General features: G+C 55.4%; 45 protein-coding genes and 5 tRNA genes (2 of these 50 only partly in view). 14 read left to right on the top strand and 36 right to left on the bottom strand.

Annotated elements, in window-relative coordinates; all coding sequences use genetic code 11:
- A protein-coding gene (locus tag AU182_RS09235) for a bifunctional serine/threonine-protein kinase/formylglycine-generating enzyme family protein (RefSeq protein WP_066964027.1) crosses the window boundary here: on the top strand, positions 1-1,549 show its 3' portion. It extends 845 nt beyond the left edge of the window; 1,549 of the gene's 2,394 nt are visible here — the last part of the coding sequence; its start codon lies beyond the left edge, outside the window; it ends in the stop codon at positions 1,547-1,549.
- Here AU182_RS09235 and rlmKL read toward each other — a convergent pair.
- Positions 1,536-3,722, bottom strand: coding sequence for a bifunctional 23S rRNA (guanine(2069)-N(7))-methyltransferase RlmK/23S rRNA (guanine(2445)-N(2))-methyltransferase RlmL (gene rlmKL / locus AU182_RS09230; protein ID WP_066964024.1), 2,187 nt, complete (start codon positions 3,720-3,722; stop codon positions 1,536-1,538). The genes AU182_RS09235 and rlmKL overlap by 14 nt on opposite strands.
- A gap of 405 nt (positions 3,723-4,127) precedes the next feature.
- On the opposite strand from rlmKL, the gene rmf reads away from it, so the two are divergent.
- The gene (gene rmf / locus AU182_RS16265) at positions 4,128-4,331 is read left to right on the top strand and encodes a ribosome modulation factor (RefSeq protein WP_082859333.1); all 204 of its coding nucleotides are present in this window, start codon (positions 4,128-4,130) and stop codon (positions 4,329-4,331) included.
- A gap of 150 nt (positions 4,332-4,481) precedes the next feature.
- Here the strand turns inward: rmf and AU182_RS09225 are convergent, their stop codons facing one another.
- Complete coding sequence (locus AU182_RS09225; protein ID WP_066964021.1) at positions 4,482-5,522, bottom strand: quinone-dependent dihydroorotate dehydrogenase; 1,041 nt, start codon at positions 5,520-5,522, stop codon at positions 4,482-4,484.
- 200 nt (positions 5,523-5,722) lie between these two features.
- A complete protein-coding gene (locus tag AU182_RS09220) occupies positions 5,723-10,609 on the bottom strand; it encodes an NAD-glutamate dehydrogenase (RefSeq protein WP_066964018.1) in 4,887 nt (1,628 codons plus the stop codon).
- 271 nt (positions 10,610-10,880) lie between these two features.
- Between AU182_RS09220 and AU182_RS09215 the strand changes: the two genes are divergently transcribed.
- Genes AU182_RS09215 through AU182_RS09190 form a run of 6 tightly spaced genes read left to right on the top strand, consistent with a single transcriptional unit; the run spans position 10,881 to position 18,096 of the window.
- On the top strand, positions 10,881-11,840 hold the full coding sequence (locus AU182_RS09215) for a MoxR family ATPase (RefSeq protein WP_066964016.1): 960 nt from the start codon (positions 10,881-10,883) through the stop codon (positions 11,838-11,840).
- Positions 11,841-11,867: 27 nt separating this feature from the next.
- Complete coding sequence (locus AU182_RS09210) at positions 11,868-12,833, top strand: DUF58 domain-containing protein (RefSeq protein ID WP_066964013.1); 966 nt, start codon at positions 11,868-11,870, stop codon at positions 12,831-12,833.
- Positions 12,833-13,459 (top strand): DUF4381 domain-containing protein, encoded by a 627-nt coding sequence (locus AU182_RS09205; protein ID WP_082859332.1) that lies wholly within the window; start codon positions 12,833-12,835, stop codon positions 13,457-13,459. Before AU182_RS09210 ends, AU182_RS09205 begins: the two co-directional genes overlap by 1 nt.
- Positions 13,452-14,510: a VWA domain-containing protein gene (locus AU182_RS09200; RefSeq protein ID WP_066964006.1), complete on the top strand. Its 1,059-nt coding sequence runs from the start codon at positions 13,452-13,454 to the stop codon at positions 14,508-14,510. The genes AU182_RS09205 and AU182_RS09200 overlap by 8 nt, the downstream gene beginning before the upstream one ends.
- Complete coding sequence (locus AU182_RS09195) at positions 14,507-16,375, top strand: VWA domain-containing protein (RefSeq protein ID WP_082859331.1); 1,869 nt, start codon at positions 14,507-14,509, stop codon at positions 16,373-16,375. The genes AU182_RS09200 and AU182_RS09195 overlap by 4 nt, the downstream gene beginning before the upstream one ends.
- Positions 16,376-16,380: 5 nt before the next feature.
- Entirely contained in the window at positions 16,381-18,096 is a 1,716-nt protein-coding gene (locus AU182_RS09190) for a BatD family protein (protein ID WP_227718201.1), read from the top strand.
- A 21-nt stretch (positions 18,097-18,117) separates the two neighbouring features.
- On the opposite strand, the gene AU182_RS09185 is transcribed toward AU182_RS09190, so the two are convergent.
- Both AU182_RS09185 and AU182_RS09180 read right to left on the bottom strand, forming a co-directional pair.
- The gene (locus AU182_RS09185; protein ID WP_082859329.1) at positions 18,118-19,206 is read right to left on the bottom strand and encodes a glycosyltransferase family 1 protein; all 1,089 of its coding nucleotides are present in this window, start codon (positions 19,204-19,206) and stop codon (positions 18,118-18,120) included.
- Positions 19,206-20,324, bottom strand: coding sequence for a glycosyltransferase (locus AU182_RS09180; protein ID WP_066964001.1), 1,119 nt, complete (start codon positions 20,322-20,324; stop codon positions 19,206-19,208). Before AU182_RS09180 ends, AU182_RS09185 begins: the two co-directional genes overlap by 1 nt.
- A 98-nt stretch (positions 20,325-20,422) precedes the next feature.
- Between AU182_RS09180 and AU182_RS09175 the strand changes: the two genes are divergently transcribed.
- Positions 20,423-21,700 carry a glycosyltransferase gene (locus AU182_RS09175; RefSeq protein ID WP_193754320.1) on the top strand — a complete coding sequence of 426 codons (1,278 nt, stop codon included), beginning with the start codon at positions 20,423-20,425 and terminating at the stop codon, positions 21,698-21,700.
- Between the two features lie 139 nt (positions 21,701-21,839).
- On the opposite strand, the gene AU182_RS16525 is transcribed toward AU182_RS09175, so the two are convergent.
- The 21 genes from AU182_RS16525 to AU182_RS09075 form a co-directional block, all read right to left on the bottom strand.
- On the bottom strand, positions 21,840-22,268 hold the full coding sequence (locus AU182_RS16525; protein WP_066963995.1) for a transposase: 429 nt from the start codon (positions 22,266-22,268) through the stop codon (positions 21,840-21,842).
- A gap of 120 nt (positions 22,269-22,388) precedes the next feature.
- Positions 22,389-22,817 (bottom strand): hypothetical protein, encoded by a 429-nt coding sequence (locus tag AU182_RS16520; RefSeq protein WP_066963993.1) that lies wholly within the window; start codon positions 22,815-22,817, stop codon positions 22,389-22,391.
- A gap of 677 nt (positions 22,818-23,494) precedes the next feature.
- Positions 23,495-24,238, bottom strand: coding sequence for an ABC transporter ATP-binding protein (locus tag AU182_RS09160; protein WP_066963990.1), 744 nt, complete (start codon positions 24,236-24,238; stop codon positions 23,495-23,497).
- 12 nt (positions 24,239-24,250) lie between these two features.
- Positions 24,251-25,045: an ABC transporter permease gene (locus AU182_RS09155; RefSeq protein WP_227718200.1), complete on the bottom strand. Its 795-nt coding sequence runs from the start codon at positions 25,043-25,045 to the stop codon at positions 24,251-24,253.
- 120 nt (positions 25,046-25,165) lie between these two features.
- The gene (locus tag AU182_RS09150; RefSeq protein WP_153039198.1) at positions 25,166-27,829 is read right to left on the bottom strand and encodes an LTA synthase family protein; all 2,664 of its coding nucleotides are present in this window, start codon (positions 27,827-27,829) and stop codon (positions 25,166-25,168) included.
- Between the two features lie 87 nt (positions 27,830-27,916).
- Positions 27,917-28,993 carry a hypothetical protein gene (locus AU182_RS09145; protein ID WP_153039197.1) on the bottom strand — a complete coding sequence of 359 codons (1,077 nt, stop codon included), beginning with the start codon at positions 28,991-28,993 and terminating at the stop codon, positions 27,917-27,919.
- A complete protein-coding gene (locus AU182_RS09140; protein ID WP_066963980.1) occupies positions 28,938-29,783 on the bottom strand; it encodes a hypothetical protein in 846 nt (281 codons plus the stop codon). Before AU182_RS09140 ends, AU182_RS09145 begins: the two co-directional genes overlap by 56 nt.
- The gene (locus AU182_RS09135) at positions 29,784-31,949 is read right to left on the bottom strand and encodes a glycosyltransferase (RefSeq protein ID WP_066963977.1); all 2,166 of its coding nucleotides are present in this window, start codon (positions 31,947-31,949) and stop codon (positions 29,784-29,786) included. It abuts the gene before it with no gap.
- A 20-nt stretch (positions 31,950-31,969) separates the two neighbouring features.
- Positions 31,970-33,355 (bottom strand): glycosyltransferase family 4 protein, encoded by a 1,386-nt coding sequence (locus AU182_RS09130; RefSeq protein ID WP_193754319.1) that lies wholly within the window; start codon positions 33,353-33,355, stop codon positions 31,970-31,972.
- A gap of 128 nt (positions 33,356-33,483) precedes the next feature.
- Positions 33,484-34,191, bottom strand: a complete 708-nt coding sequence (locus AU182_RS16255) for a glycosyltransferase (protein WP_082859325.1) — start codon at positions 34,189-34,191, stop codon at positions 33,484-33,486.
- A complete protein-coding gene (locus AU182_RS09125) occupies positions 34,188-35,060 on the bottom strand; it encodes an NAD(+) kinase (RefSeq protein ID WP_066963971.1) in 873 nt (290 codons plus the stop codon). The genes AU182_RS16255 and AU182_RS09125 overlap by 4 nt, the downstream gene beginning before the upstream one ends.
- 215 nt (positions 35,061-35,275) lie before the next feature.
- Positions 35,276-36,214, bottom strand: coding sequence for a 1-aminocyclopropane-1-carboxylate deaminase/D-cysteine desulfhydrase (locus AU182_RS09120; protein WP_066967809.1), 939 nt, complete (start codon positions 36,212-36,214; stop codon positions 35,276-35,278).
- An 18-nt stretch (positions 36,215-36,232) separates the two neighbouring features.
- A complete protein-coding gene (locus AU182_RS09115) occupies positions 36,233-37,015 on the bottom strand; it encodes an RES family NAD+ phosphorylase (protein WP_066963967.1) in 783 nt (260 codons plus the stop codon).
- Entirely contained in the window at positions 37,012-37,374 is a 363-nt protein-coding gene (locus AU182_RS09110) for an MbcA/ParS/Xre antitoxin family protein (protein WP_066963965.1), read from the bottom strand. Before AU182_RS09110 ends, AU182_RS09115 begins: the two co-directional genes overlap by 4 nt.
- Before the next feature lie 267 nt (positions 37,375-37,641).
- Positions 37,642-37,718 (bottom strand) — tRNA-Asp (locus tag AU182_RS09105).
- A 25-nt stretch (positions 37,719-37,743) separates the two neighbouring features.
- A tRNA-Val gene (locus tag AU182_RS09100) sits at positions 37,744-37,819 on the bottom strand.
- Between the two features lie 110 nt (positions 37,820-37,929).
- Positions 37,930-40,341, bottom strand: a complete 2,412-nt coding sequence (locus tag AU182_RS09095; protein WP_066963962.1) for a DUF6351 family protein — start codon at positions 40,339-40,341, stop codon at positions 37,930-37,932.
- Positions 40,342-40,634: 293 nt separating this feature from the next.
- Entirely contained in the window at positions 40,635-41,258 is a 624-nt protein-coding gene (cysC, locus tag AU182_RS09090) for an adenylyl-sulfate kinase (protein WP_066963959.1), read from the bottom strand.
- A 189-nt stretch (positions 41,259-41,447) separates the two neighbouring features.
- Positions 41,448-41,523, bottom strand: a tRNA-His gene (locus AU182_RS09085).
- A 213-nt stretch (positions 41,524-41,736) separates the two neighbouring features.
- Positions 41,737-41,813 (bottom strand) — tRNA-Arg (locus AU182_RS09080).
- A 16-nt stretch (positions 41,814-41,829) separates the two neighbouring features.
- Positions 41,830-41,906 (bottom strand) — tRNA-Pro (locus tag AU182_RS09075).
- A 303-nt stretch (positions 41,907-42,209) separates the two neighbouring features.
- On the opposite strand from AU182_RS09075, the gene folD reads away from it, so the two are divergent.
- The 3 genes from folD to AU182_RS09060 are packed head-to-tail and all read left to right on the top strand — an operon-like array spanning position 42,210 to position 44,812.
- Positions 42,210-43,055 (top strand): bifunctional methylenetetrahydrofolate dehydrogenase/methenyltetrahydrofolate cyclohydrolase FolD, encoded by an 846-nt coding sequence (gene folD / locus AU182_RS09070; protein ID WP_066963956.1) that lies wholly within the window; start codon positions 42,210-42,212, stop codon positions 43,053-43,055.
- The gene (gene rsuA, locus AU182_RS09065; RefSeq protein ID WP_066963953.1) at positions 43,048-43,770 is read left to right on the top strand and encodes a 16S rRNA pseudouridine(516) synthase RsuA; all 723 of its coding nucleotides are present in this window, start codon (positions 43,048-43,050) and stop codon (positions 43,768-43,770) included. Before folD ends, rsuA begins: the two co-directional genes overlap by 8 nt.
- A gap of 13 nt (positions 43,771-43,783) precedes the next feature.
- Positions 43,784-44,812 (top strand): class I SAM-dependent methyltransferase, encoded by a 1,029-nt coding sequence (locus tag AU182_RS09060; RefSeq protein ID WP_066963950.1) that lies wholly within the window; start codon positions 43,784-43,786, stop codon positions 44,810-44,812.
- 42 nt (positions 44,813-44,854) lie between these two features.
- On the opposite strand, the gene AU182_RS09055 is transcribed toward AU182_RS09060, so the two are convergent.
- The 10 genes from AU182_RS09055 to AU182_RS09010 form a co-directional block, all read right to left on the bottom strand.
- Complete coding sequence (locus tag AU182_RS09055; RefSeq protein ID WP_066963948.1) at positions 44,855-45,310, bottom strand: hypothetical protein; 456 nt, start codon at positions 45,308-45,310, stop codon at positions 44,855-44,857.
- Positions 45,311-45,401: 91 nt separating this feature from the next.
- Positions 45,402-46,148: a spermidine synthase gene (locus AU182_RS09050; protein WP_066963946.1), complete on the bottom strand. Its 747-nt coding sequence runs from the start codon at positions 46,146-46,148 to the stop codon at positions 45,402-45,404.
- A gap of 43 nt (positions 46,149-46,191) precedes the next feature.
- Positions 46,192-46,656: a GAF domain-containing protein gene (locus tag AU182_RS09045; RefSeq protein ID WP_066963942.1), complete on the bottom strand. Its 465-nt coding sequence runs from the start codon at positions 46,654-46,656 to the stop codon at positions 46,192-46,194.
- 92 nt (positions 46,657-46,748) lie between these two features.
- The gene (locus AU182_RS09040) at positions 46,749-47,192 is read right to left on the bottom strand and encodes a hypothetical protein (RefSeq protein ID WP_066963939.1); all 444 of its coding nucleotides are present in this window, start codon (positions 47,190-47,192) and stop codon (positions 46,749-46,751) included.
- 96 nt (positions 47,193-47,288) lie between these two features.
- Positions 47,289-50,927 carry an ATP-binding protein gene (locus AU182_RS09035; protein WP_066963936.1) on the bottom strand — a complete coding sequence of 1,213 codons (3,639 nt, stop codon included), beginning with the start codon at positions 50,925-50,927 and terminating at the stop codon, positions 47,289-47,291.
- 26 nt (positions 50,928-50,953) lie between these two features.
- The gene (locus AU182_RS09030; protein ID WP_066963933.1) at positions 50,954-51,673 is read right to left on the bottom strand and encodes a DUF4194 domain-containing protein; all 720 of its coding nucleotides are present in this window, start codon (positions 51,671-51,673) and stop codon (positions 50,954-50,956) included.
- A complete protein-coding gene (locus tag AU182_RS09025; RefSeq protein ID WP_066963930.1) occupies positions 51,666-53,105 on the bottom strand; it encodes a Wadjet anti-phage system protein JetA family protein in 1,440 nt (479 codons plus the stop codon). The genes AU182_RS09030 and AU182_RS09025 overlap by 8 nt, the downstream gene beginning before the upstream one ends.
- Before the next feature lie 28 nt (positions 53,106-53,133).
- Positions 53,134-53,322 (bottom strand): DUF3012 domain-containing protein, encoded by a 189-nt coding sequence (locus AU182_RS09020; RefSeq protein ID WP_066963927.1) that lies wholly within the window; start codon positions 53,320-53,322, stop codon positions 53,134-53,136.
- A 68-nt stretch (positions 53,323-53,390) separates the two neighbouring features.
- The gene (gene cysS, locus AU182_RS09015) at positions 53,391-54,767 is read right to left on the bottom strand and encodes a cysteine--tRNA ligase (RefSeq protein ID WP_066963925.1); all 1,377 of its coding nucleotides are present in this window, start codon (positions 54,765-54,767) and stop codon (positions 53,391-53,393) included.
- 6 nt (positions 54,768-54,773) lie between these two features.
- A complete protein-coding gene (locus AU182_RS09010) occupies positions 54,774-56,447 on the bottom strand; it encodes a glutamine--tRNA ligase/YqeY domain fusion protein (protein ID WP_066963922.1) in 1,674 nt (557 codons plus the stop codon).
- A gap of 166 nt (positions 56,448-56,613) precedes the next feature.
- Here AU182_RS09010 and AU182_RS09005 point away from each other — a divergent pair, with 166 nt between their 5' ends.
- Both AU182_RS09005 and AU182_RS09000 read left to right on the top strand, forming a co-directional pair.
- Positions 56,614-57,123 (top strand): peptidylprolyl isomerase, encoded by a 510-nt coding sequence (locus AU182_RS09005; protein WP_066963919.1) that lies wholly within the window; start codon positions 56,614-56,616, stop codon positions 57,121-57,123.
- 44 nt (positions 57,124-57,167) lie between these two features.
- Positions 57,168-57,671, top strand: the 5' portion of a protein-coding gene (locus AU182_RS09000; protein ID WP_066963917.1) for a UDP-2,3-diacylglucosamine diphosphatase. It continues 243 nt past the right edge of the window; the window shows 504 of its 747 coding nt (coding positions 1-504); it begins with the start codon at positions 57,168-57,170; its stop codon lies off the right edge, out of view.

The raw sequence follows: 57,671 nt of genomic DNA, 5'->3' as shown, positions 1-57,671 counted from the left end.
CACCACCAAGATGAACAACACCTCGGTGCGGGTGTCCAGCCTGCTTCGCGCGCTGGTGATGACCCTGTACGGCACACTGAGTGATCGCCTCAGTGCGCGCTGGGCCCGCTGGCGCGACAAGCCCCTGCACCAGCAGAATCCGCGTGCCGAGCAACAGACCATCATGCGCCTGCAGCAAGTGATGCAGCAGGCTGCCCCGGTCAAACGACGCTCCTGGCTGTTTGCCGCGACCCTTTTGGGAAGTATTGCCCTGGTGTGGGTTCTGTTCAGCCTGTTCAGCAACAAGTTCCAGTGGCAGAGTGAGTCCGGCCTGGTGAATGATGCGGTCGATCTGACCTCACAGATGCTGCTGCCACCCTCGTACGTGGATGACGCCATTGGCAATGACCCGGTGCCGGCGGAGCTGCCGGGCCCAGTAAACCCGCTGACCGCAAGCCAAAGCAACCAGCTGCGCCCCGTGCTGCGCACGGAATCCCCGGCGCCCACCCCAGCAGCCCCGGCTAACGTCGCCGAAGAAACTGCCGCGGCGCCCGAAACCGATGACTCTCTGCAGAGCCCCCCTCCCGCGGAGCCTGAGGAAGTCGCCGTCGAAGTGGTGCCGCCCACCTATGCCCTGAAGGTATCCGCAAAGCCGCAGGATGCCCGCATCCGGGTGATGAATATCGTCCCCCGCTACACGCCAGGTATGGCGCTGGAACCCGGGCGCTATGACATTGAAGTCAGCAAGGCGGGTTTCAGTACCGTACGTCGCTGGATAGAAATCACCTCCGCCGACGTCAACCTCGCGGTGGAACTGGAGCGGAGATTCTTCCCCGGTAAAAGCTTCCAGTCTCCGTTAAAGTCCGGCGGCAAGGGTCCGGCCATGGTGGTGGTAGCCCCGGGTAAATTTACCATGGGCAACAATCGTCGCCCCTTCACCAGCCCGGCACACAAAATATCCATTACCAGGCCCTACGCCATCGGTACCCACGAGGTCACCTTTGACGAGTACGACCGTTTTGCCAAGGCGACCGGCCGCGCACTACCGGCCGATGAAGGCTGGGGACGAGGAACCCGCCCGGTCATCAATGTGACCTGGCAGGATGCCCAGCGCTACGCCAAGTGGCTGAGTGGGGAGTCGGGCCAGAAGTACCGGCTGGCGAGCGAGGCTGAGTGGGAGTTTGCGGCACGCGCCGGCACTGAAACCCCATTCTGGTGGGGGGACGGCAGCGCCAGGGGCAAAGCCAATTGCCGCCGCGGCTGCGCCAGTGAATTCAATTCACTGTTTAGCGTTGCCACCGCACCGGTGGGGAACTACAAGGCAAACCCTTATGGCCTGTACGACACCTCTGGCAACGTGGGTGAGTGGGTACAGGACTGCTTTCTCGGGGATTTCACCAACCACCGCGACGATGCACGCCCGGTGCAGCTAAAAAACTGCAAGTTGCGCGTGATACGCGGTGGCTCGATGCGCGAACCACTACGCAACATCAGCTCGGATTACCGCACTGGCCTCAGTGAAAAGGCCACCTCGAAGGAAGTGGGCTTCCGCCTGGTTATGGAGCTTTGATCTCCCAAACATTGTGAATCCTGGGGTTGCGCTGGAAGTCCTTGTCGAGCAGTTTCGCGGACAGGTTTTCGACCGAAAACGCCTCCTGCACCTCGCGGTCCATCTTGAAGCTGCGCAGGTTGTTCGAAAACAGCAAGGTGCCCCCAGGGCTCAGCAAAGCCATGCACTGCTCAATTAACTGCGCGTGGTCGCGCTGGATATCCAGGACACCGCGCATCTTTGCAGAGTTTGAAAAGGTCGGCGGGTCCAGAAAAATCACATCGTAGTGACCGCGGCGATTCTGTTGTGCCGCCTCCAGCCACTGCAGGCAATCTGCCTCGATCAGCTGGTGCCGATAAGGATCCAAACCGTTCTGCCGGAAATTGCGCTGCGCCCAGGCCTGGTAGGTTTTGGATAAATCGACACTGGTGCTTTCCACACAACCACCGATGCCCGCCTGCACCGTCGCGGTTGCCGTGTAGCAAAAAAGGTTCAGCAGTTTTTTGCCGCGGGCGATCTGTTTCAGGTATTGGCGCACCGGCCGGTGGTCCAGGAACAGCCCGGTATCCAGGTAATCCCACAGATTGATTTCCAACTGCGCGCCGTACTCGTCGACCCAAAACGCCTGCGCGCCCTCCCCCCGCTTCTGGTACTGACTGCCGCTTTCCTTGTGCGAATGACGGCGACGCTCCTTGATAGAGACATTGCGCGCAGGTAACTCCAACACATGGCGCGTGGCGCGCACCAGTTCGCTCAGGCGCGCACGCGCCTTCTGCTCTGGAATACTCGCTGGTGCGCGGTACTCCTGAATATGGGCGTAGGTTTGCCCTTCGGTGGAGCGGTAAACATCAATCGCCGCTGAAAACTCAGGCAGGTCCGCATCGTACAGGCGGTAGTTTTCGATGCCGTTTTTGTTGGCCCACTTTCCGGTCGTGCGCAGATTCTTTTGCAGGCGGTTCGCCACCATCTGCGCTTCGTCCGACAGACGCGGCTTGGCGCTGTCTCGAGAGTCACCGTCAGCGCGCTGTTGGTGGATATCGAACAAGAGAAGCTGGCTTGGGAGGCTGCCGTTGAACAGCTTGTACTGCTTGTGGGAGCGCAATCCGGTGGCATGGCAGAGTTCCGGATTGCCGGTGAATATCGCCGCTTTCCAGCCGCCGAATTCCTGTTTCAACTGACTGCCCAGCTCGGCGTAGGTTTCCCGCAACGCTTCCTGTTCTCCCAGGCGCTCGCCGTAAGGCGGATTGGTAATCACAAGTCCTGGCTTGACCGGTCGGTGACTGGGTACCTTGAACGCGGCCACCGGACGGCAACTCACGCGCACGTGCTTGTCCAGCCCTGCGCGTGCAATGTTCGATTCCGCCGCAAACAGGACTTTCGCATCGGCATCGTAGCCACGAATCTCCGGCAGGGGTTTCTGCAGGCCCGCTGACCGGCGCTCGAGCGCCTCTTCGCGCAGCGGCAGCCACAGGTCATTCTGGTGGTTGAGCCAGCGCTCAAACCCAAAGCTGTCCCGCATCAGCCCCGGCGCGATGTCCGCCGCCATGAGCGCCCCTTCCACAAGAAAGGTTCCGGAGCCACACATCGGGTCGAGGAGTGCCCCGCCCTCTTCGGCTATGGCCGGCCAGCCTGCGCGCACCAGCAACGCCGCGGCGAGGTTTTCCTTGAGCGGCGCGGCTCCGATGTGCGTGCGGTAGCCGCGGCGGTGCAGGCTGTCGCCACACAGGTCAATGGCGATTTCCAGAACATCACGATGCAGGCGCAGCATGACGGACAGGTCCGGATCTCTTTTGTCTACATCCGGACGGGCACCGGTCGTCTTGCGCAGGCGGTCGACGATGGCGTCCTTGGCCTTCTGCGCGCCAAACTGGCTATTGCGAATCTCTCGGTTGGTACCGGAGAACTGCACCCACAGAATCCCGGTGGGGCTGATATGTTCCTCCCAAGGAATATCGACAACCGCGCTGTAAAGCGCCTCGGCATCCTCCACCTTTGACTGCCCCAGGTTGAGCAGTACACGGTTTGCCATGCGACTCCACAGGCACACCCGGTAGGCCATGCTCAGGTCAGCGTGAAAACGGACGGCGGCCGGCTGCTCGCGCTCGACGGCAGCCCCAAGTGCGCGGAGCTCTTCGGCAAGTACGTTTTCCAGCCCCTTGGGGCAGGTGGCGGTAAAGGAATACTGGACAGTCAAAAGATTAGTCTCTGTGAATAGTTGGCGATTTTGGCGCGGTCAGGTTGGGCGGTCTGGACTGCCGATGACATGGGTGCGCAAGGATACCGGAAAGACACGCGGCATTCCGCAAATCCAGGCCACACAACGCTAGCCACATTGCTGGCATTGCTCACATTGCTCCCATGAGCAGCATGAGCCACATAACGCACGCCGCTATACGGATTGTTCCTAAACGAGCCATTTTTCAGATGAATTGGTTCATTCCGGTGCCCGCTGCAATCTGGTTTACTCAAGGTCTTCCTGTCGGGCCATTCCCACAATAAGCTGGATTGTGCGCAGGGGGAAAATTGTTACTCCTGTTCAGCAGCATTCGTGAACATGGGTTCATAACAAGTTCGTCAAGATGTTCGAGGTATCCTATCTATGAAACGCCAAAAACGTAATCCGAACGATAGAGCTTTCCACAAAGGTTACGTTGCTGCTATGGAAGGCAGAAACCACGACAGCTGTCCTCATGAAACTCGATCACTCCATCAGGAGTGGGTCAACGGCTGGCGCCAGGGGCGACAGGATTACTGGAGCGGCTTCGGTCGCGCGGCCGTTGCGCAGCGCATGGCCAACATGTAACGCCAAGGGACAAAACTCCAGCCATAACGCATCAACCTATATTCAGGTTCACACGGCCTACAGCAGCCGTTAAAAAAATCCCGGGACATGTCCCGGGATTTTTGCTCGACTTCAACTTGCCATGCGACGTCAACAGAGGGCGCAGCAGCGCTACTTGCTTACCACCCGCCCTTTGTGCAGTTCGGCAATGGCCGCCGCGGCCTCGCGAATCACTTCCGGCCCGCGATAAATAAAGCCGGAGTAGATCTGTACCGCGGTAGCACCCGCCCGGATCTTGTCGGCTGCGGATTCTCCATCAAAAATCCCGCCCACGCCGATGATCGGGATCTCACCCTTCAGCGCTTCCGACAATTTGCGAATCACTTCGGTGGAGCGCTCGGTCAGCGGCCGTCCACTCAGCCCGCCTTCCTCGCTGCCATGGGCCAGGTGCGCGACCGAGGACTTGTCGATGGTGGTATTGGTGGCAATCACTCCGTCGATGCCGTGGTCCCGCAACGTTTTCGCCACATGGGTGATGGCATCATCATCCATATCCGGTGCAATTTTCACCGCCAGTGGCACATAGCGATCGTGCTCTGCGGCGAGCGCGCCCTGCTTTTGCTTCAATGCCTCAAGCAGCTGGCTCAGGCTGTCACCGAACTGCAGATCACGCAGCCCCTTGGTATTGGGCGAGGAAACATTGGCGGTGATGTAATCGGCGTGCGCATAGACCTTCTCCATGCACAGGCAATAATCGTCCGCGGCCTTCTCCACCGGGGTGTCGAAGTTCTTGCCAACGTTAATACCCAGCACACCGGAATAACGGCGGCGCTTCACCCGCTCCAGCAGGTAATCCACCCCTTCGTTGTTGAAGCCCATGCGGTTGATGATCGCCTCAGCGTCCGGCAGCCGGAACACGCGCGGGTGCGGATTGCCCGGCTGCGGACGCGGTGTGACCGTGCCCACTTCCACAAACCCGAAGCCCAGGGCACCGAGGCCATTAAAGGCCTGCGCATTCTTGTCCAGACCGGCGGCAAGGCCAACCGGGTTTGGCAGGGTCAGTCCCATCAGCTCCACGGGATCATCCGGGATCTCGCTCGCAAACAGAGACATGAGCCCAAGGCGCTCGGCTGCGCCGATGGCGTCCATGGAAAGGTGGTGAGACCGCTCCGGGTCGAGCGCAAACAGGGCTTTGCGCAAATGTTGATACATGGGCTTCCTTTTGATTCATTCCCGAGGGGGGCGTCAGCACACCCCCGGGTTTGCTGTACTTGGACTGACTCTACTGGGCTATTCCGGGCTGCGCACCGCTCGACGCAGCCCAGATGTCGGGCCTGCGGAGCGGGCGCGCCTATTGTACGGATTTCTGTACGGATTTCTGTACGGATTTCCTGCGCCCGTTGCGCGCCAGGTTAACCGCCAAGGGTCTCATAGTCGGCGGTGGCGTTGGCGAGATACATCAGCTCGCGCAGCGCCACCGTAAACATGGCGAAGTCGCCCTGTGGTGCCGACTTCAATTCCTTGATCAGGTTCTTCCAACGCTGAATCGGCTGCGCCATCAACGCGACCCAACGCTCCACCGCGGTTTCAATGTCCAGACCGTCGTCGCCCGCAAGACGCAGGATATGAATCGCCAGTCGAGCCAATTGGCTATCCAGGTCGTCCATGCTGGTCTCCCGGGCCTGGGACTGCCAGAAGGTCTCCGACGGCAGCGCAATGATCTGGTTGCCAAACCAGTACAGGCCGAGCTTGTCGGCCAGTGCGAAGTAGACCTTGGCCACCTCTTCCACCGGCCGATCGCTGACGCGCGCCGAATCGGAAATCCCCAGCGCCGAAAACAGATACGTCGGCGATGCCGCCAGCAGTGCTAGGGGTTCCGGTACGTTCGCCGCCAACAGCGACTCCTGCCGCGACTGCCACTCGCGAAGCGGCTCGCCACTCAGGACTTCGGGCAGCGCGCGGATGACCCGCTGTACCGGCTCCTGGAACAGGTCACGTTCCTGAGAGGGATCGAGGTCACCGCGGCGGTTGCGGATAAACCAGCGCGTTGCCCGGCGCACGCGGCCGATCATGGAATTCATCAACTGCAGCTGCAGCTCTGCGGGCACCTGGTAATCCAGCGCCGCCACGCTTTCCTGGAACTCACGCATCAGATACACATCCCGCGCACTGATATACGCAGCCGCTATGGTGTCGATATCCGCACCGGTGGCACCACTGATACGGTGATAGAAGGTGATGCCCATGCTGTTGACCATCTCATTGGCCACCTGCGTGGAAACAATCTCACGGCGCAGCTGATGGTCGTACACCAGCGCCTTGTAACGGGCCACCAGTGCGGGCGGGAATGCAGACTCCACCGCAGTCTGCACATCCTCGTTGTCGATGATGTTTGCGTGCAGCAGCTCTTCCTTCAGCTTCACTTTCACATAAGAAATGAGGACGGAAAGCTCGGGCCGCGTCAGATAATGTTTTTTATTCTGGCGCTCATTCAGGGTTTCGTTATCCGGAATAAACTCCAGTGCGCGGCGCAGACGCCCTTCTGATTCCAGGGCATTGATAATACGGCGGTACTCATCAAACCGGTCGCTGACCTGGTAGGAAGCCACACTCAGTGCACGGGTCTGGTTGTAGTTGTTGTCCAGTACCAGCTCCGCCACCGACTCGGTCATCTCCTCCAGCATCTGATTGCGCTGTTTCTCGGTCATGTCGCCATTGGCCACGACCTTGTCCAGCAGAATCTTGATGTTTACCTCATGGTCGGAGCAGTCCACGCCGCCGGCATTGTCGATGAAGTCGGTATTACACAGGCCACCGTTCAGGGAGAACTCGATGCGCCCGCGCTGGGTCATACCCAGGTTGCCGCCCTCGCCAAAGACTTTACAACGCAGCTGGTCACCATTGACCCGCAGGTTATCGTTGGACTTGTCGCCCACCTGGGCATGGCTTTCCCCAGTGCCTTTTACATAGGTGCCGATACCCCCATTCCAGATCAGGTCCACCGGTGCCTTGAGCATCGCACTGATCAGCTCGTTTGGCGTGAGCTGGTCTTCGGCAATGTCGAAGGCCTGCTTCATCTCCGGGGTGATTTTGACCGACTTGGCGCGACGCTCGAAGATGCCGCCGCCCTTGGAGATCAGGCTCAGGTTGTAGTCTGTCCAGCTGGAGCGCGGCAGCTCGAACAGGCGCTTGCGCTCAATATAGCTCGAGGACGCATCCGGATTCGGGTCGACGAAAATGTGCAGGTGGTTAAACGCACCCTTCAGGCAAATGTGTTCCGACAGCAGCATGCCGTTACCGAACACATCGCCGCCCATATCCCCGATACCGATGACCGAGAAATTTTCCGCCTGGACATTGATGCCCATCTCGCGGAAGTGGCGCTGCACGGACACCCAGGCGCCGCGCGCGGTAATGCCCATTTTCTTGTGGTCATAACCATTGCTGCCGCCGGAGGCAAAGGCATCGCCCAGCCAGAAGTCGTAATCGGCCGCGATGCCGTTGGCGATATCGGAGAAGGTCGCGGTGCCCTTGTCGGCGGCCACCACGAGATAGGGGTCATCGGCATCGCGACGGATCACGCGCTCCGGCGGTATTACCTCGCCGTCTTTCAGGTTATCGGTAATGTCCAGCAACCCGCGGATAAACGTTTTGTAGCAGCTGATACCGGATTCGATGAATGCTTCGCGGCTGTTGTCGACTGGCGGCTTGCGCACCACAAAACCACCCTTGGCGCCACTGGGAACGATCACCGCATTCTTTACGTTCTGGGCTTTTACCAGGCCCAGTACTTCGGTGCGGAAATCCTCCAGGCGATCGGACCAGCGCAGGCCACCCCGGGCCACCTTGCCACCGCGCAGGTGTACCCCTTCCACCTGGGGCGAATACACAAAAATCTCGAATTCCGGGCGCGGTTCGGGGATATTCGGAATATCCCGCGGGCTGAACTTGATGGAAATGTAATCTTTGGGTTGATCCTGCTCGTCCAGCTGGAAGAAGTTGGTGCGCAGGGTGCCGCGGATCAGGTCGAGATAGCGACGAATGACCTGGTCTTCGTTCAGGTTATCCACGGCGTCGAGGCCATCGTGAATCTTGCTGATCAGGCGCTCTACCCGCGACTGGTCCTGGCGGTCCGCCGAATTGATGCGCGGGTCGAACATGGCCCGGAACAAGGCCACCAGGTTGCGGGTAATCTCCACGTGATTGGCCAGGGTCGCCGCAATGTAGGACTGGCTGGCACTGAATTTGGTCTGCTTCAGGTAGCGGGCATAAGCGCGCAGCATGGTGACTTCGCGCCAGTTGAGCCGCGCCGCGAGCACCAGGCGGTTGAACGAATCGCTTTCCGCCACGCCATCCCAGATCGCGGCAAAGGCGTCCTGGAACAGAGAGCGAGAGGCCTGCGCATCAATGCGCGTGGGCAAGCCGAACTCCAGGCGGAACTCATGCATCCACACATCCTGCTGTCCCTTCGGGCGGATGGTATAGGGGAATTCCCCCATGACGCGCAACCCGAGGTTCTCCAGTACCGGAATCACATCGGAAAGGGTCAGCCCACCGCCCACATTGAACACCTTGAAGCGCAAACTCCCCGGCTCGGCACCCACCGGCTGGTAAAAGCTCATGGCCACCCGGTTGCTTTCATTCAATTCCTGAATAGAGCTCACATCCTGTACGGCGATGCGCGGCTCAAAGTCCTCACGGTAGCCCGCCGGGAATGCCTGGCCAAAAATACTGGTCAGGCGGCTGCCCACCTCTTCACCGTGGGTCTCGATCAGGGATCTCTGAAATACATCTTCCCAGCTGCGGGTAATATCCACGATTTGCGCCTCCAGTCGCGCTACATCAAATTCCACCGGCACATTGCGGTCAACACGGAACACCAGGTGCACTCGGGCCAGAATCGATTCGGAAAAATAGGTGGTAAAGTCGTAGTCCAACGCGTTAATAGTGCGCGCGATACGATCACTGATCCGCTCGCGGAGCTCACTGTTGAACTGGTCCCGCGGCACATACACCAGGGCACTGACAAACTTGCCGAACGGGTCCTTGCGCATAAACAGGCGCAGCCGCGCGCGCTCGTTCATGGCCAGCACGCCGAGGGTTGTCTCGAATAACTCGGAGGTGCTGCTCTGGAACAGCTCGTCGCGAGGGAAGGTGTCGAGGATACGCTTCAGCGCCTTGCCGTCGTGGCTGTTCGGCGCAAGTCCACTCTGTTCGATGACCGACGCCAGCTTGCGGCGGATAATGGGTATTTTTGACGGGCTCTCGGTGTATACCGGCGAGGTATACAGTCCCATAAAGGCGGATTCACCAATCACCTCACCGGCGGCATCGTAACGCTTGATGCTGACGTAGTCCGAATAGGCAGCGCGGTGTACCCGGGATTTGACCGAGGACTTGGCGAACGTCAGAAAATTGGGGCCCTGATAAAATCGCTGCTTGCCCTCATTGAAGGCATATTCGGGCGTCGGTTCCGCAGGCTGCTGGAGGTTTTTGAAAATCCCCAGACGGCGGCCTTCGACCTCGCAAAGCACTTTTTTGTCGCCCTGCTGGGTGAACTCGTACTCGCGATAGCCGAGGAAGGTGAAGTTGCCGTCGCGCATCCACTGCAGAAACGCGCTGGCCTCTTCCAGATTGGCGTCGTTATCCGCCAACACCGCATGCAGCTGGTCTTCCATGGCCGCGCAGGTGTCCAGCATGGGCACGTAATCGTCCACCGCCAGGGCCACATCACCCAGGGTATCCTTGAGGTCGCGTGCCAGCTCTGAGGCGTGGGAAGCGGACGTATCGAGATTGATTTCCACATAGATCAACGCCTCGGCGCTGACCGCTGGATCGTCCTGACGGCGGTCCTCATCCTGAGCGGCCGGGGCGAGCAGCCGCTGCAGCCGTCCATCGTCCCCCCGCTGCAGTTGCATCACGGTGCTCTTGATGGAGTGAATGACCGTGTTGTGCCGGTTGATCTCCATGCGCACGGAGTCCACCAGAAACGGCATGTCCCGCTGCAATACACACACCACGGTATGGGAGCACTCCCAGCCGTGCTCTTCCAGGCGCGGGTTAAACACCCGGATCTTGGGGGCGCCCTGGGCGCGCTGCTGGATAAAGTCCCAGCTGGTGTAAATGCACCCGTACACATCCGCCAGGCGCCGCCCCGCCAGATCTTCCAGCGGGTACTGATTCAGGAACTGGGCAGCAAAAGCCGCCACCGGGCCCGCCTTGTCGCCCAGCTTCTTTTCGATAAGCCCGCTGACCTGTGCCAGCAGCCCTTCCCGGCTGTCGGTAATGACCGTCGCCATATTCACGTGCTTCCTCCCATCAACGCACGACCGCCATCGCACGCAAGAATGCTACATTTGCTGAATCAAGGTAGAACAAAACGTCAGAATAATTGTCTACTCTGCCGCCTTTTGGGTGCCCGGGCTAGGGCTGGCGGTTGCCTATCGGCACATCGCCGCTAAAATCAACCAACCCGCGAAAACCGGACAAGTAGCTATATATAAAGATGATAGATAGCCACCCGCCCCGGGCAGCGTATTGAAACAGGAAATTGGCAAAAGAAGTGACGATATGGACACACGCCAGCAGATAAAAATTCTGGGTGATTGGCTGGAGCAGCAGATTATTGGCCAGGAGGTTCTGGTCAATCGAATTCTCATAGGACTCCTCGCCGATGGACACCTTCTCGTGGAGGGCGCACCGGGCCTTGCCAAGACCAAAGCCATCAAAACCCTGGCCGATGCCATCGAGGGCGACTTCCACCGGGTGCAGTTCACTCCGGACCTGTTGCCCTCGGACATCACCGGCACGGATATCTACCGGCCGGAAACCGGCGAATTCCAGTTCCAGCCCGGGCCAGTATTTCATAACCTGATCCTTGCGGATGAAATCAACCGCGCGCCCGCCAAGGTACAGTCTGCGCTGCTGGAAGCGATGGCGGAACGCCAGATCAGTGTCGGGCGAAATACCTACTCCCTGCCCGACCTGTTCCTGGTGATGGCCACGCAGAACCCGATCGAACAGGAAGGCACCTACCCGCTGCCCGAAGCCCAGCTGGACCGCTTCCTGATGCAGGTAAACCTCAGCTACCCGGATGCCGAGGCGGAAACAAAAATCCTGAAACTGGCGCGTGCCGAGGCAAGCCACGGCGAGGGCCGCCCGCAAACGGTCATCAGCCAGGAAACCATCTTCGCCGCGCGCCAGGAAATTCTCGACCTGACCATGGTGGAAGCGGTGGAAACCTATATCGTGCAACTGGTGATTGCCACCCGCGAGCCCCAGCGCTACGACGACGAGCTGGCCTCCTGGCTCGACTTCGGTGCCAGCCCCCGGGCCACCATTGCCCTGGACCGCTGCGCACGCGCCTACGCGTGGCTTGCCGGGCGCGACTACGTTACCCCGGACGATGTGATGGCAATCGCCCCAGACGTGCTGCGCCACCGCCTGCTGCTGAGTTTTGAGGCGGAAGCGGCCGGTGCCAGTGCCGACCAGGTGATCCACCGCCTGCTGCAGCAGGTTCCGGCCATTTAGGCCCGCACTAGAGAATTTCGAGCAGACGTGCAGAAAAGCATCAATCACGACGACCTGAACATCCGCGGCGCCTACCCTACGGTGGCGCCGCTGGTGCGCCTGCGCCATATCGCCCGCCAGCTGCGCCTGTTCAAGCCGCGGGTCAACCGCAGCGACCAGGCCGGCAACCTGCTCACCCGTTATCGCGGGCGCGGCATGAATTTCGAGGAAGTGCGTTATTACCAGCCGGGCGATGATGTGCGCTCCATTGACTGGCGCGTGACCGCGCGCACCGGCGAAACCCACACCAAGCTGTTCCAGGAAGAGCGCGAGCGCCCGGTGGTGATCCTGCTCGACCTGCGTTCCCCCATGTTCTTCGGCAGCCAGAATGCGTTCAAATCGGTCGCCGCCTGCAGTATTGCCGCCGCGCTGGCATGGGCCGGCCTGCAGCACGGCGACCGTATTGGCGCCCTGGTATTTTCCGATCAGGGGGTGGATACGGTGCGTCCGCGTCGCAGCCACCACGCGGTCCTAGCGGCGATTCACGGCATGGTGGAAACCGCCGGCGCACTGCAAAGCCCGATTCCCAGCGACGGCAGCCAGCCTCTCAGCGTGCTACTGGAGGAAGCCCGCCGTATCGCTCGGCCCGGGAGCGCCCTTTTCCTGGTGAGCGATTGTCACGACCTCGATGAGAGCTGCGAACAGCCGCTTTATCTGCTCACGCGACACGCAGACCTGCAGGTGCTACGCATCACCGACCCACTGGAACAGCAGCTGCCGGAACAACCCTTAACCATCAGTGATGGCCAGCAGCGGACCTTCCTGGCCAAATCAAGCCGTTTACTGCGCCAGCAGTTCGCCAATCAACAGTACCGGGTGCGCGAACAGACCGCGCGACTTTGCCGGCGGCTGCGACTGCCACTGGTCGACTTCGACAACACCCAGCCAGTGGTCCCGGTATTGCTGAGCACCTACGGGGAACGCCAACCATCACCGAGCCGGAGGCCGGCGTGATGGCTGGTGTAATAACAAGCGTGATGACAGTAGGCGCCGCGCTGAAGCAGGCCGCACCGGCTCCCCAGAACCCGCCGGCCCCCAGCCCGATGTCGCCGGAAATGCAAAGCCTGCTGGCGCAGCTGAAAGACATTCAAGAGCCCGCGCCGATCGGCTGGTGGCCGCTGGCACCGGGCTGGTGGATGCTTGCGGGGCTCATCGTCGCACTGCTGTTCGCCGCAGGCTGGTTGCTGCTGCGCCTGCGCGAAAAGCGTCGCCGCAACCTGTACCGCGCAGAAGGCGTGCGCCTGCTGCGCGCGCTGGATCTCGACGCACCCAGGGTGGTGGAAGCGATCAATATCCTGCTCAAGCGGGTTGCGGTCGTCACCTTCGGGCGCGACACCTGTGCGCCCCTGACCGGGCAACGCTGGATCAACTTTCTCGAGTCCGCGGTCGATGATTCCATGCCGGAGGCCGCGCGCCGCGCGCTGCTGGAAAACCTGTACAGCGACGCCAACGCAGCTCTGACCGACCTGCAAGCACTGCGCGACTTTGCAATTGACTGGACGCGCAAACACCAGCATCCCCAGTTAGACACCGCGAAAGCCGCAGCGCCGGCACAGCAACCGGAGGCCGACCATGTTTGAGTTTGGCCTGCCCTGGGTGTTTGTACTGCTACCACTGCCGATTGTGGCCCGCCTGCTGCTACCCAAAAGTGAACCACTGAGTAGCGCACTGAAGGTGCCCTATTACCGCAAGCTGTCGCACAAGGGCGGCAGCGCTGCCGGCAATCACCTCAACCTGGTACTACTGTGGCTGCTGTGGAGCTTGCTGGTCGCCGCCGCGGCACGTCCGCAGTGGTACGGTGAACCGATTTCGGAAACCAGCAGTGCGCGCGACCTGCTGATCGCTGTGGACATTTCCGGCAGCATGGAAACCCCGGACATGCTCTTGAACGGCAACCCGGCCATGCGTATCACCGCGGTCAAAAAAGTCGTGGGAGAGTTCGTGCTGCGTCGCAAGGGGGATCGCCTGGGCCTGGTGTTGTTTGGCACCCGGGCTTATTTGCAGGCACCCCTGACCTTTGACCGCGAGACAGTGGCCACACTGCTGACCGAAGCCCAGATCGGGTTTGCCGGCCAGGGTACCGCCATCGGCGACGCCATTGGCCTGTCGGTGAAACGGTTGACCCAGCGACCCGCCGATCAGCGGGTGCTGATTCTGCTTACCGACGGTGCCAACACCGCCGGTGAAATCGCACCACTCAAGGCCGCCGAACTCGCCAAACAGGCCGGAGTGAAGGTGTATACCATCGGCGTCGGGGCCGAAGAAATGGTGCAGCCGGGGTTGCTCGGCTCCCGCTTCGGCGCTCGCCGTATCAACCCGTCGAGGGATCTCGATAGCGAAACCCTGCAGGCCATCGCCGACAAAACCGGTGGTCTCTACTTTCGCGCCCATAATCCCCAGGAGCTGGAGGGCATCTACGCCGAACTCGACCGTCTGGAGCCTGTCGAACAGGAAGCCGAAACCTATCGCCCACTGAAATCCCTGTACATCTGGCCCCTCGCCGTTGCGCTGCTGCTGGCATTCCTGTGGGCGGCCATCCCGCTGGTCGCCGCCTGGGCAAGTGGGCGACAGCAACGCAAGATACAAACCCGTGTATCCAGCGCAGCAACGAACGGAGGCCGGACCGCATGAATTTCCTGGCCGACATGGGGCAGTTTCACTTCCTGCGCCCCGCGTTTTTATGGCTCGTGATACCGGCAGCCGTCACCTGCTGGGGACTGGCCCGCATCGTGTTTGCCAGCGGCGGCCTACAGAAACTGATCGATCCGGACCTGCTCCCGCACTTGCTCCTGCGGGGCGGCGAAAAGCGACCGTGGCTGTTTGCCCTCATTTTTGCCCTGCTGACGGCCGTTATTATTGCCCTCGCCGGCCCCACCTGGCGCAAGCTGCCGACGCCGGTATATTCCAACCAAGATGCGCTGGTGATCCTCCTTGATCTGTCGCCGTCAATGATGGCTACAGATCTGGCCCCCAACCGCCTGACCCGGGCACGCCTCAAAATTCTCGACATTCTCAAGCAGCGTAAAGATGGCCTCACCGCGCTGGTCGCCTACGCCGGTGAGGCTCACATCGTCACCCCCCTGACCGATGACACCGCCACTATCGCCAACCTGGTACCGCCGCTGTCACCACGCATCATGCCAGTGCCCGGCAGCAACATCGAAATGGCGGTGCAGGAGGGGTTGCGACTGATTAAGGATGGCGCCAATGGCAAAGGTCGACTGCTTGCGGTTACCGATGGCATCGCCAAGGCGGCCATCAGCACCATCAAAAATAGCGTGAATAGCAGTGGCGCCACGCTCTCCATTCTCGCCGTGGGCAGTGGCGAGGGCAGCCCCATCCCCAAAACCACCGGCAGCGGCTTCATCACCGATGACAGCGGCTCCATCATCATTGCCAATTTCGATCGCCGCGAACTCTCACGCCTCGCACAGAGCACCGGGGGGCACTTCGCCCAGATCACCGTGGACGACAGCGATATCGCCAGAGCTCTCCCCGCAATCACCACCCCGGAGCAGGCCGAACTGACCGAGCGGGAATTCGACCAGTGGTATGAGGAAGGCCCCTGGCTGGTATTGCTACTACTGCCCTTCGCCCTACTGCTGTTCCGCAAGGGCGCCCTGGCTTGCGCGCTTCCATTTGCCCTCCCCCTCGCCCTGGTCGTGACCAGTCAGGACGCCAGCGCGCAAACCAGCAACCTGTGGCAGACCCCGAATCAACAGGCACAGGAACTATTAGAGGAAGGCAACCCAAAAGCCGCCGCAGAACTCTTCGAGAACTCCCAGTGGCGCGGCGCGGCCCAGTACCGCGCCGGGGAATACGGCGCGGCCGCTGAAAACTTTGCCGAAAGCAGCGACCCGCAGGGGCTCTACAACCTGGGCAACAGTCTTGCCCAACAGGGCCAGTTCGATGCCGCCATCGAAGCCTTCGACCGCGCGCTCCAGCAGAACCCGGAATTTGCCGACGCGCGCCACAACAAGGAAATTGCCGAGCAACTGAAGAAACTGCAACAACAGCAGCAGCAAAATCAGCAATCTCAACAGGGCGACCAGCAACAGGATCAGCAGCAAGACCAGGACCAGCAATCGCAAAGCCAGTCCCAGCAAGATCAACAGCAAAGCGACGCCGATCAATCCTCACAGCAACAGCAATCCCAAGACCAGCAACAGTCCGGCGAACAGGATCAGCAGCAGAACGCAAATCAGGGCGAACAGGACCCGTCTGAAGCAGAACAACAGGAGCAGCAGGCAGAACGCCAGCAACAAAACCAGGATGGTAACGAGCAGGAGCAACAGGCCAACGCCCAGCCACAAGAGCCCCAGAGTGACCTGGACCCGGAAACCCAGCAGGCCCTGGACCAGTGGCTGCGCCAGATACCCGATGATCCCGCCGGTCTGATGCGCGAGAAGTTCAAATACGAAAGCCTGCAACGCCGCCGCGCCTACCGCGCCGGCGAATGGCAGCCCCCGGAAAACGGAGCCACCCAAAGATGGTAACCCCAGTGGAAACATACTCCTTTCCCACCCACAGAAAGCCGTTTGCAAGCGCGACCATCGCACTGGTCGCGAAAGCCCTATGCGCCCTTCTCCTGCTCGCACTATCACTGAGCGCCAGCGCCCAGGAACTGGCCGCGTCTGTCGACCGCAACGAACTCGCCATCAACGAAACCTTTACCCTCACCCTGCGCTACAGCGGTGGCCAACAGGGGGGACAGCCAGATTTCGACCTGCTTGAGCAGGACTTCGAGGTTCTTTCCCGCCAGCAGTCCAACCAGTACCGTGTAATAAATGGCCGCGCAGAAAGCTTCGTTGAGTGGACCCTCATCCTCGCCCCCCTCAAGGAAGGCAAGCTGTTTGTGCCCTCCCTGCATCTGCACGGCCAGGTGTCTGACGCCATCCCCATCACCGTAAACCAGGCCGGCCAGTCCCCCAGCGGCAACAGCCGCAAGGCCTTCCTGGAAGTGGAACTCGACAAAGACAAAGTCCACGTGCAGGAACAGCTACTGGTAAAAGTACGCCTCTACACTACCGTCGGCCTCCACGACATCGCCACCGACCAGCTAAAGGTCCGCGGTGCACATGTGGAAAAAGTCGATGAGCAACGCTTTGAACGCAGAATCGATGGCGTGGGCCACGCGGTTTACGAGCTCACCTACGCCGTCTTCCCGGAAAGCTCCGGCGAACTGCAAATCCCCGCCCTCAACTATGTCGCCGTCACCGGGCGCAGAGACCCCTTCTCCCTGTTCAACCGCAACGCACAGCGCATCCGCCTGCGCTCCGAAGCAAAAACCATACAGGTAGAACCCAAGCCCGATAGCTACAGCGGCAGCCACTGGCTCCCCGCCGCCAGTCTCGGCCTGGTACAGAGCTGGAGCAAAGACCCGGAAGAATTCAAGGTAGGCGAACCGATCACCCGCATCATCACCCTGCGCGCCGAAGGCCTCCGGGCAGCGCAGCTACCACCGCTGCCAGCGCTCAATATTGAAGGCCTGAAAACCTACCCCGACCAGGCCCAGCAGGAAGATCAGCCGAGGATGAATGGCATTACCGGCAGCCGGATAGAAACAACCGCAATTGTCGCCACCAAGCCTGGCAGCTATCAGCTTCCGCCCGTGACGATTACCTGGTGGGACACGAAGACTGGGCGGCAGCGGGCTACGCAGTTGCCGGCGTTTCGATTTAATGTCGCCGGTGCTCCGATAGCCAGTGCCACAACCCCTGGTGCCCCAAGTATTCCCAGCACCCAAGCGCCCAGCGTCAAAGAGGTCGAGCCGGGGTTTTGGCAGAAAATCGCAATTGCGGCAATTGCTTCACATCTGCTATGGATTCTTTATTTTTTCTATTTGAAGAATAGCCGGGCTGAATCCACAGCGCACAAGACAACCAGAAAGCCAAGAAAAGCGACGCATTCGGAAGAGCTGAAGAAACTTGTCAGCGAAGGAAAACCAACCGAAATTCAAGAGTGCTTGCGGACTTGGGTCAATCAGCGATGGCCCAAGCTTCGAGCGCTGAACCTTGAATCTGCGGTACAGCAGCTAAATATCTCCGAGCTGTCACAAGCAGTCGAGATTCTGAATGGAGCCATTTACAAGGAACCACCGAGGCCTGTCAATCGGCAACAGTTACAAATTTTACTAGACCGCCTGCAAAGTCAAGAAGATATAATCGAAGGAAAAACAAAACGATTACCTGGTCTTTTCAGCGGTGATGCCGTATGAACTGGCAGCTACTAATGTCAATTACGAGGCCAATAACGACTCCATTAGCGAAAGCGTCTGTTCCGCGGCGGCATCCCAGCTAAACAATTTCGCACGGGCGAGCGCCCGCAGCTGGAGCTGCTCTACCAGTGCGAGGTTGTCGCTAAGTAGCGAAAACGCAGTAGCCATGTCCTCAATATTCTCGGGGTCTACCAGCAGCCCCGCATCACCGGCAATTTCCTCCATCGCACCGCGATTGGAAGTAATAACGGGAGTGCCCTGACTAAACGCCTCAACAATCGGAAGTCCGAAACCTTCATAAAGCGACGGGATTAATAGGGCCCGAGCATTTAGGTACAAGTCAGGCAAATCTGCGTCACTCACGTAGCCAAGGATCTCGACCTGCCCGCTAAAGCCGTACTCCTCAATCACGGATTCAAGCTCCATCCGCCCCCACCCCTTACCACCACAGATTTTTAATGGGATCATTTGATTGCTGACGCGACTGTAGCGAGCGTAGGCATCCAAGATCCTAGCAAGGTTTTTCCGAGGCTCAATCGTACCGACAAAAAGGAAGTAGTCACCTCTTGGGCCGGGTTCGACTAAAGGTTCGAGGAACGGAGCCTCATAAATGGTCTCGACTTTGCTGCCACATTGAGGGAAAGATTCCCGCACTTCGCTCCGAGTACTGTTCGAGACAGCGATCACCGCATCCGCAGCCGCCAACGTAGGAGGCGTCAAGACACGCTCGAGCAACAATCCACTGCGTGTCATGGTATAGGGGCACCTTTGCCAGACCAAGTCGTGAATCGTTACCACTTTACGTACTTTTCGTGCTAGGCAGAGGGGCAAATGATGACGTGGAGACCAATACACCTCGATTTGGTCGCGCAACGCCCAAAAAGGAAAAACTACCTGAGCATAAATAGTGCCTAAGCCTGAACTCTTAATATCTCCACAACGCACCTCTACATTCGGCAGTTTGTGAACATCATCACGCAGCGGACGATGACTATATAAGTACCACTGGTGCTCACTATCAACCAGACGAGAAAGTATGGCTTGTGTATATCGGCCAATACCGGTCGTTGGTACTGATAGCGGGCGCGCATCAACAGCAATCCTGGCCATTAGTCCTCTACACCTCTTTCCCGCAACACCTCGTCATAAAGTTTGCGATACGCCGCGGCCATACGCTCACCTGTGAACATTTTTTCGTAGCGCTCACGGCTTGCCTGTCCCATGCGTTCCGCCTTTTTAGCGTCATTCAGCAGGTCATTCATAGCATCACGGAGAGCAACTGGATTGGAAGGAGGGATCACGTGGCCAGTTAACGAATTCCTATTCACAAAGCTGGTTCCAGTGCCAATGTCGCAGGATATAAGCGGCTTCCCGTACATCAGCCCCTCGATCAAAGTGACCCCGAATGCTTCAGAGCGCAGGTGTGAGGGAAAAACCACCGCTCGACACAACCTCATCAGAGCAACCTTTTCTTCGTTGCTCACAAAACCGGCAAATACAACATTATCGGCCCCTAACTCTTTCGCCAATGAAGCGAGGGGCGCAAACTCCGGTCCCTTACCGGCTATCACCACTTTAAAGGACTGCCCCACTGCAGCCCGGATCAAGAACTCCAGCCCTTTGTAATACCGCAGCACCCCAACGAACAGCATGAAATCCTTTCCAAAACGGTGTTCGGTTGCGGCGAATTGCTTAGCAGAGGGCAATACATACCCACTCTCCGAGACACCGAGAGGGATCACTTCAACCTTCTCCCTGTATTTCGCCAAAATGGGGCTACTTTCCACATAATTCTGAGACGTTGCTACTATTCGATCGGCTCGGTCTAATAGACGTTTCATCAGCGGGCGATATAAGACGCCAAGGAATCGCTGGCGGACAACATCCGAGTGATAAGTGACTACGAGTGGGCGCGATCTCCCCGCCAACAAATAAGCTACATCGCCAAACGGCCAAGGAAAATGGAAGTGCAAGAGCTTGGCTTTTAAACTAAACAACTTGCGCACTAAGCCAGGCCCAATACAACAGGACGCAATCGACATCCAGCGCCTTTCAGCCAAAACCGGAAGCTCTCCATTAAGCATCGTTTGTCCAGGTACCTTTGCAAGAGTTAACACACCGCTACTGTGTGTTTTTTGCGCAAGCTCAAGGATAACCTGCTCTAGACCACCCTGTGACTCAGGATAAAAGGTTCTGTAACAGTGGAGAATTCGAAATTCAGGGCCCAATGAAAGCTCTCCATCTGGAAGACTAAAGTGATAATGATAACCTATTGTTTTTAAAAGCAATAATGTATATTTGCGGCTTAAGAAATCTCGGGGTCGATATGAAGATTCTCTTCGCCACCATGCAATTTGGTCCAGAATACAATCAAGGGACCGAACGCTACATTCGTAACGTTGGAAAAGAGCTTATAGAAGATGGCTATGAAGTCACTGTTGCGGGGGGAGACCCAGAAGGAAAAGGACACCGCGAAGGTATATGGAATAGTATTCCTTACAAGACAATACCAACATACGGATGGACAACTGTCAGTGGTGCGTCAATAGATTGGTATGTTGAATTATTGAGAAAAGAAAAACCTGACATCCTCCACATGGTCAACCCAGGCCATATAGGAGTGAACATTATATTTGCTGCGCGCGCGCTGCATATACCGTACCTCGTATCAGTTACCGATTTTTGGTGGCTCTGCCCAAAACAAACACTAACCTTAAGCAACGGCAGTCTTTGCGATGGTTTCACTTCGGAATCTACTTGCCTGAAGTGTATTGCCAAAACACATCGCAACCCGACAATCAATCTCGCAGCAAAAACAAAAATTGGAGCGCAGTTTACTGCACAAATTATTAAAAGCAAAAATATCGAGTCTGACGAAAGCACGCTTTGGAAGAATAGAAGACAAATATTACAAGAAGCCCTTAGTGGAGCTCACAAAGTGATATGCCTGTCTAAAACAGGTAAAGTCTTACTAGAGAATTATTTTAATTTAAAAAACTGTCAATACCTTCCAGCAGGGCTATCTGCCCGATGGTTTGAGCAGAAAACATCTTCTAGCGTATCAACGAATAAATTTAGTGTTGGTTTTCTCGGTGCGATAACCCCCCACAAGGGCCTTCACGTACTTACACAAGCACTAAAAGCCCTTGATAACGAACGAATCCAATTAATAATCGCAGGCAAGAGAGCTTTGCCTACTTATGCCGACAGGGAGCTCCAAAGATACAAAAAAACGACATACTTAGGAGAAATTAAAGAAGAAGATACAACACCCCTTATGGACAAGCTAGACCTGATAGTCTTGCCATCACTGTGGCCAGAAAACCAACCGCAAGTACTGCTAGAGGCAGGAGCAAGGAGAGTTCCAGTAATTGCCTCCGACATCCCTGGCTGCGCGGAACTTTTAGACCAATCGGCATTATTCCCTATGGGTAGTCAGAAGGCTCTCAGTAACTTGATAAAAAAAATAACTAACAACGAAATAATAATTCCAAAACCTAACGTATCTAAAAGCGCGAAAGAAATCGCAAAAAAAATAATCTTAGAGTACAAATCAATAATAGAAAAAAATAAGCTTACGGCGCGACCACAGACACGAAAATAATCAAAACATACAACGAGCCTGTAGAAAAACGATCACTATCATCACCTAGCTCCAGCACTGTTCTATTAGTTTTTATCTGATCAGGATTTAATCACAAACCTTTGACATAATCACGCTTGGGCGTATTTCGCGTTTCATTCTACGCCACAAGTGTGGATAACCCTGTTAAGCAATGGATAGCGCTGTAATTCACTAATTTCTCAATGTTGTGTACCAGACAGAACATCTGCCACTGTCCCTGCACTTTACGTTTTCCACGCAACGAGAAGCGACTGAGTCGCTTGTTGGTGCCAATATTTCCAAACACAGGCTCCACCGCGGACATACGATGACTGTAGATCGTCTTGGCTTCAACGCTATCAACCCGCTTCTTCATCCAGTCTGTTGCGGTTTTCGCGTTTGTCCAGGTAAAGGATACCTGACGGCCATGCCCATCGCCGGTATCCGCCGAAGCAGGATTGCGCATACACTGGTCTTTTAGTGGGCAGCTGCGGCAATCTATCAGACGCCCTTCAAAATGCAGCTTGCGCTTTCCTTCGCTGACGCGCTCCTCTCGATATAGTAACATTTCATTGCCAGCCGGGCAGATACAGGTCTTGCTTCTCTTATTAAGCTTGAATTCGCTCGCAGGAAAAACCTGCTAAATACCCCATACGGTATCTTGATGACGCTTGCCATGCTTCTCTTTTTACTTGGCAAACGCCTTGTAGCGGGCGCGGAACTGGTTGTCGGGGATATAGGCGTTGATGCCTTCTTCTCTCAGCATGTCATTATTGGATTCACTGGAGAATCCGGTATCTTCTGTGAAGATGACTTCATCTGCGAGAGTCTCATCGGCAACTCCCGCATTCCGATAGCGCTTAATAGGCTTTAACGTATGGGTTTCCTGCCCCTCACCGAAGGCCTGCGTTTCAACAATGATCTGATGCTTTTTATCGACCGCAGCAATACCATTATAACCCTGAATGATGCCCTTGCTCGTCGTCATCTTGGCCGACTCGTTGTCGGCGATATTACTTTTTATTTCTTTTGGTATTTTGCCCTGCCCCATCCTTGGAGTTTGCGTCTTTAGGAAGCGATCGACTTTCTCGAAGTGTTGCTCCAACGTCTTGTTCATCTGCTCCAGCCGCTGCTTGCGCTCCCGCTCTGCCAGCTTCCTGCCATCCAGTTTCTTGTGTTCCGACCAGGCTGTAGTGGCGAATCTTTTTCCGAATCTTCACCTGCTTTTGCTCAAGCTCTTTAAAGGTCCCAGAATGTGCTTTACTCGCATTGGATTGTAGTGGTCAACTCTTTTTGGCCACCCCTATGTGTCAGGGTAGTTGTCGCCTGAACTTTTCAGAGGACAACTACCCTGACACATAGGGCGAACCTCGCGTTCCAGTTCCTTGACGCGGGCATCGGCAGCCGAGGCGGATGGGGGCGCAGGCGCAGCTGCCTTGCGAATCCAGCTGCTCAGTGTCTGGGCGGTGTAGCCGATCTTGCTGGCTACGGCCTCGATGGGCGGCCCACTGCGATGTGTGGGACTCCCGAACTTCGTAGACCATGCGGATGGCCCGGTCACGGACTTCAGGGGAAAATTTGGGGTGCTTGCTCATAGTGGCTCCATTTTCTCAAAAGGTGGAGCCTCCGCTAAACCCGGGGCGGTTCACATCGCATCCTGATTGTAATTGTATGGCTTGAAGTTGGGGGGGGGGGATCTCGACTTGGACCTCTCAACTTTATCAAAAAATGCTAAGTTTTTAGAGTTTTTCTACAGCCTGAACGCCCACCACATGCGCCGCCCCATCAAACTTCTTACTCACCGAAATAAGCGTTACATACCTCGCCAGCAGTTCCATCCATTTTTATGCACCCATGTTCAAGCCAAATAACCCTATTACAGGTATTCAAAATCAATTCTCTAGAATGGCTAGCAATAACTACGATCTTACTCGAAGAAACGAGCTCAGACATTCGGGCTTCAGCCTTTTGTTTGAAACCCTCATCACCTACTGACAACCACTCATCCATAATCAATATGTCAGGGCGTACAATCGTAGAGACCGAGAAAGCCAAGCGCAAATGCATACCCGAGGAATATGTACGGACGGGCATATCAATAAAATCACCAAGCTCTGCAAAGTCAATTATATTATCAAGTTCCGCTTCAATCTTCTTACGCGGCAATCCAAGCAGCGCCCCTCTAATATAAATATTTTCCCTACCAGTTGCTTCATGGTCTATACCTAGAGAAATATCAATAAGCGAGCCGACAGCCCCTTGAATTGAAACCTCACCTTCTGTTGGAGAGTAGACACCACTCAACACGCGAAGCAAGGTGCTTTTCCCCGCGCCGTTATGCCCAATCAAACCAATACAATCACCCTCACCGAACTCAAAACTCAAATCCGCAAGCGCTCTAACAACCACCCGACCCTGCTCATCCGCTGAAATCTGGCCACCCGTCGCCACCTGCATCAATCGGTTTTTAAGAGAACGTCCGCCTGCGTTATAAATAGGGAAATCAATGGACGCATTTTTAAAGTAAATACGAGTCATTCTTACACAACCTTAGAGCCAATAGGGCAAACGCTTTCTGTAGCGACCATAAAAGAGAATAGCCACAGCCCAACCTGACACCGCCAAGAAGATCGAAACGATCCAATTTTCAAAAGATGGCAATTGCCCTAAAAGGGGCGATCTAACTATTTCTATTAAATGAAAAACGGGATTAAAATCTAAAATAAGACTACCAGCCCTCTCTGGCAAAAGCTTTGGCATCCAAATAATGGGAGTCAAATAAAAAAGCACCTGCAAAGCGCTTGACACTATTTGAGGTAAATCTCTGTATCGAGCACAGACCACTCCCAGCGCCAAGGCCAACCAAGCCAGATTAGCCAATAGCAATAAGAATCCAGGAATGGCTAGAATAACGTTTAGATTAAAACCGCCACCCAAAAGCAATAAAACGACAGGGAAAATAAGGATGTTATGAAACAATATTATGCAATTGCGCCAAATCATTCTGAGGGTATGGACGAACAAGGGGATTGGCAACTGCTTGATGATACCCTGCGCAGATACGAATTCGGAACACCCCTCCGTCACAACGGAAGAAATAAATGTCCACAAAATTATTCCTGCAGCCAAAAATGGTAAGAATTCAGCCATTGGGGAATTAAAAAGATTCCCAAATACCAAACCGATTGTACCAATCATGACCCCCATACTAATGGTCAGCCAAAACGGACCGAGCGTTGACCGACGATACCGCTGCCTGACATCCTGCCAACCCAACGCTCCGGCCAAAGAGATCCGCCGAAACGCATTTGCGATATCGGTCAATGTTCCAGTACTAAGCTGCATAAACAACATCATTAAAAATATAAAACACCAACTATCTCCTTAAGGAACAAGCACAACTGAGCAAGCTAACATGATGGCTCCCCACCAGGGAAACCCCAACGGACCGCGAACGTTGCATCCTCAAGAACTAACGCGATCAACACCGATTGAAAACCAGTCACACCAAGAAACTTTATTACCTTTGTCGACAATGATCTCTAATGACCGATGATTTTCAGTATCAACTGATACAAAATCATTGAAGTTTCGATCAACAACACCCTCAAAAACATTCTCGCCATCTAATTCAATTGACAGACCTACCAACCCAGCCTCACGCCCTGGCTCATTGAGGGCACGACAATGAGCAGACAGAGGATCTATTCTAGGAGAAAAAGTAAGAGACTTAGCCCCCGAAATATCAACTTTCATTTTAGCCGGTTCATTCTCGCCAGGATGCATGAACACCTGATGATCTGGATGAACCCGAAAAGGACCATAACCAATTTGTTCATCAACGACCCTGCTTAACAACCAACTGAGCGCCTCACGTCTTCTGGAAGAACTAGAGGCACCTTCGGGATAAAAATTTTTGAGTGACTTTAAATCACCTACAAAGAAATCACGATAGAAACGCGGCTCTTCCTCAAGAGGTGGATCAACATACTCAATCTGTTGCTCACACTGAGGAGAGCTACAGTGTAATTGAACGAGTTTGACACTGAAAGAGGGGCAATCCTCATCAAGTCCAATTGCGCGAAACTCGAAATCTTTTACTCCGGCCACATTAATCGTTGCTAGCCTGAATGCGCCACGCTGCATAGGCACATGGTATAATTCACGATCACCACTTTTCACAGAAAATGCTGTGCCACCTTTGTGTTCCAACCCTTGCGCAACACATTTCCCCGGAGTACTAATATCGAGATATGGGCGAAGTGAAATTTCCTGCACACCTCCCGCAAATTTGAATGTTGAGGACTGGCCATCGAGGTCAAAATTAATCATACCCTCTGATGATGGTTCAACCCCGCCTACGTGAAAGCGTTTGAAAGTGTTTGTGATTTTTTCAGGACGCGATATAACCGTACGGCCACTCGGCCCAGCCTCCGCCCCCTCCATCATATTCAAGATAGAAAGCTGCTCGTACTTTTTTCCAATTCTGCGCTTTTCCTTTGCGGGAATTTCATCATCCGCACTTATTACACCCATAATTGCATTTGCCAGAAAAAAGTCCGGCATCGACAGGTTCGCCGACCGAAAGACAAACCCGGGAATCAGATACGAACTTGTTCTCTTCGGTAAATCGATGGTAGAAAAATTGGACCAAAATCGATACGGAGGCAACTGCTCCTCGGGTTTCAATCCATCTTTAAAGCAAAGCGACTTATACACGCTCGCGAGTGCAGGCATGTGGTCACCAAAAAATACAAGTAATGTCGGACGCTCCCTCCGCTTAATCGCATCGATCAGGTACCCATATGCAGAATCAGCGTCTTTGGCCCGCGACACGTAATCGGCAAAAATATTCGCAGCTTCGGGGTTCAAGCCATCAGGGACAGGTAATCCCTCACTAGTGACTCTCGCTGCCCCCCAGGGCCCGTGGTTATCCATCGTGATCGCCTCCACAAATGTGGGGCCATCCGCCGAGTCCAGTTGAGACAGCACAGCCTTTACTAAAGAAAGGTCACTCACATGCCCCCTAGTGGACTCATCTCGGTCGGGCAAAAACGCGTTAACATCCAGAAACGTTTGAAACCCGAGCTGTCCCATGGCCGTGTTCCGATTCCAAAAACCGCCCTTGTTTGGATGTATCGCAATTGTGTTATAACCATGGTCCGCTAACACTCGCGGCATTGCGGTAATGTTTGTTTTCAGGAGGTCATAATATGCAAACATGGAATGTGGGAAAGCGCTAATTGGCACTCCCGATAGTGACTCAAACTCACTCTGCAATGTCCGTCCTCCAAAAACCGGGACCTTTAGCTCACCTCCGGTCGGGAACCCTAGGCTAGAAATGTTCGACAAAACCGGTGTTTCAGGCATGCCACAAAGCTTGCCTGGCATAAATAAGGACTCACTTTGCACAATCACGATATCTGGTCGAAAATCTGGCGTGGCCGGCACCGCTTCAAGATTTCTCCGAACCCCTTTAACGTGAGGTTCTTCCCAAAACTGCTTTGCCATTTCAGCATCAGCTTCGATGGCAATACTCTTTTGAGACATCTTACCGAGCAATATGTTTCCGATAATACCAGCCTTTGAAGCGCCTGCGTTCTGCTGAAAGGTTTCCCATCCAAGAGTTGGGATAACATTGGGCGCCCGATATCCCTCCAAAAAAAACAATAATCCGCCGCCAACCAACGCAAAAAAAGTTCGCGATCGCATTGAGGATTTAGCTACGCCCTTTAGGAAATACGCCATAAGAAAAAGAGCCAGCACAATTGCGAAAATAACTGCGAAGAATGTCGTTGACACGAAGCCAAACACCAGCTCTGGACTTTCAATTACCGAAGAGACGACGGCCAAATCAGCGTATACAAAGCTTTCGCCAAGAAACTCCGCCTTCACTCTTCCTGCATAATGAATGACAGTTACCAGCAAAACAGCAACGAGCAAACTAATGCTCACACGTCCAGTAAACGACCAAACTAAAAACAGTAAAGCCGCCGGAAACAAAACATTCAGTATATGTGACACAAGGGGTGCGCCCAACGAAAGATATGGGTCAGACGCAACTACGAAGCTCCACAGCAGAGCCAGCGAAAAAAAACAAACAAGGAAATACCGAACAAATAATCTCACACCATACCCCTGAACCACACATTCAATCGAAGTGAAAGCTACGAAACCTGTCAATACGCAGCATCAATATCGCTTTCTAAAGTAAATTTATCGGCGGCAAACCTCAAGTTTTCGCCCTACAAATGAGCGAACCTTGGCCGGCACACGCAATTTTCGGGCAACCCTCCGTAACGCCTCAAACAGCCCAACGTTACCAGCAGCGTCAAATCGACGAGTTCTATAATATCTAACCAGTACCCGCACCGGACGTGCCAACTGCCAGGATGTGCTTTGGTATAACAAGTTTATCTGGGACTGCGCGGCCACTTGAGCATCCCAGCACTGGGCAACTTCAGCTTGAAGACGTGTATTCTCTTTATTTACACGCCCCAGCTCCGAGTGAATCCAATTGCGATCGGACTGAACCGCATGAAAATCATGCCCTAATCTAGTTATGCGCTCAATTAAAGCAAGCTTCCGAACTCGAAAGGCTTCCGAGTGACCTTCTAGCTCACTGATGCGCGCACCCATGACCTGGCTTCGCCGGATCAGCCCCTCATTTTCGGCCTCTAAATCTCCAATTCGCGCGACCATACTCTGGCTTCGCCCGATAAGAACCTCAATTTCCTGCTCCAATTCAGCCAACTTCAGAGAAGAAAGATTGGCTCTAGCCCGCTCTCCCTCCAACAACTCAACTAAACGTAATTTCTCATTCCATAAGGAGTTCAAACGCTCGCTTAGCGAAGGCTCGCCTTTGTACGTAAAATCGAGTCTAGCGCTATTATGTGCCGGCATAGGAAAATTTATCGAGTTACTGACCAATCCCAGATTGGACAAGACAAGCTTTACCCTATTCAACCAACTCGACCTAAGCTCCAATTTTTGTGAGTGGTCTGCCAGCCTTCGAAACTTCAAAAACTCACCGAAAGAATTATCAGCAAGCCCAAGCGCTTCCCGCTTCTGGCGATAATACGCGTTTTCACCACGCAACCAGCATGGGATACCAGAAAGTTGCATCCACAATGTAATATGATACGAACAAGAATAGGCAAACTGCCCTACAAGGGGCAGTAATGATTTGGCTGGGCGAGGCGCCTCCAATAGGTTCATCAAGTGAATCAACCGCAGATCAGAAAAAGCAAACCCCCCCCCCCAAACGCTTAACTGACTCAATTGAATCAACAACCTCCTCTCTTTGATCTCGATAAGCCTGCAATAACGTCACAGGAACGGAGCCGGAAGACACTCTCGACATGGCAGCCAAATCCGCTTTTATATCCAGAATGGCAGCATCATTCCCCGTGTAATCGGAGATATTAAGATGAAATATCATGCCCGGCCCCGCTTCAACCTGCAGAAGCTCTCTCATCTTTAGTAGAGGCTCAACTGCATCATCGAATGAAAATTCAGTATCGACACCTGCGGATTTGAGAAGCTTTTCTGACCGATAATCACGAACCCCAATAAATACAGGATTGAACCTCTGAATATGCGTGACCACACTATCAACAAACCCTTCGGATACCTGCTGTCCCGATATCAAGTAAACAGGATTATCTAGGCGTTCCAGAATCGCTTCTGCCACACCAATAACATATTCACCCCATAGCTCGTTGAGAAAGCCTCCTCCATACAGCTGAACGTAACTGACGTTATGTAGTGAGGTCACCTGCTCCAACCCTAGCGATACACAGCTGTCATCACTTAACGGTGCTTCACTGACGAACAGAAGGCAATCAACTCCATAGGAGTCCTGGATCCTTTCGATATCCACAAGCTTAGGGATAGTCGCGATTGAGTTTACAGAAACAATGGCCAGATTAGAGTTATCGCGTAGAAACGAAATCGCACTAACATGCTGGAGCACATCGCCGAAATTCCCATAACCAAAGTCACTTCCGACCAAAAGTGCTTTTTGGCGAACCCCACGCAGAAGTCCTATGCTCTCTTTGAGCGCGTAAAAGTAAAATCCCATTTATGCAGCACTCATATCCGGAACGTGTTTTACAGTCTTTGTGCTTTGCTTGAGCTCAAAGATTTCTATCAGTGACGCCAGATATGCCTCCGAGCAGTGCCTGCTCGCGATGAGCTCACGGCCTCGCCTAGCATAATCAGCGGCGCCGGGCCAATTGGCATATAGGGCACCAATTGCGTTCACATAGCTTCGAACCAAAGCTGAGCCACTTCCAACATTCTCTATCAGGCACCCTGTATTCCCATTTATAACCAGCTCCCTTATGCCTCCCACATCTGGAGCAATAACAGGAAGGGCAACAGACATAGCCTCTAGCAAAATATTCGGCAAACCATCATATGCACTTGTATATAAAAAGGCATCGTAGTTCTGGAGAGGTAATTTATAAAAAGAGCTGAATCCCCCTTTATAGTTGATGGATGCGCCCTCCACGCCGAATAACTGCGATGGATCCAACCCTTCATCCACGTTACCGAATACATCTATCTGTATGGCATACCCAGTCAAGTTAAGCGCACGTGAAATCTCCACAAGTAAATCCGGGCGCTTTTCTGGGGCTATTCGAGATGCCCATAGAAATCGAAATTTCGGCTTCTCAGAACCCAGCGGACGCTCTGGCAAACGGCAATTTGCATACAAAGTGTGGTACTTCGACTGCAAGCTTCCCAGTACCGACTCGTCCATTTGCGCAATAGCATCACAATCAGTGACAACACGCCAGAACCCCTTAAGATGCTTGCGCATTACGCGAACAGTCCATGGGCTACGCCATGACTCCTCTCCCCACTCGTAACAACCATCCGAAAATCGATAATATACAGGCCTAAATTCCCCAGACAGAACACCCGAATAGGCATCATAGAAATTGTGCACAAAAGGAGAAGACTTAAGGTGGAGTCTTGCATTCGGTTGGGCCGCCGCAAGTAGAGCTCGCACTAACAACGCGTTCCGTTCACTCTCATCGTAAGATGGGAACGTATTAAACAGATCAATGAATACCGCATTTTCGGGTAGCCGGTCCACCCACTCATGCGTCTTGGATGATTGCCCCGTTACAACCAGTATCTTGGCGCCCGTTTCACTATGGCAGATCCCATCTAAGACCTCCAATATATACTTCTCGGCACCGCCCGGACGCAGCCATGGTAAAAGCACTACATCAGTAAAGGAATGACGCCCCATCAAACTAAACAATGTCCCAAGCTGCATCCCCCAATGGTCCTCTCGCCAAGGAACCGGACTGTAGCTGCTTGCAGCCTCAACAGAAGAGAGCTCCACCTCCGGATCTAACCGCGCCGCATCCAGCAGAAAGCCCCGGAGCTGCTCAGATCGCATGAAAGATTCAGTGTTGTTTTCACTGAGTATCTGCTTCCGTTTTCTAAAAAATTCTCCGGACGACTCAGCACTCAGATCGTGGCTGCGCATGGCTACGCAGAATGCTTCGGGCTCAAATAAACTATTATGAGGTATTAATTTAGAGGAAATAGAATTAGCTTGCTTTAGCAGGCTACCTTCACGCTGCCGGTAAAAGAATGCTGTGTCTTTAGCAACGATAAATTCATAGCCACTTGCCAGCAACCGGCAATTAAGATCCCAATCTTCATAAGCAAAGCCTTGCGTCAGCTGTAAATCCTTATATTGCAGATCATTAAAAATTGATCGAGCGACAAATATTCGAGAAACATATGAATGCTGCAAAGCAAAGTCTGCTGGTGTCAAACACTCCGAGCCAACGTATCGCACAACATGGTATGGCTCTCCAAAGGCACAAAGATACTCAACAAATACAACAGCCTTGTCGGAATTATGTGATTGCGCAGTTCGAAGCAGCTCTACTATACAATTGGACGAAACCAGGTCGTCTGCGTCGGAAGTCCATATATATTCTCCCGAAGCATGCGAAATACCGGCGTTTCTGGCTAACCCTAAAGAGCCCACATCAACTTCCACAATCTTCAGCTCTTCACAAAACGAATGATCTACACTGAAAAAAACCTCGCGTGTAAATTCGTCTGATCTGTCAAACACCGCGACCAGCTCGACGGAGATGTCATTCTTCTTAGCGTGGAGGATACACTCCTTTAACGATTCGAGGGTCGGCCGTAAATACGACGACTCACGGTGCATATTCAAAACAATACTTACATCGATTTCTTTATTTTTCATGCTCACGTTCCGCCATACCTTTAATCTGATACTCTATTTTCGGCCATCTGCGGCTTCCTTTGCGGCAAGGAATCAGCGTTCAGCGGTAAGGTAGTGGTAAAAACCTCATCCAACTTACACTCAAAAGCGCCCCAAGAGTGGTTCTCTAAAACTCGCGACCTTGCGCTCTCACCCTTTTTGCTCCAATCAACCATATCTGAAAAACAACTGACAATGGCTTCCGCATATGCTTTGGGGTCGCTATGCTCATGAACTAACCAGCCCGTACGCTCATCCACGAGGTCAGCAATTCCACCGACGTTGGAGGTCACAATAATCATGCCCGACGCAGCGGCTTCCACCAATATATTTGGTAGGCCGTCCCATGCTGATGTATTAAGTAACACTCTATAATTTCTTGCAACGGCATGAAAATTTGAGTAAGGCGGGAATACGGTGATATTCTTTTGAGACTCAAAATGGCTTAGCTTGTTTCTTCCACTGACAACAGCCTGTCCGTATACATGAAACTCTACCTCCGGCAAGATCTTAGCCACCTGCAGAAGAAGGTCCGGCCTTTTTTGAGGATCAAACCTTCCCGACCATATCACTTTTCGAATTCCTTCCGCCCTTCTGATAGGCAACTTCAGCAGGGATTCGTCAGTGGGAATCCTCACCACTTCAAATAAGGTCAAAGGAAGCCCATAAGTCGCGCAGATCTGCTCCGGATAGTTACTATTGTCAGTAAAAATTTTTCGGATATATGGAGCCGACTCTCGCAAGAATTCACGACCATACCCAACTGGACAACCGTCCTTATCGTAGTCATCGCAGTAAAGTGAAACATATACATTCGAAACTGCTGCCAGCGTTTTTCCACTACTCCTAATACAATTCCATGCGAGCCGCGAATTAATATTATGAACACAGCGTGGTTCCAACTGGATTAACAGGCGCATCAGCACTGACTCTTGCTCAAGAGCTGACAGCCACGAGGCCTCCTGCCCAAACTGCAATACATCAATCTCTTTTGGAACCTTATCGAGCCAAGTAGAATGACTTGCCTCTGTTAAAATCAGTAAGGCTCTAACTCTACGTTTTGCTAAATAACGAAGGTGGCATAAGGTCACCAAATCGGCACCGCCCATTTTTATCCAGGGTGCAACCAATATGTAATCATACCCCTCCCTTTGCACCACCAAATGCATGAGCTTCCTGTAAACACGACCTCCCGCAGGGTGGATCGCAAGCGGAGCAAATTCAAAACCACGATTCTGGATTACATTAGGATTAATTTCATACTCAAGGCGTGCCAATGAGAGCATTTCTTCACGAAGCCAATCCGGGATACATTTTCTCTTTTCTGCTGAATAATGTACCGGCCAACCCATGGCTTGGGCCGAGTCATCTTGGCTAATGAACAGCACACGCCTTAAACGGTGCAAGCCGGCCACAATGCGATAGGAAAGCCTGCCGGGTAGACGCCTAATGACAGGCCTTAAGAAGTGTCGATATATCACTAAGGATAATTTGTACAGCAATCTAAAAATCATACTTAAACACGGAAAAAATCTGTTTTTCTGATATAAACTTTATTCTGTAATTGCTCACTCAAAAGCGAAGAGTGCTTCCTTCTGTAAAAGCCGCTAGTCTGAGGAACAACTTTATGGATGTAGCCCGCCTCTATAGTGCAGCAATTCCAATGCCAATCTTCATGGCCAAATCCCTGCCGACGGTGATTGCTTTCCGCATACCCAACACTTTCAAAAACCTCCTTGTGCGCAACCACCCAAGAAGTCCAATAATTAGAGAAGAGGAGTCCATCGCGATCAAAACTTGAATCGTCTTGATCTATTTGCCAAGCGTAGGAATTATATTTCCCGAAATTAACTACAACTTCTGGGTGACAAATAATATGCCGACCTATGCGAGCTATCAGCTCCTTTGCTGCATACAGCCAATTCTCTGAATACAAATCATCGCCATCAAGAATCGCGACAAAATCACCATTTGCTGCAGAAATACCTTTGTTGCGCGAAAAACCCAAATCTCCATAATCCACGTCTAATACTACGTCACTTGACTTTACACATGGATGTGCCTCAACAATACATTTTGTCTCAGCATCAACCGAATCAAAAACAACCACTAATTCGACAGACTCCTCAAATTTTTCACAATACTCTCTACAACGGAGAATTGAGTTCAACGTAATTTGAGCAAGAGTCCGTTCATTATGGAACGTAACGACTACGGAAATCATAAAACCAAATTCCAAGCCAATTTGGACCGGCACGTCTCGTAAAAATTGTGACCAAGCGGATGTATTAATGTCATCCTGTGAGGCTTCTTATGAATACGTAAAATATCCCCCGCCTCAACTGACACCCTGTCATGACCATCACACGTTACTCTTGCATCAGCAAGGTTGTGTTCACCAACTATTATTTTGAATTCACAACTCCCCTCCACCACAATGGGACGACTGCTAAGCGTATGAGGGTTTAGGGGAACTAAAACGATTGCATCCAGTTTTGGGTGCATGATGGGGCCCCCGCCGGAAAGTGCGTATGCTGTGGATCCAGTGGGAGTTGAAACAACTAAACCGTCCGAGCGCTGCGTATATACAAATTGACCATCGATATAGAGGTCAAATTCGACCATGCGAATTTCACTCGAATGAAGTACCACATCATTTAGTGCGGAGCCATGATATATCGGCTTTCCACCTCGCCTAAGAGACATGTCGAGAAGGAAACGGCTTTCGGCCATGTATTTGCCGGAAAGCACTTCACCTACTTTTTCTTCGATTTCATCGGGAGTGATATCGGTGAGGAATCCAAGCCGGCCCCGGTTGATTCCCAGGAGCGGAACACTGAACTTGGCGAGGGCACGGGCGGCGGCTAGCAGGCTGCCGTCGCCTCCGACAACGATTACGAGGTCGCAAAGTTCTCCGAGCTTGTCTTTACTAGATACGCGCGCATTGTGACCCGCCACATCATTGGCTGTATTTTTTTCGAGCACAACGGAGTAACCCTCTCGCTCTAGGAAGGCCATCAGGCGCTTGAGCGAGAGGACTGCGCTGTCACTTTCAGTGCGGCCGATCAGGCCGATGTTTTGGAATTCCGACACCGCTCCCCCGTGGTGCCCGAATTTGGGCTGGTGCAGTTTTTAGTATTCGTCTGGATAACAATCTGGTCAGGAAACGGCCAGCAAACCCTTAATTTGACAGGCAATTATGCCTTAAGCCAAAGCACGAGTCGAACCGGTGACGCAGGGGAACAGGATTGGTAAAGAGAGCTATTAACAGATCAAATTTCGCACAACACTAGCGCAGGACTGCTATTTTATTTGCACCCTCGGCGTCCCTGCAGTCCACCTGTGTGTAGCAGCAGCACATGTTGCCGACGTAAAACTCCTCTTTTCTGCTGTTTTTGTGAGCAACCTCTCATTAATGACTTCCCTGCCTTCCCCGTATATATCTGGTCGAGGACAACGCCAGTCTGTTGCCCTATCTCACCAAGGAAAACGATCAAAGATTCATCAACCTTTCCATAGCCACCGCAATGCCCATCGGCAATCAATTCTATATCTTTACTCGACACCGCATACCCACCCCACTCGGAAATCGCAGCCGCGATGCTTCTTTCGGCTTTTAGAACGGCAACCCCCACAGCCTTCGTAGTTTTCGGTAGGCTAGAAGCGAGCGCACCTAACGTGAGTCCTGTCCCACAGGCAAGCCAGCATTCATCAAATCGCACAGGGCTAGTGGCCGCAATTGTCTTTCCCAGCAGCCTTACGCCCTGTGCACCTTGTGCGTTCGCGCCCCCTTCTGGCACAAACCAGCTGTCATTCCCGCTCAGTCCCAAACTACCAACGAAGTCCGGTTCATTACGTCTGCGGTACTCGGAGCGCGACACAAACCGCAGCTCCATCCCAAACCGCTCCGCGTCCTGCAGCATGGCACTTGGAACCGGGGGCCTTTCACCCCGGATGATGCCGATGGTTTTAAACCCAAATCGCTGGCCAGCCGCGGCGGTGGCGTGTATGTGATTTGACCAGGCACCGCCACAGGTGACGATGGTGTCTTTGCCCTGCTTTCGAGCTTCAAGCAGGTTGAACAGAAGCTTGTAGGCTTTATTGCCGGAGATGATGGGGTCGATCAGATCGTCGCGACGGATCCAGAGGTCAATGCCGGGGAACAGGTCAGAATTGATTTGTTGATAAGGGACATTTCTCGCGGCTTCAAGAAAGGCTTTTTCGCTCAGCTCAGTGAGATATCGCATGGTTACCCACCAACCCACTCAGGCAGGTTGCGGCAAGCGGCCGGAAGACAGGAACGCTTCGCGGTCGAAAGATTTTGAGTGGACACTGCTCCCACTTTTCACCAGGAAAGTGACGCGGTCGACGCGTGTTTCAGCCGTGACTTCGGCCTCCATGGTAGGGGGGCGGCGCAGGAGTGCCAGAGGTTCGAACAAAGCAACATTGATGCCTTCGCCACCATTGATTGGTAGTTCAGCCAGCCCCGCGGATAGTGCGCGGGCGGACGGGGTTTCCAGCCCCTGGATGCCGCTCTCGCGCATCAGGGCACCGAGTTGCTGGCAATAGCGGTATTCGGTCGGGTGGGTGACTTGTGGCCAGTGTTCTTGCCACTCTGTTTGCTGCAGTCGAATACCGGGGTCGGCGCAGTATTTGGCGGAAAAGACCTGATGGAAGCTGGTGACCGGCGCTGCGGGCGGCTGCTCCATATCGCTGATAAACAGGAGACGATAGTAAGCGGCCTCGGCCAGCACCGTACCGATGGTTTTGCTGCCGTAGAAAATACCACTCTCAGCGGTTCCGCCGAAGCGAGAACCCCAGGGCAGTGGTGGGTAGCGGAATGGGGTCGCTAGCAGGTAGTGAAGATCCTCACTGCCCGGCAGCCGCGCGGGCTTGCTCTGCTCCAGGAGATTTTCCAGAACTTCCTGCTTTTGCAAGCTGTCGACCAAGCTACGGGTGGCGACTTCTTCCTGGGATTCGATGATGCGGTAAAGCCGGCCTATCAGGCGGGTGGCTGACTGGCGGATTTTATCGCCGAGGTCGATCACACTTTGCCTCGCATGGCGTCGAGGTAGGTGACGATACGCACCAGCCCATCGATGCGACGAGCGACTTCCTTGGGGACGCCATTCAGCGCGCGATTGGCCGTGGCGAACCAGGTTTTGGCGCCCTCTTCGCCCCCCATCAGGACGAACGCAGAGCGATAGGCCCGAACGAGCAACAGGGCGAGCTGGCCTTCGGCACTTTGCGGGGCCAGGCCGCTGCGGCGACGCAGGGTACGATCATCCAGGTGGATGATTTCACTGAGTTCTTTCTTTTTCAGGCCCAGGTGGTTGGCGGTGTTGAGGGTTGCCTCAAGGAGGACCTGATCTTCAGTGGTTTGTGGGGTGTGGGCTGGGTTGGCCATTTTGCCTCCTTGTTTCATTTAGAGGACATTTGACCTAAATATATTTTAGTTTTGGACATATTGCAAAGATCGTGGAACCGACGGATACAGCATGTACCATATCGGGACGGGACTGACTCACGCCTATCGGCCTTCGCCCTGCGGGCGCCGCCGCTACGCTCTGGCGTCTTAAATTGCTTCGCAATTTGATCGAACGAGGGCTCAAGTCCGACGGTCCGCCATATACGCAAAAGGCCCTGTTCTTTCGAACAGGGCCTTTTGCGTATATGGCGGACCGGACGGGACTCGAACCCGCGACCTCCGGCGTGACAGGCCGGCATTCTAACCAACTGAACTACCGGTCCGCGGTAGTGCACTCCCCTCGAGGAGTGGTGGGTGGTACAGGGGTCGAACCTGTGACCTACGCCTTGTAAGGGCGCCGCTCTACCAACTGAGCTAACCACCCAATTCGGTAACTTCCTGGGAAGGTTTCCGTTTTGCTCTGGGCTTGTCCCCCGAGAGCGAGGCGCATCATACCCGACTGCGATTTTGTGTCAACAAAAAATGCGCCAAAAATTACAAATTATTTTCAGCTGCCTCCGGGTCTTCGACGGATACCGGCATTGGTTGAATTTCTTCGCCAGCAGGCTCATCTTCCTGCGCGACCGCTTCACCCAGCTGACGATAATCTGCACTGACGGGATGCCCCGCGATCATGACATCGCCACCCTTCTGGAACAGAGGATTTTTGGGGCGGCCAATATCGGGCGCATTGTAGTTACACACTCCGTCGGGAAAAATCCTGCGCAGATCCTCGATTCGCTCGACGATATTTGCTGTCGCTTCCCCATACAGATTTTTGGCGACCGCACGCTCCACCGGTTGCAATGCGCACTTGAACACATCCCCGGTAATTGGCGCTCCAGCCATCAGCCGTGGCGTGCTGTAAATCGGATACTGCTGCATGCAGGCGCCTGCGGGTTTGTGGTTCCATTCGCCATTCCACACACCCGGGCCAGCGGCCATTACATTGCCATCTTTGTCGAAACACCGATCTGTGGCTTCCACCGGCTTGTTGCCGGCCACACCCAGCTCTGGATGCTCGATAATTTTTTGCATCCAATGATCAATGATATCCAGCGCCTCATCCACCGGGTCATAGCTTTTGTGGCTCATCCAGATCAGCTGGTTATCGGCATGGCCTCTTGCTCGGCGAATGCGCTCTCTACTGGAGAAAGACGCGAGGCTGTGGTGCATGTCCAGCTCCCCCTCCAGGTAATGCCGCACATCTAGAATCGGAATTTCCACATCACCGAGAAATACATGGCCGGAGCGAAAGATCCCTTCGATGGCCGCCACATTGGCAATGCTGCGTGGTGCGGGGTTGTCGAGGCTGCCGAGGTTCATGTTATGTTCGCTCCACACAGAGAGCTCCACGGGAAAAACCTCTCCATTCATGAACCATAGTTTTTCGCCGCCCTGCTCCGTCGGATCTTTCCACCCTCCGATGGTGGCGTTGAGCCGCAGAAATTCATCGACGTTGATGTGCCCCTGCTTGAGGGCCTGCAGACCGTACTGGACCCCCTGGTTGTCCCAGGCGCTATTGGCATAGCCGTTCTGGTCCGCACCATAAAAATCACGCAGGTCTTCCCAGTGCGACCAGTGCGTTTTTTCCGCAACATGATCCGCGAAGCTGTTGCTGAAATGCACAAAATTGGGGTTATTGACCAGCGGTACCAGACCGCGCCAGCCCTGTACGCACTCCGATGCACCGTTAGCGGTTGCACGATAACGGCCATCGAAAAACGCAGCCGCGTTTTCCAGTACCTTAAAGCGATGATCAAACTCTTCTTTGGTCGCCAAGCCTATGACCGCTTCGCGCTCCGACACATCCCGCCAGCGCGGGTCTTCGGCGGCAACCACATCGAAAAAATACTCCAGGGGTTCGCAGTCAAATACGTAGATCGTTTGACTCACCATGTCGGGGTAGGAGTACAGCGGCAGTGCGGCGTCCAGTACGCCGGGCGCATTCTGGGCCAATAGGTACTGCTGAATCGCGCCGCCAGAACCGCCAATACCAACGGTGTACAGCGGCTCGGAATACAGCGCGGAAAACTGTTTCTTTAATCGGCGTGCGGTGTCTTCCGCCAACCAGATGTTGTAATGGTTACTGGTTTGATTAGCGGTGGAATAGACCACCGCATAACCCCGCGCGAGTTGATCTGCTCGACGTTCGACAATCGCCTTACGGCTGACATTGCCCTGCCGACGCCCCACACCCACACCACCACGGAACTGATAGATCAGCCGTTTGTTCCAGTTACTGGTATTGGGCTTCTCGGCGGTCTCGCCCTCCCCGCGCAACACGGCGATGGAATAAAAGAATCGGTTGATCGTGCCAGTTTCGAGACGCACGACAAAGTCGGTGGTTTTCCCGTTAACCGTTACCTGGTCTATATCATTTTGTACATTTTCCAGCGGGTGGAACTGGCCGTCGATTGTGCTGCGGTAAACATAGGAGACCGACGTACTGTGGCTGCAGTCTCGACTGTAACCGATGATTTCATCAGTTTGCTGCCCATCTTCATTCAGGGCAAACACCGGCACACCTTCACCCTTGTGGTTGTCCACCAGAGGCTGGGCGCCGGTAATCTTGTTTTCACCACATAAGAAAGGATAGGTAGACGGCCCCGCAAACAGGGTTTCAACCGGGCCGGTTTCGCCAATGGCTATAGGAAATGGAAAGTATTCAGCAGGCCGCCCACTTTTTCGCGGGTGGTCACCTGCGTACGCCGGTTGCGGGGCGTGATCCAGCGCGCCAGGCGGCACGCCCACTACCGGTGATTTTGGCACCCCGGGAATTCTTGGCAGCTTTTCGTAAACAAACCAGCCGCCCAACCCCAATAGAATGAAAAATGAAGCCACCACTCCCGTCACTACTCGCCGTGTATTCAATCGGGCAAACAGTTTCCGTGTGCTCCAAGCCATAGCCGCCTCCGTACGCCTTTTGTCCCTGTGCCGCTCGATTCTTCAAATCACACGGGCACAGCAACAGTATATGTGGCGCCGGGAAAAGCGTTGGGGAGTTGGCGGCGGAGTAAACTCGAAGAAAATGCGGTGTGCGAAGACGGTCAAAAATCAGACCGCGGGTGGCGGGATATCACGGGGAACAAAGGCGAGGCAAGCGGGGTAAGATGACAAATAATTGCCCCGGATGGGCACAGACGGCAGAACATTCCCACCGGCACAGTGCCGGATGATGGAATGCCCTGCCACGGGCATTAAATGATGATGCCACGCTCCTGCAACGCCTTGATGACCGCGTCGACTTCATCTTCCAGGCTCATCTGGTCAGTGCGCAGGTGGAGCTCCGGGCTCGCAGGCGCTTCATAGGGATCGTCAATTCCGGTAAAGCCGCGAATTTCACCGGCACGGGCCTTTTTGTACAGCCCCTTGGGGTCGCGCTCTTCCGCCGCCTCCAGGGAGCAGTCGATAAACACCTCCATGAACGGAAGGTCACCCTCTTCGTGCATTTTACGCACCTGGGCCCGATCTTCAGCGTAGGGGCTGATAAAGCTGCTCAACACCACCACACCCGTGTCAGCAAACAGCTTGGAAATTTCACCAACCCGGCGAATGTTTTCCTGGCGATCTTCCGCTGAGAAGCCGAGGTTGGCGTTAATACCGAGACGAATATTGTCGCCGTCCAGACGGTAGCTGAGTACGCCGCGCGCAGTAAGGGCCTTTTCCACAGCAACCGCTACGGTACTCTTGCCGGAACCGGACAGACCGGTAAACCACAGGGTCACCCCCTTATGGCCCAACATCGCAGCGCGATCCCCACGGGTTACGTCTCCATCGTGCCAATGGACATTGGTTGCTTTGCGTTCGACGACTTCAGTCACTTTTTTCCCCTAAGCGTGAAATGGTTAACCCCGGGCCGAGCCTTGGCCGGGAAAACAATAGAAAGATGAGAACTGGCGCGCATTATCCTAGATCGCCCCGGGGTCGGTAAAGGTGGCCGATAGAACAATAGTGCCCAAAAACCAAAAAACCCGGCATAAAGCCGGGTTCTCGGGACCAGATGGTCAATATGGGGTGGCCGACGGGGATCGAACCCGCGACCTCAGGAGCCACAATCCTGTGCTCTACCGACTGAGCTACGGCCACCATAGTAGAGTTTTACGTTGTGCCTTGTGGCAACACAACAAACCTGCCCGCCTTACGAAAGGCCCGGCAGAGTCAAAATCACTGCTTGCAAAGCATCGCTTTGCGGCGATCTTGACGCCCATCAGCCAGACTGATGGGAGGGAAAGTCCTGCGACTTTAAGCTCACTCCGGACTGTCACAGATCCGTCGAGCACTCAGCCACCATAAAGAATATGGCACGCCCGGCAGGACTCGAACCTGCGACCATCCGCTTAGAAGGCGGATGCTCTATCCAGCTGAGCTACGGGCGCAAGAAAACCCGGTATCTGGTCGGGGCAGAGGGATTCGAACCCCCGACATCCTGCTCCCAAAGCAGGCGCGCTACCAGACTGCGCTATGCCCCGATGTTCTTTCGCGGGGGGTAGCCCCCGTTCGAGAGCGCGCATATTACTTGCGCCCCCCGGGGGTGTCAACGCTGCTAAGCCATTCTTTTTTAAAGTAGTTTAGCGTTTAGCCAACTCTCGGTGCGTTCGGCCCCCAGCCAGCGGCCCAGCGCAGAACAAACTGCGAGGGAAAGAGTGACTGAATAGGGAAAATGTTCGCCGCTTGTGCGAAAATGCCGCGCCTAAATTAAGCTACTTACTCCAACTATCACGAGCGCCGCCCGCCCACCGCGCCGCGCTCCCTGTTCAGGTTGAGAAATCTCTATGTCTGCACTGGTTCTGGATGGCAAGGCCCTTGCCCAGAAAACCGAAGAAGAACTGTCTGCCCGCGTTGCCGCCATGAAGCAAAAGAGCAACGGCCAGACCCCGATCCTCGCCACCATTCTGGTTGGAGACGACCCGGCCTCGGCAACCTACGTAAAGATGAAGGGCAATGCCTGCCGGCGGATTGGCATGGACTCCCTGCAGGTTGAGCTGCCCTCTTCCACTACCACCGAAGAGCTGCTGGCCAAGATCGGAGAGCTCAACAACAACCCCAACGTGCACGGCATTCTGCTGCAACACCCGGTGCCCGAGCAGATCGACGAGCGCGCCTGCTTCGACGCAATCGCCCTGGAGAAGGATGTCGACGGTGTGACCTGCCTCGGCTTCGGCCGCATGGCAATGGGCGAACAAGCCTACGGGTGCGCAACACCCAAGGGCATTATGCGCCTGCTGGAAGCCTACAACATCGAGCTGTCCGGCAAGCACGCCGTGGTTGTGGGCCGCAGCCCAATTCTCGGAAAGCCCATGGCTGCCATGCTGCTCAACGCCAATGCCACGGTGACCATCTGCCACTCCCGCACCCAGGAACTGGCCGAACACATTAAACGCGCGGATATCGTTGTCGGCGCTGTCGGCCGACCGGAGTTCATCAAGGCGGACTGGATCAAGGATGGCGCCGTCGTGGTCGATGCCGGTTATCACCCGGGCGGCGTTGGTGATATCGAGCTCGAGCCACTCAAGGAGCGCGCAGCAGCCTACACTCCGGTGCCAGGCGGCGTGGGCCCGATGACCATCAATACCCTGATCTATCAGTCTGTAGACTCGGGCGAGAAGAAACTTGGCTGATCGCAAACCGCAACGTCTGGACAAAGCCATCAGCCAGGTCACCGACCTGTCGCGGGCCGAAGTGAAGCGGGCGGCCAAGCAGGAACGGATCACCGTCAATGGCGTGGCGGTGACCGACCCAGCCAGCAAAGTCCACGAATCCGACGAGCTCTGCCTGGATGGAGAACTGCTCGGTGAATCGGGCCCCCGCTACTTTATGGTCAACAAACCACTGGGCTATGTCTGTGCCACCAAAGATGGTGAGCACCCCACGGTGCTCGACCTGCTGGATGAGCCGAATGCACACAAGCTGCATATCGCCGGCCGGCTGGATATCGATACCACCGGGTTGGTGCTGGTGACGGATGATGGCCAGTGGTCGCACCGTATTACCTCGCCGCGCCACCACTGCGATAAAACCTACTATGCGCATCTCGCCGAGCCGATCGACGACAGCGCCATCGACAAGTTTGCGAAGGGCATCTGGCTCAATAACGAAAAGAAGCGCACCAAGCCGGCCAAGCTGGAGATTCTCTACCGCAATGAAGTGCGTATCACCATCAGTGAGGGCCGCTACCACCAGGTAAAGCGGATGTTCGCTGCACTGGGCAATCGCGTGCTGGAACTGCACAGGGAGCGCATCGGCAACATTGATCTGGATGATGACCTGCCCGAGGGCGACTATCGCCCACTGACGGCGGACGAGATCGCCAGCGTTACCGCCGAGATCAGCTGAGAGTTCACCGCCCATGCAGACCCTGCTTTCACAAATACTGTCTAGTAGTGACAGCGATACGCTCTGGGTTGCCGACGAAAACAGCAAACCCTTACTGGAAGCGGGCCTGAGCTTCACCGGCCAACTCATCAGCAATCGCTGGGATATTACCCACAAGGCCTTAGCCCAAGGCTTCCGCGCCCATTTCTGTGATTTCGACCTTTCAGTCGCAGGGTCACAGTACTCCCGCATCGTCTACCCGGTTTCCAAGGAAAAAGCGGCTGTTCACTACATCATCAATCAGGCGCCGGCTGCACTGCGCGACAAGGGCGAACTGCTCCTGCTGGGCAACAAGTCCAGCGGGATCAAAACCTATGCGCAAAAGGCCGCGCAGCGCTTTGGTGCCGAAAAACAGCTACAGAAACACAGTAACGACTACCTCAGCATTACCCGAAGCGCTGAGCCGGCCGCGGGGATACCACTGGATGACAGCGACTACCCGCAACTGCGACAACCAGAGGCACTTGCTGGCCTCTACTCCAAACCCGGGTTATTTGGCTGGAACAAGGTTGATACCGGCAGTGCACTACTGGCCCGGCACTTCGGGGACCACGTCGAGGAGGCAGAAGAGATTCGCGCGGTCGACCTGGGCTGTGGCTACGGCTACCTCAGCAGCCAGCTGGCCGATCTGCTCGGCAAAAGCACCCGCCTGTTTATTGAAGCGACCGACAACAATGCCGCGGCCCTATTGGCCTGTGAAAGAAATTTTCTCGAGCGGGGAATAACTGGCCGGGTAGTACCGGGCGATGCCGGTTCCGAGATCGAGGGCAGCAGTGCGGATATCCTGATCTGCAATCCGCCTTTTCATCAGGGGTTCCAGGTGGAAGGCGATCTCACCGATCGGTTCTTATCCCAGGCCGCACGAATCCTGCGCGCAGGTCGCACCGCACTCTTCGTGGTGAACGAATTTATTCCGCTGGGGAAAAAGGCGCAAGGGTTGTTTCAGCAGGCGCAGCTGCTGGAAAAGACAAAAGGATTCTGCATTTACCGGCTTACAAAATAGCCGCAAGTAAGTGCGAGGCGAACGACCGCCCAGCGTTACCGCTCAGCAATCCCGCAGGTTAAACAGATTGATCGACAGGGTGTGCTCCTCCAGCTGCTCCAGCTCCAGCAACCGCTCCAGCGCATGCCGGGCAGAGGGCGTATCTGCAATCATCAGTAAATCCCGATACTGATCGGCGAGGTACATTTCGATATCCATCGCCACCTTGCCAAGGGCGTCCACATCGCTGATGTCGGTATTCCTTAGACGCTGTAATAACTGCGGCTCCCGACCTTCCGGCGCAAACTGCACCCAGGTGTGCAAGGCGCCCTCACCGATATCTTCGCGGAAGTTTTCCAGCGTATGGGTCATGGAGACTTCCCGCCGCTTCAGCTGATCGAGCAGCAACCTGGCCCGAGCATCCACTGACAAGAGTTCGAACTCTTCATACTGCCGGCTGAGCTTCTGGTGAAACTCCCTTCCTTCCTGGATAACATCTTCCAAGGTCTTGTACCGCATCGAATGATCCCGGGAAAATAACTGCCTCAATTGAGTATAGGATCAAGGACCAATAACACGCCAACTGGATTATGGCCCAGCGGTCGAGGGGCTAGCGCAGGCGGGTTAAGCGGGCACCGAGCCGGCGTGAGGGGTTCGCCGGGTTAATCGCCAGGGGAGCATGGGCGGCAAGCGCCCTACGCTGCAGCTTCTCGCGACTGAAAATTCCGATGCTGTTTTCATAGCCCGGGAGTTCGGCGCGCCAGCCTCCCTGAAGCTGCCGCTGCAAGCGAGCGCTGCGCCAGCCGCTCTCCAGCAGCTCTCGTCGACTGCCAAAATTACTGACGACCAAGCCATCGGGAGACAACAGCGCTAGCAGCTTTCCACACCACTCGAGATCGGCGCTGATCGCTCGCTCCGCAACACCCGCAGTGTGACCAAACAGATCATCGACGATAAGGTCAAACTGCCCCGCGAGATTGCTTCCTGCAGCCTGGGCGACATAGTGACGGGCATCCGCACACACCAGCTCGGCACCGCGCACCCCGAAATAGCGGCGGGCCACCGTAAGATGATGCCGGTCAATATCCACGCCCACGATCTGCTCGGGTTCAACGAAACGCTGTAGCAGGCGAATCAAGGCGCCGCCTCCGACACCGAGGATCAGGACCCGCCGCACCCGTTCTGCCGGCCGGAAAAATACCGGCAAAAACAAAAGCTCCCAGAAGGAGCCCTTGAGCGGATCTCTGGCATTCCACTGGGAGTGGAATACGCCGTTGCTGTAAAGGCGAATCGTTGCCCCATGACTGCGCACTTCGTAGAGGCTATCGCCGGCTTGTTTGCTCCACACCAGTGCCATGTCTGCTCCTGCAAGAAAGCGCCCGATCCGTTACCACAAGGACTTACGGCAAATCAGAGAGCGACAATAGTGTCTTCGCAAACGCTTCTACACCGGCGAGATCCTGCTCGGTAAACCGGGCCACCTGTGGGCTATCAATATCCAGCACACCGATACACCGGTCGCCGTGATACAGCGGCACAACCACCTCGGAAGCAGAAACCGCATCACACGCGATGTGTCCCGGAAACTGATGCACATCCTCCACCAGCTGGGACTGGCCGGTTTTCACCGCGGTGCCACACACGCCAGCCCCCACAGGAATCCGCGTACAGGCGGGCTTGCCCTGAAACGGGCCCAGACGGAGCTCGTCACCATGGAGGAAATAGAACCCGGCCCAATTAATATTTTCCAGCTCCAGAAACAACAGCGCGCTGGCATTTGCGGTGTTCGCCAGCCAGTCGCGCTCGCCAGTGAGCAGCCCGGAAAGCTGCGCGCACAGGGACTCGTAAAATGTGGTTACACTCATGAAATCAGTGCCTTTTCGCTACCTGAAAATCAGAAGCCCGCTGAATAGCGGGCCTCAAGGAATACAGTCTGCGGAGCCGTATGCCCAACCAGCTACTGGTAAGGATCGACCGCCGCGTCGCTGTCAGCGGACTGCGCCTCGTAAGCCTCCGCATCCACCGTGGGCTTGGCCCACTCGCCCTCCTCCGCCGACTCACCGCGCCCTCGAATCGCAGGGGCCGCTGACGTGACGTCACCGACAACCAGGCCACGACGCTCTGGCCGGGTTGGCGCTGGCTTGGAGACGGGCGCAACCGGTTCGTTTTTCAGCACCTGGCTGGCAATACCGTTGAGATTGGGGCGACGACGCTCAGCCAGTTTGACCGCCTCCAATTCAGCATTCAGGCGATTGATCTCGGCCTGCATATCACCGACCTTGGCTTGCAGGTCCGTGATCTGGGACAACACCCCTTTTACCTTGCGGCTTTCCTGTTCATACAACACCGCGGCGCCACCAAAAGCCACCACGAATACCAACAGAATCGAAAACTGACGCATTCAAGCCTCCCCTGCTCAAGCGTGAAACACAATGTTCATCGACAAATATACCGAAATTGACTCTATATTCCGTGAACTGGCCTGTAGAACGCAAGCTCAAATAGTGACCGGCTCTTCGAGTAAATCCAGGAACTCCAGGCTCGCCTGCTGGCGAATGGTGCGGCGGTGATTGGCCCAGAGTTTTGCGATTTTTTCCTGGTTACAGATTTTCCGGTCTACATAAACCCGGGTATTCAGTTCACCCACCGGTTTCGGGCTGGGGCATTTACTGAACACAAACTGATTGGAAATCAGGTCCATGAACGGGCCGGATTTACTGCTGGGCATAATGAACAGTAACTGTAGCCCGAGGGTTTCTGTCAGATAACGGATCACCTCGCGCGAGCGGGATTCATCCATTTTTGAAAATGCTTCATCCACCAGCACCATCTTCAGGTGACTGTTGCCGTCGTTAAACCGGAAGGCCGAGGTTACCGCTGCCGAGCGGATGATGTAGGCGGGCGTCTCCAGCTGGCCACCCGAGCCCGTACCGTACTGGCTGAGCGCGATAGGCTCCTTGCCCTGCGGCTCCTTGTAAATCTCGTAATTGCGATAGTTACGATAGTCACTGATGCGATCGAGTTCGCGGCGGGCAAGCTGCTCATCTTCACTGAGCAACATCTTCAGCAGTTTGTCGCGCACCTGCTGGTACTTGGGATCCAGGTCCGCGTCAAACAGGCTCTGCTCTTCGCCGAGGTTGGGCAGCTCGATAACCGCTTTAAAGAAGTTCCAGTACTCCTTGAACTCAGGCACCCACCGGTAATCGAAGCGGAACCGCTCGCGATCGGCACCAAAGCGATGGTGCTCGAGCTCCTTGTTCAGGTCGTCCAGCACCCGCTTGCCATCGTTGATCGACTGGTAAATGGCGTGGCAAAGGTGGGCAACAAAAGTGGTGTTGAACGACTTCTTTAGCCCCTGAAGCTGCTCATGGCGATCCACCAGCAGATTGTTCTTGAGGCGATTGCGCAAAGCGGTGACCTGCTCGGCCAGCTGGCAAACAAGCTTGAACTGCGCTTCGCTGTGACCACCGGCAAAATCCGGATCGAAAGAGAGGGTATCCCCGGTGCTGCAGCTGCTGTTGTAATCCATCACGCCTTTAAGGAGCTGATGGCTGTATTTCTGTAGTCGCCCGTTCCACTCCGCTACATCCTGGGCGAAATCAAAGCCATCGTCCGCGCGCTCGGCCTGCTCATCCGCCTGCTGCAGCACAGACTCCACGTCGAAATCCGGGGTGATCTGTGCAATGCGCTGCACCGCGGCCTCGCTGTCTGTCAGCGCATCGTCCAGCTGATCCAACTGTGCCGACAACGCCAGTAACTGTTTGGCGATATTGTCGAGATTGGACTCCAGCTTGCCCGCCAGTTTTTGCAGGCCTGCGCCTTGCTGGCGCTCGTGCTCGAGCTTCTCGTGCAACGCATTGGCCTGCTGCTCCAGCTCCAGCCCGTCGTCGAGATCGAGATTGGCCAATGCCTGCTCCGCATTGCGCCATTGACGTTGTGCATCGAGCGCCGAATCCACGGACTCCAGCAGTTTCAGCGGCGACAGGCTGCGCACTGCCTGCGCAAGGTTACGAAGCTGCTGCTGTTGTGCGTGCAATTGGCCCGCTTCCTTCAGTAACTGCTGTAACGCGCGCTCCTGCGCTGCCAGTGCGCGCGCCCGTGCACCCTGGCCGAACACCAGCTCACTGTCGTCGATATCACAGCGCCACATGCTGTAGTTGCCGCTGGCCAGCCCTTCCGGTGTCAACCCCCGGCGGGTGCCGCGCAGCGCCTGCGCATCACCCACTTGCACTACGGTGCCGTAGGAGGCGCGCAGGTAATACTCCGCGGTCTTGTGGTTGAATGTCATCAACTCGACGATGGACTTTTGCGGTGCCTCCATACGTTCCGCGTCGCGTCGGGCCTTGTCACCCTGGATGACCCGCGCACGGTTGCTCCGGCCGGGCATAGCCCGCACGATGGCCATCGCTTCCGCTTCATGCTCCGGGTCCACGATAATCGAAAAGCGTGCGCCGCCCAGATACCCCTCCACCGCCATCTGCCAGCGCTCGTCCAGCACTTCCACAAAGTCACAAAGTACCTGCGGCTCGGCCTGCGGGCACTGCTCGCGGATCGTTGACAACGCCTGCTCCACGTACTGTGGATAGCGAACACGATTGGACTGCAAGTGGTGGATGCGGGATTCCTGCGCGTGCAGTTGTTTCTGCAGCTGCTGAACTTTGAGCTCGCCGCGGGACACAAGATCATTCACCTGATCGCGCAGGGTAATCTCGCCGGGCTCAGACTCGGTCATCTGGCGAACAAGGCGGTTCTGCAGCGCCTCTGCCGAAGCAACCTGTTCGCGCAAGGATTCCTGGGCTGCAAGGTCAATCCAGTCCTTGGCCAGCAAACCATCCAGTGGCGGCAAGGGGTCACCGCGCCCCACCGCTTTCAGCGACTTCACCAGCCCGCCGTCACTAAACGCCGGGATTTCCAGGGAAACGGAAGTGGTGCTGAGAATGGACAGCAGCTCACCGGCGGCGGCGTGGTTCGCGGAAAATAGCTGCTGCTGCGTTGCGAGCGGCGCGGCCAGTGACGACAGCGCACGGTTGGCGGCAGCGATCTTCTGATCCAGGTCGTCTTTCGTGCGCAGAGCGGAAATGCCCTGGCGCTGCGCCTGAATCGCCACCAGCTGCTCGCTCAGGTGACGGGTTCGGCTCTCTGATTGCTGAATTTCCAACGCGGTGCTTTCCAGCTCAGCGCGCGTTTCCTTCTGGCGACTTTTACCTTCGAGATAGGTTTTCTGCACACGCAGCTGCTGGTGCTTGGCCTGCAGGTATTCCTGGACGCGCAACTGCAGCCACTGCTCCGTGTACAGGTCGGCTGACTCCGCGATCTGCTGGAGGGCTCCCACCCGCTCAACGATTTCTCGCGCCTCCAGCTCCATGCCATGGATGGTTTTCATCAGCTCGGAAACGGAACGTATCGCCTCGCCAAGGTCGCGCTTTTCCAGCACTTCCTGCGCAACAAAATCGTTGATGCTTTTTACCGGCTTGTACGCCATAAAGTTGGCGAAGGTGCGCGCGGCATGGGTCGCTTCACGGTCGGGCACTGCATCCTTGCGGCCACGCAGTGCGCCATAGAGCCTGCGCAGGTAGGCCTTTTTCTTGTCGTACTGCTCCACCCGCTCAAACTGCTTACCCACCACGCTGTAGAACTTGTCCAGCGGCAGCAGGTGTTTGCCGTCTTTGTATTCCTTGATGAAATCGTTCATCGCCAGCTGCTCGCCGGGGACGACAAAAAACTTGAGGCTGTCCTGACGGGCCTGGGCCGGTTTGGTGCTGGTATCGAGATGGGCACGGATGCCCATGATGGCCGTAAAAGGCTCGCCGTCTTCACCGTCGGTGGGGTAAAAATTCCCCACTATGTAGCAGTCTGTAGGCTGCAGGCGTGCATAGCTGCCGTCATCACAACCGAGCACATAGGAAGCCAGTGTCCGCACCTGCTTGCCACCTCGCCCCCGCTGTGTGGTTTCATCCTGCCCGGGATTGAAGGTAAACAGGGTATCGTGTGCCGCGGTCATCAGGGTCTGAATAGCATCCGCGGCCGTCGTCTTTCCGGATCCGTTGCCGCCAGAAAACAGGTTGATGGGCCCGAATTCGTATTCCAGCTGGGGGATATTGCCCCAATTGATCAGGATAAGTTTTTTCAGAAACATACGTTTCGAATACTCGACGTTAAAGATTATTCTTGGGATTCAGCGAAGAGGCTCTGGTCCTCACTACTCGGAGTGAGCCGTGCCTCAGCTCTTGTCACGGTTTCTGCCGCCGGAACTTCGCCACCCCCTTCGAGCAACTGCGCCAGGGCCGCCTCACTGACAAACTGTGCAATCGTCGGGCGCACGCGCAGCAGCGTCTCGACCACGGCTTCACTCTCTTCACCACTAAATTGGATCAGGCGCAGCTGGCGCAACTTCTTGAGCAACTGCTTGCGCTCAGCAAGCTTGTCCGGCAAGGACATTTTCAACAGGTTGCGCAGGCCGAGTTCGAGTGCCTCCAGCGTCAGCGCCACACACCCCTGGTCATCGACCTGGCCTTCGCGTAGGGATTTGTCATATTCCACTCGCAATACGAGTATTGCCGCAACTTCCTGCTGGGAAAGGCGCGCGCGGAACCCGCCGTGATGCGGCTCCTCCTGATCCGGCATGCCCGGCACTTCCGCACCCGGTGGATACACCCGAATGAACTGAAAGCGCCTGTCGTGCTGAAGGCGCAGACCGAGGGGCGAGACCCACTCACGAATAAGCGGCTCGCAGCGCTGAAAGCGGTCGTACAACACCGTTTCAATATTGCTTTCATCGCGGCAAATAACACCGTAATCCAGCAACCGCACCAGCAGCTCGGAGAATTCACTGCGGGTCAATTTGCACTGGGCCAGAGCCTCTTCCAATGCTTGTTCAATCACGGTTCTTCAACTCGGGTTTCAACTCAAGGGTGTATTCATCAAATTGCTGGAAGTAATCATTACTGGCCACTTCGCCGGTAAAGTGCACTTCCATAAAGGGGCCGCTGCCGTCCTGGGATACGGCCGCCGCTTCCAGTGCATGACTCATGGCGAGCAGATCGCGCGCATCCTTGAGCGGGAGCTCGCGGCTATTTACCCGCTGTCCGCGGCCGAGCGCGCTGGAGAGGTAGTTGCGGAGATCGCTGCTATTGAAATTGAACGCCTGATCCAGCAACTGCTGCAGCAGGATGTCCCGCTGACTGTGCTCATCGATGGGCGCCTCATCGGCGACCAGGGTATTCACCGGCTGACGACGGCTGCGCTGCCAGAGTTGTGCTTGCTTGGGATCGTACAACCGCAACTGGAAGGCTGCCAGCTGATCGCCCAGCTGCGACAGCATTTGATCGCGGTTAGGCGCGCTTCCCAAATCCTGGCACAAATCGGTAAACGCGCCTTCGGTACCGCTTTGCAAATAGCTGAGCTGACGAATGATGATCTCTGCGCGTTTGGTAAACCCCTGCAGAGCCTGACGCAGTGCCGGCAGCTTTACCTCGCAGGCGCGGCGCATCCGGTCTTCAATGGTATCCAGCATCAGCCAGAGTACAGACTGCCCATCCGTAAAAAGCTCGGGCAATTGCTGGCGTAACCGGCGCTCCCATTCCGCCTTCTTGTCATTATCCTTACGCCGAATCTGCGCGATCACACGGCCGATTCTATCCCGATGCTTTTCAACACTGTCTGCGGAAAGGCGAATGGCCAGGTCCGGCTGAAACCGGCTCTCCATAAAGGAAAAGAATTCATCGGTGGCCTGCTGCACCAGTATCTGCGCTTCAACTTCCCGCACCATTTCCCGCTTGCGCTCCTCCAGCTCCGCAATCATGTCGGTGAAGTCGGCAACGATGCGCTCGGAGTACTCCCAGGCGTCGATCAGGTCGTAGACTTCGCCACGGCTGGCGAATGCCTCAAGTGCATTGAGCGTATTGCGGGTATTGCGGTGGCGGGTGCGCACCCGGGTGCTGTTGAGCTCAACCAGGGGCTGCGTGAACAACCGGCCACGGCGACTAAAGGGATAGGAAACAGAGAGTGTGGCGCTGTCCACCAGTTTCTCCAGCCAGCCGAACTCCACCAGGCTATTCAGCACCCACACGGACTGTTCGCGCAATCCGCGGAAGCGGCCCTCTGGCTCCGCACTGCCATCACTGTCCAGTTGCGGGGCGCGGGTGAGCGCTTCGGCGAAGATCTCCAGTATCTGCTCGCGGGTCAGCGATTCACCGTAGTCTGCCTTGGTCGTGTACAGGCGCTCATACAACAGGCGCAGGCACTCCACCACCTGCTCCCGGTACTTACCGGTGAGCGGGCGGAAGAAATGCTGGTAGGAGTCTGCAAAAAACAACGGGCAGGCTTCCGTGACGTCCGGCTACTTACTGGTCGTCCGGCTTCTGGTTCAGGACACAGAACTTCGTGTAGTCACCGGCATCGTTGAAGCTCCACTCCCCTTTGGGGGTTTCGTCCATCTTCTTGCACCAGGCTTCAGAGCCGCGCTTGGGTTCGCAGGCGGTCAGGGTGACGACGGCGAGAATGGCGGTGGCGATGGTCAGATACTGTTTCATGGTCGACGACTCTCTGGTTTTCATTCTTTTCAATTGCTGCGGGCGCCATGCAGTGCCGCGCGGGAATATTACTCCCGGCGCCACTTGGTGCCTTCGCGGCTGTCTTCCAATACGACGCCCTGGGCCTTGAGTTCCTCACGGATTTCATCGGCGCGCGCGAAATTTTTGTCTTTCTTGCTCTGCTGGCGCTCCGCAATCAGGGCCTCGATCTCGCCCTCACTGATCACATCGTCGCCACCGCGGGACTGCTTGAACCAAGCCTCCGCATCCAGCTGGAGGATTCCCAGCATCGCGCCGGCCGCGAGTAACTGCCCTTTCAGCGCGGGTTTATCCGCGTCGGCGGCCTTGTTCAGCTCACGCGCCATCTGGTGCAGCTCACTGATGGCGATGGGTGTGTTGAGGTCATCGTGCAGCGCGGCCATAAACGCGGAGTCGTTCAGGTTGGTGGTCGCGGCCTCGACACCCTGAGTTTCACGCAGTGCGCCGTAAAGACCATCCAGTGTCCGCCAGGCCTGATCCAGCAGATCGGCGCTGAAATTCAACTCCGAACGATAATGGGCAGAAAGCAAGGCAAAGCGCAGCACCTCCCCGGGATACTGCTGGAGCAGATCGTTGACCATGCGGAAGTTACCCAATGACTTGGACATCTTCTCGCCATCGATATTGACGTAGCCGTTGTGCATCCAGTAACGCACAAAATCCACCCCGTTGGCGCAGCAGCTCTGGGCGCGCTCGTTTTCATGGTGCGGGAAGGTCAGGTCCCGGCCACCACCGTGAATATCAATAGTATCCCCGAGGTGCTTCTTGATCATCGCCGAACATTCCAAATGCCAGCCCGGGCGACCGCGGCCCCAGGGGCTTTCCCAGCCCGGCTCATCGTCTGCGGAAGGCTTCCACAGCACAAAGTCGCCGGCGTACTTCTTGTACGGAGCAACTTCTACGCGTGCACCGGCAAGCATATCGTCGAGGGAGCGCTTGGAAAGCTTGCCGTAGTCGTCCATGGACTGCACCGCGAACAGAACGTGCCCTTCCGCGGCATAGGCATTGCCCTTTTCCACCAGGCTTTCGATCATGGCGATCATTTCTGGCAGATGCTCGGTGGCGTAAGGAGTGATGTCCGGCTGCAGGTTGTTCAGGGCCTGCATGTCTTCGAAATAGGCTTGCGCAAAGCGCGCACTCAGTACGCCAATCTCTTCGCCATTTTCCCGCGCGGTGTTCATGATCTTGTCGTCAATATCTGTGATATTGCGTGCGTAGACCACATCGCTGTATTCCGCTTTCAGAATCCGGTACAGGGTATCGAACACCACCGCCGGCCGTGCGTTGCCGATGTGCACGCGGTTGTACACCGTCGGGCCACACACGTACATGCGCACGCGATTTTCCTGCAGCGGTGTAAACAGTTCCTTCTTGCCGGAGAACGTATTGTGGAGATGTAAAGCCATTACTTCTTACTTGTTTTGCTCTTTTGCCCAGGAATCCCGCAGGCCAATGGTGCGGTTGAAGACCGGTTTCTCGGCGGTGCCGTATTTGCTGTCGCGGCAAAAATAACCGTTGCGCTCGAACTGGTAGCCCTGCTCCGGTTGCGCCTGGGCAAGACCGATTTCCGCCTTACAGCCGGTGAGAATTTTCAGGTTGTCCGGATTCACGGACTCCAGAAAATTTTTGTCACCCACATCCGGCGATTCCTCGTTAAACAGCCGGTCGTACAAACGCACTTCACAATCGACGTGGTTGTCTGCAGAAACCCAGTGGATCACGCCCTTCGGCTTGACGCCGTCCGCGGGGTCCTTGCCGAGGGTATCCAGATCAACCGAGCACAGGATTTCGACAACATCGCCGGCATCGTTCTTGATCACTTCCTCAGCCTGGATCACGTAGGCGTTGCGCAGCCGGACTTTTTTGCCCAGCACCAGGCGCTTGTATTTCTTGTTGGCTTCCTCGCGGAAGTCTTCCTGCTCGATATACAGGGTTTTGCCAAACGGCAGCGTACGGGCCGGCAGGTCTTCGCGCACGGGGTGACCAGGCGCGCTCAGCATTTCCTGCTGATCTTCCGGGTAATTGGTGAGCGTCACCTTGAGCGGCTCCATCACACACATGGCCCGCGGCGCCTTTTTATCCAGATCGTCACGGATGGCGTATTCCAGCATGCCCACATCCACGGTGGAGTCGGAACGGGTTACGCCGATCATTTCGCAAAATTGGCGAATGGACGCAGGCGTTACGCCGCGGCGGCGCAGGCCCGAGATGGTCGGCATGCGGGGATCGTCCCAACCGTCGACGAAACCTTCGTCCACCAGTTGCTTGAGCTTGCGCTTGGACACCACAGTGTAATTCAGGTGCAGCCGGGCAAATTCATACTGGCGCGGGCGCGCAGGCACCGGCAGGTTTTCGATAAACCAGTCGTACAGTGGTTTGTGGTCTTCAAACTCCAGGGTGCAGATAGAGTGGCTGATGCCCTCGATCGCGTCCGACTGGCCGTGGGCGAAGTCGTAGCTGGGGTAGACACACCATTTATCACCGGTCTGGTGGTGCGCCATCTTCTTGATGCGGTAGATGATCGGGTCGCGCAGGTTGATGTTCGGCGCCGCCATGTCAATCTTTGCCCGCAGGCTGCAGCTTCCCTCGTCGAACTCGCCGGCGGCCATGCGCGCGAACAGATCCAGGTTTTCCTCTACCGAGCGATCGCGGAAGGGGCTGTTCTTGCCGGGCTCTTTCAATGTACCACGGTACTCGCGGGCCTGTTCCGGGGAAAGATCACAGACGTAGGCCTTGCCCTCCTTGATGAGGTGGATGGCCCACTGGTGCAGCTGATCGAAATAGTCCGAGGTGTACTTCACATCGCCAGCCCACTCGAAACCGAGCCACGATACGTCGCGCTTGATTGCGTCTACGTATTCCTCTTCCTCTTTGGCCGGGTTGGTGTCGTCGAAGCGCAGGTTGCACTGACCACCAAACTCCTTCGCCAGGCCAAAATTTAGACAGATCGATTTGGCGTGGCCAATGTGCAGATACCCGTTCGGTTCCGGGGGGAAACGGGTGCTCAGCTGGCTAACCCGGCCGGCGGCCAGATCTTCGCGGATGATGTTCTGTAAAAAGTGAGCGGGCTTGCTCTCGGATGTCATGGCTTTCTCTATGGTTACAGCTACACAAACTAAGCCGCGCAGTATAACGCAGATGGCCGTCACCGCATGGGTTTTCATTGGGCCCTTGTGAGGCCTAATGGCAGTTTGCGTGGATCTGTGAACAGAGTATCATGCCGCCCCAAACCGACCCCGGACAGGACACTTTATGATCACTCTGCACACCACTCACGGCGACATTGCTATCGAACTGGACTTTGACAAGGCGCCAAAGACCGCCGCCAACTTCCTCCAGTACTGCCGCGAGGACTTCTACACCGGCACAATTTTCCACCGTGTGATCAACAACTTCATGATCCAGGGCGGCGGTATGACGCCGAACATGGACCAGAAGCCCACCCGCGACGCGATCGAAAACGAAGCGGACAACGGCCTGAAAAACGATACCGGCACCCTGGCCATGGCACGCACCATGGACCCGCACTCCGCAACTGCTCAGTTTTTCATCAACGTAAACGACAACGACTTCCTGAACTTCCGCGCCAAGGATGCCCAGGGTTGGGGCTACTGCGTGTTTGGCAACGTGGTTGACGGCATGGACGTGGTGAACAAGATCAAGGAAGTGGCCACCGGCAGCAATGGCTTCCACCAGGACGTGCCCACGGAAACCATCGAAATCACCGGCGTTACCATTTCTGACGCTTACGCGGACAAGTAAACCAGCCGACAGCGGCTTTAGCGGCAAACGGGCGGAGTAGACCAGTGGCAACCTTCCTGATTTCAGACCTGCACCTGGACGCGTCCCGCCCGGAAATTACCCGGGCTTTTTACCAGTTTCTTGAAGGGCCCGCCGCTGGAGCGGAAGCGCTCTACATTCTCGGCGACTTCTTTGAGGTCTGGATCGGCGACGACGATGACGCACCGCTCGCGGAGGAAGTGGCCTGCCACCTCAAGCGCTACAGCGAAGCAGGCACTGCTGTATTCTTGATGCACGGCAACCGGGATTTCCTGCTGGGCGAGGAATACGCCCAGCGGTGCGGTGCCACCCTCCTGCCGGATCCCAGCCTGGTCACCCTCGCCGGCCACCGGGTGCTCCTGATGCACGGTGACAGCCTGTGTACCCGGGACCAGGACTACATGGCCTTCCGCGAACAGGCGCGCAATCCGCAATGGCAGCAGGCACTACTGGCCAAGCCTCTGACAGAGCGCCGTCAGATCGCTGCCCAGATCCGGTCTGTCTCCAAGTCCATGAACAGTAGCAAAGCC

Origin of the sequence: Microbulbifer sp. Q7 (assembly GCF_001639145.1) — a bacterium.
Classification (GTDB): domain Bacteria; phylum Pseudomonadota; class Gammaproteobacteria; order Pseudomonadales; family Cellvibrionaceae; genus Microbulbifer.
The sequence above is the reverse complement of the archived record's forward strand: the minus strand, read 5'-3'. Positions and strand labels throughout refer to the sequence as shown.

Coding starts and splice junctions, on each gene's coding strand:
- rmf (WP_082859333.1), top strand. CDS start 4,128: ATGAAACGCCAAAAACGTAATCCGAACGATAGAGCTTTCCACAAAGGT.
- AU182_RS09225 (WP_066964021.1), bottom strand. CDS start 5,522: ATGTATCAACATTTGCGCAAAGCCCTGTTTGCGCTCGACCCGGAGCGG.
- AU182_RS09220 (WP_066964018.1), bottom strand. CDS start 10,609: ATGGCGACGGTCATTACCGACAGCCGGGAAGGGCTGCTGGCACAGGTC.
- AU182_RS09215 (WP_066964016.1), top strand. CDS start 10,881: ATGGACACACGCCAGCAGATAAAAATTCTGGGTGATTGGCTGGAGCAG.
- AU182_RS09205 (WP_082859332.1), top strand. CDS start 12,833: ATGGCTGGTGTAATAACAAGCGTGATGACAGTAGGCGCCGCGCTGAAG.
- AU182_RS09200 (WP_066964006.1), top strand. CDS start 13,452: ATGTTTGAGTTTGGCCTGCCCTGGGTGTTTGTACTGCTACCACTGCCG.
- AU182_RS09195 (WP_082859331.1), top strand. CDS start 14,507: ATGAATTTCCTGGCCGACATGGGGCAGTTTCACTTCCTGCGCCCCGCG.
- AU182_RS09185 (WP_082859329.1), bottom strand. CDS start 19,206: ATGGCCAGGATTGCTGTTGATGCGCGCCCGCTATCAGTACCAACGACC.
- AU182_RS09175 (WP_193754320.1), top strand. CDS start 20,423: ATGAAGATTCTCTTCGCCACCATGCAATTTGGTCCAGAATACAATCAA.
- AU182_RS16525 (WP_066963995.1), bottom strand. CDS start 22,268: ATGTTACTATATCGAGAGGAGCGCGTCAGCGAAGGAAAGCGCAAGCTG.
- AU182_RS16520 (WP_066963993.1), bottom strand. CDS start 22,817: ATGAACAAGACGTTGGAGCAACACTTCGAGAAAGTCGATCGCTTCCTA.
- AU182_RS09160 (WP_066963990.1), bottom strand. CDS start 24,238: ATGACTCGTATTTACTTTAAAAATGCGTCCATTGATTTCCCTATTTAT.
- AU182_RS09155 (WP_227718200.1), bottom strand. CDS start 25,045: ATGCAGCTTAGTACTGGAACATTGACCGATATCGCAAATGCGTTTCGG.
- AU182_RS09140 (WP_066963980.1), bottom strand. CDS start 29,783: ATGGGATTTTACTTTTACGCGCTCAAAGAGAGCATAGGACTTCTGCGT.
- AU182_RS09135 (WP_066963977.1), bottom strand. CDS start 31,949: ATGAAAAATAAAGAAATCGATGTAAGTATTGTTTTGAATATGCACCGT.
- AU182_RS16255 (WP_082859325.1), bottom strand. CDS start 34,191: ATGATTTCCGTAGTCGTTACGTTCCATAATGAACGGACTCTTGCTCAA.
- AU182_RS09120 (WP_066967809.1), bottom strand. CDS start 36,214: ATGCGATATCTCACTGAGCTGAGCGAAAAAGCCTTTCTTGAAGCCGCG.
- AU182_RS09110 (WP_066963965.1), bottom strand. CDS start 37,374: ATGGCCAACCCAGCCCACACCCCACAAACCACTGAAGATCAGGTCCTC.
- AU182_RS09095 (WP_066963962.1), bottom strand. CDS start 40,341: ATGGCTTGGAGCACACGGAAACTGTTTGCCCGATTGAATACACGGCGA.
- folD (WP_066963956.1), top strand. CDS start 42,210: ATGTCTGCACTGGTTCTGGATGGCAAGGCCCTTGCCCAGAAAACCGAA.
- AU182_RS09060 (WP_066963950.1), top strand. CDS start 43,784: ATGCAGACCCTGCTTTCACAAATACTGTCTAGTAGTGACAGCGATACG.
- AU182_RS09055 (WP_066963948.1), bottom strand. CDS start 45,310: ATGCGGTACAAGACCTTGGAAGATGTTATCCAGGAAGGAAGGGAGTTT.
- AU182_RS09050 (WP_066963946.1), bottom strand. CDS start 46,148: ATGGCACTGGTGTGGAGCAAACAAGCCGGCGATAGCCTCTACGAAGTG.
- AU182_RS09045 (WP_066963942.1), bottom strand. CDS start 46,656: ATGAGTGTAACCACATTTTACGAGTCCCTGTGCGCGCAGCTTTCCGGG.
- AU182_RS09040 (WP_066963939.1), bottom strand. CDS start 47,192: ATGCGTCAGTTTTCGATTCTGTTGGTATTCGTGGTGGCTTTTGGTGGC.
- AU182_RS09035 (WP_066963936.1), bottom strand. CDS start 50,927: ATGTTTCTGAAAAAACTTATCCTGATCAATTGGGGCAATATCCCCCAG.
- AU182_RS09020 (WP_066963927.1), bottom strand. CDS start 53,322: ATGAAACAGTATCTGACCATCGCCACCGCCATTCTCGCCGTCGTCACC.
- cysS (WP_066963925.1), bottom strand. CDS start 54,767: ATGGCTTTACATCTCCACAATACGTTCTCCGGCAAGAAGGAACTGTTT.
- AU182_RS09010 (WP_066963922.1), bottom strand. CDS start 56,447: ATGACATCCGAGAGCAAGCCCGCTCACTTTTTACAGAACATCATCCGC.
- AU182_RS09005 (WP_066963919.1), top strand. CDS start 56,614: ATGATCACTCTGCACACCACTCACGGCGACATTGCTATCGAACTGGAC.